This window comes from uncultured Alloprevotella sp. (assembly GCF_963536905.1).
Taxonomy (GTDB): domain Bacteria; phylum Bacteroidota; class Bacteroidia; order Bacteroidales; family Bacteroidaceae; genus Alloprevotella.
Genome location: NZ_CAUTBW010000014.1, coordinates 1 through 52372 on the forward strand (window position 1 = coordinate 1; position 52372 = coordinate 52372).

General features: G+C 51.0%; 32 protein-coding genes. 14 read left to right on the plus strand and 18 right to left on the minus strand.

The annotated features are described in order from the left end of the window. Positions 1–212 precede the first annotated feature (212 nt). The 9 genes from ABLA33_RS03760 to ABLA33_RS03800 form a co-directional block, all read right to left on the minus strand. A complete protein-coding gene (locus ABLA33_RS03760; RefSeq protein WP_347719296.1) occupies positions 213–3755 on the minus strand; it encodes a lamin tail domain-containing protein in 3543 nt (1180 codons plus the stop codon). 335 nt (positions 3756–4090) lie between these two features. Beyond that, on the minus strand, positions 4091–4354 hold the full coding sequence (locus ABLA33_RS03765) for an HU family DNA-binding protein (RefSeq protein WP_311490279.1): 264 nt from the start codon (positions 4352–4354) through the stop codon (positions 4091–4093). Positions 4355–4598: 244 nt separating this feature from the next. Continuing rightward, a complete protein-coding gene (locus ABLA33_RS03770; protein WP_347719297.1) occupies positions 4599–6911 on the minus strand; it encodes a two-component regulator propeller domain-containing protein in 2313 nt (770 codons plus the stop codon). A gap of 39 nt (positions 6912–6950) precedes the next feature. Beyond that, the gene (locus tag ABLA33_RS03775) at positions 6951–7535 is read right to left on the minus strand and encodes a non-canonical purine NTP diphosphatase (RefSeq protein WP_347719298.1); all 585 of its coding nucleotides are present in this window, start codon (positions 7533–7535) and stop codon (positions 6951–6953) included. A gap of 11 nt (positions 7536–7546) precedes the next feature. Then, a complete protein-coding gene (locus ABLA33_RS03780; protein ID WP_347719299.1) occupies positions 7547–8359 on the minus strand; it encodes a hypothetical protein in 813 nt (270 codons plus the stop codon). Continuing rightward, positions 8356–9408 carry a YitT family protein gene (locus tag ABLA33_RS03785; RefSeq protein WP_347719300.1) on the minus strand — a complete coding sequence of 351 codons (1053 nt, stop codon included), beginning with the start codon at positions 9406–9408 and terminating at the stop codon, positions 8356–8358. The genes ABLA33_RS03780 and ABLA33_RS03785 overlap by 4 nt, the downstream gene beginning before the upstream one ends. A gap of 57 nt (positions 9409–9465) precedes the next feature. Further along, the gene (leuS, locus tag ABLA33_RS03790; protein ID WP_347719301.1) at positions 9466–12285 is read right to left on the minus strand and encodes a leucine--tRNA ligase; all 2820 of its coding nucleotides are present in this window, start codon (positions 12283–12285) and stop codon (positions 9466–9468) included. A 330-nt stretch (positions 12286–12615) separates the two neighbouring features. Continuing rightward, on the minus strand, positions 12616–16146 hold the full coding sequence (locus tag ABLA33_RS03795; RefSeq protein WP_347719302.1) for a beta-N-acetylhexosaminidase: 3531 nt from the start codon (positions 16144–16146) through the stop codon (positions 12616–12618). Between the two features lie 405 nt (positions 16147–16551). Further along, positions 16552–17544 (minus strand): malate dehydrogenase, encoded by a 993-nt coding sequence (locus tag ABLA33_RS03800; protein WP_347719303.1) that lies wholly within the window; start codon positions 17542–17544, stop codon positions 16552–16554. A gap of 181 nt (positions 17545–17725) precedes the next feature. Between ABLA33_RS03800 and ABLA33_RS03805 the strand changes: the two genes are divergently transcribed. Next, positions 17726–20023, plus strand: coding sequence for a M24 family metallopeptidase (locus ABLA33_RS03805; protein ID WP_347719304.1), 2298 nt, complete (start codon positions 17726–17728; stop codon positions 20021–20023). 138 nt (positions 20024–20161) lie between these two features. On the opposite strand, the gene ABLA33_RS03810 is transcribed toward ABLA33_RS03805, so the two are convergent. From ABLA33_RS03810 to ABLA33_RS03820, 3 genes are all read right to left on the minus strand, one after another. Beyond that, the gene (locus tag ABLA33_RS03810) at positions 20162–20329 is read right to left on the minus strand and encodes a hypothetical protein (protein ID WP_347719305.1); all 168 of its coding nucleotides are present in this window, start codon (positions 20327–20329) and stop codon (positions 20162–20164) included. Between the two features lie 649 nt (positions 20330–20978). Further along, positions 20979–22784, minus strand: coding sequence for a translational GTPase TypA (gene typA / locus ABLA33_RS03815; RefSeq protein WP_347719306.1), 1806 nt, complete (start codon positions 22782–22784; stop codon positions 20979–20981). Positions 22785–23054: 270 nt separating this feature from the next. Further along, entirely contained in the window at positions 23055–27497 is a 4443-nt protein-coding gene (locus ABLA33_RS03820) for a sialidase family protein (protein ID WP_347719307.1), read from the minus strand. Between the two features lie 776 nt (positions 27498–28273). On the opposite strand from ABLA33_RS03820, the gene ABLA33_RS03825 reads away from it, so the two are divergent. Further along, entirely contained in the window at positions 28274–29197 is a 924-nt protein-coding gene (locus ABLA33_RS03825; protein ID WP_347719308.1) for a phosphate acyltransferase, read from the plus strand. Positions 29198–29246: 49 nt separating this feature from the next. Next, positions 29247–30308, plus strand: a complete 1062-nt coding sequence (gene buk / locus ABLA33_RS03830) for a butyrate kinase (protein WP_347719309.1) — start codon at positions 29247–29249, stop codon at positions 30306–30308. Between the two features lie 101 nt (positions 30309–30409). Here buk and ABLA33_RS03835 read toward each other — a convergent pair whose 3' ends face one another. The 5 genes from ABLA33_RS03835 to ABLA33_RS03855 form a co-directional block, all read right to left on the minus strand. Further along, positions 30410–31627: a sialidase family protein gene (locus tag ABLA33_RS03835; RefSeq protein ID WP_347719310.1), complete on the minus strand. Its 1218-nt coding sequence runs from the start codon at positions 31625–31627 to the stop codon at positions 30410–30412. A gap of 28 nt (positions 31628–31655) precedes the next feature. Then, positions 31656–33767: an HDIG domain-containing metalloprotein gene (locus ABLA33_RS03840; RefSeq protein WP_347719311.1), complete on the minus strand. Its 2112-nt coding sequence runs from the start codon at positions 33765–33767 to the stop codon at positions 31656–31658. 276 nt (positions 33768–34043) lie between these two features. Next, positions 34044–34802, minus strand: coding sequence for a succinate dehydrogenase/fumarate reductase iron-sulfur subunit (locus tag ABLA33_RS03845; protein WP_311490262.1), 759 nt, complete (start codon positions 34800–34802; stop codon positions 34044–34046). Between the two features lie 91 nt (positions 34803–34893). Next, on the minus strand, positions 34894–36864 hold the full coding sequence (locus tag ABLA33_RS03850) for a fumarate reductase/succinate dehydrogenase flavoprotein subunit (RefSeq protein ID WP_311490261.1): 1971 nt from the start codon (positions 36862–36864) through the stop codon (positions 34894–34896). Positions 36865–36888: 24 nt separating this feature from the next. Then, complete coding sequence (locus ABLA33_RS03855; protein ID WP_311490260.1) at positions 36889–37578, minus strand: succinate dehydrogenase/fumarate reductase cytochrome b subunit; 690 nt, start codon at positions 37576–37578, stop codon at positions 36889–36891. An 842-nt stretch (positions 37579–38420) separates the two neighbouring features. Here ABLA33_RS03855 and ABLA33_RS03860 point away from each other — a divergent pair. The 11 genes from ABLA33_RS03860 (at position 38421) to gldN (ending at position 51395) form a co-directional block, all read left to right on the plus strand. Next, positions 38421–41792, plus strand: coding sequence for a sialidase family protein (locus tag ABLA33_RS03860; protein WP_347719312.1), 3372 nt, complete (start codon positions 38421–38423; stop codon positions 41790–41792). A gap of 566 nt (positions 41793–42358) precedes the next feature. Continuing rightward, a complete protein-coding gene (locus tag ABLA33_RS03865; RefSeq protein ID WP_347719313.1) occupies positions 42359–42964 on the plus strand; it encodes a hypothetical protein in 606 nt (201 codons plus the stop codon). A gap of 6 nt (positions 42965–42970) precedes the next feature. Then, a complete protein-coding gene (locus ABLA33_RS03870) occupies positions 42971–43489 on the plus strand; it encodes a cob(I)yrinic acid a,c-diamide adenosyltransferase (protein ID WP_347719314.1) in 519 nt (172 codons plus the stop codon). Between the two features lie 89 nt (positions 43490–43578). Further along, a complete protein-coding gene (locus ABLA33_RS03875) occupies positions 43579–43800 on the plus strand; it encodes a DUF2795 domain-containing protein (RefSeq protein ID WP_009347943.1) in 222 nt (73 codons plus the stop codon). A gap of 181 nt (positions 43801–43981) precedes the next feature. Beyond that, entirely contained in the window at positions 43982–44533 is a 552-nt protein-coding gene (locus tag ABLA33_RS03880) for a hypothetical protein (RefSeq protein WP_347719315.1), read from the plus strand. 2 nt (positions 44534–44535) lie between these two features. Then, positions 44536–44841: a helix-turn-helix transcriptional regulator gene (locus tag ABLA33_RS03885; RefSeq protein WP_315091108.1), complete on the plus strand. Its 306-nt coding sequence runs from the start codon at positions 44536–44538 to the stop codon at positions 44839–44841. Positions 44842–45185: 344 nt separating this feature from the next. Next, positions 45186–46139, plus strand: a complete 954-nt coding sequence (locus tag ABLA33_RS03890; RefSeq protein ID WP_347719316.1) for a PorP/SprF family type IX secretion system membrane protein — start codon at positions 45186–45188, stop codon at positions 46137–46139. Positions 46140–46166: 27 nt separating this feature from the next. Further along, the gene (locus ABLA33_RS03895) at positions 46167–47633 is read left to right on the plus strand and encodes an SUMF1/EgtB/PvdO family nonheme iron enzyme (protein WP_311490253.1); all 1467 of its coding nucleotides are present in this window, start codon (positions 46167–46169) and stop codon (positions 47631–47633) included. A gap of 55 nt (positions 47634–47688) precedes the next feature. Next, positions 47689–48591, plus strand: coding sequence for a gliding motility protein GldL (gene gldL, locus ABLA33_RS03900; RefSeq protein WP_347719317.1), 903 nt, complete (start codon positions 47689–47691; stop codon positions 48589–48591). A 162-nt stretch (positions 48592–48753) separates the two neighbouring features. Continuing rightward, positions 48754–50316, plus strand: a complete 1563-nt coding sequence (gene gldM / locus ABLA33_RS03905; protein WP_347719318.1) for a gliding motility protein GldM — start codon at positions 48754–48756, stop codon at positions 50314–50316. A gap of 20 nt (positions 50317–50336) precedes the next feature. Then, positions 50337–51395, plus strand: coding sequence for a gliding motility protein GldN (gene gldN / locus ABLA33_RS03910; protein WP_347719319.1), 1059 nt, complete (start codon positions 50337–50339; stop codon positions 51393–51395). A gap of 289 nt (positions 51396–51684) precedes the next feature. Here the strand turns inward: gldN and tnpA are convergent, their stop codons facing one another. Continuing rightward, positions 51685–52140 carry an IS200/IS605 family transposase gene (tnpA, locus tag ABLA33_RS03915; RefSeq protein WP_347719320.1) on the minus strand — a complete coding sequence of 152 codons (456 nt, stop codon included), beginning with the start codon at positions 52138–52140 and terminating at the stop codon, positions 51685–51687. Between the last annotated feature and the right edge of the window lie 232 nt (positions 52141–52372).

Below are 52372 nucleotides of genomic sequence, written 5' to 3' on the forward strand. Positions count from 1 at the left end.
ATACAATAAGGATGTCAGCTGATAGCCTTATTGCGTCAGCTCACAGGCTTATTGTAATGGAAGCTATATTATAAAGAGTAGCGGAAAAGGTGAGAATGCATATTTTTTTAGATACGGCTCTTGATGAGTGTGCTAACAATTGCAGTTGGGGACATAGAAAAAGCGCTGAAGTCTTCCAACTTCAGCGCTTTAGGTTAAGGATGGGATATGTGTTATTTTCGAATGAATTTCACGGAGCAGTAGTTGCCGTCGTTGTCACTCAGGCGAGCCACATAGATACCAACTGGTAGGTTGTTCACAGATTCTTGTGAGAAGCCTTCGGGGAGTTGGACAGTCTTCGAGGAAATCTTTTGTCCAGAGGCATTGAATATCTCCAGGCGGCAATGGGTATCGTATTCACTCTTGAGGGTCAAGGCCTGTCCGTCGAAGGCAATGCTTAAGCCTCCCATACGAGAGATGAGAGAAGGAAGGGAAGTTACCAAACTATTCTTATCATCGGCATAAGGTTCAGCATACATAGTGTAAATATTTGCTGCACCAATGGTTGGTTTATCCATCAGATAGGCCTGAGTGCCTCCATCAGGATAAAGTCCGATAGATTGATCTCCATTGTGTAGTTTATAGGTGAGCGTATCGCTCCAGGTACGATCCGCAGAAGTTAGCATCACATAGCCTTTTTCAGCCGCCAGTTTGAAGTTGGCATGCAACTGTTTTTTCTGAATGCGCTTAGAAGCCCATACCACGAGATGGCCATGAGGCGGAATGACGGTGTTGATACTATCTCCGCCAGAGATGCGGAAGAGCTCGGGGTTGCGGAAGTCGTTGGTGAGATACATACCTTCTACATTGAGAGGTTCATCTGTAGTGTTGTACAATTCTATCCAATCGTCTTTTTTTCCGTACTCATTGACAAAGACACTGTTTGAAGCACTGATTTCATTCACTTTCACTGGACGATTTTCAGTGTATGCCAAATCTTCAGCGTTGAGAGGTTCGAAACTTGCCACCAGTTCATAGCTCCCCTCTGCCGGCAGCTCATATACGGGATTCGTACTCACATAATCATTGTCCGTTGCCGAAGATTTTAGTTCGAGTGATGCGTCCCAATAAATATCGGAAGAAGGAGCTGAGACGTTGTGTACTTCAACAGCAATTACATTTTTCCCAGCTTTGAAGAGTTCCGGACTAATGGTTATCGTAGCCCTATCGTACTCGTCAGCGAAGGTAGAAGCGAAGTCGGTGTATGTAGGCGTTCCGGAGTTCATGTTGTGTCGTCCCACTTCTACTCCATTGAGATAGATTACGCACCCGTCATCCACGTTGAAGTTGAAGTTAAAGACATCGGTCGGCATTGGTCGAGCAGGGAGTGTGATGGTCTTTCTGAAATAGTAAGTAGGGATTTTGTTGGCAGCATCCGCACCATAGCTAATTTGCGTATTGAAGCCCGCCCCAGTTTTGGAGAAGCCCAACGGCGCGCGTCCTTGCTTCCATGAAGCACTATTATAGTTGGGTGCTTTCCAGTTTTGATCGTCCAGTGAGCCTTTATCGTAGAAGTCCCAGTTACTTTCTTTTTGAATGAGGTTGGAGGAATTGGGCTGTACATTCTTCCATCCCATGAAGCGATAGCCCGCAGGTGCTACGGCTTTGATCTGAATCGGCGAAAAGAGTGCACCTCTGAAGCTATTGGTTGGCACGGGTTGGTCATTGATCAGCAGTCGAGCCTCCGGCAGATTGGTAGAAAGATTCAGTTGTTCAGCTTCGACGCCATTGAGTTCCATCAAAGGATGAGCTTTCAGTTTGGCAATCATAGCCGCCTGACGTTCTGCCGTCAGTTTGTTTTTGATGGTTCCAGCAGAGCCCAGAGGAGAGATTCCCTCTGCAAACATAGCTTCTTTGACATTGTTGAGCAGACTGTCCACAATGTGCGTACAGCGACTAGGTTCGAAGACGCTACCTGAGATGATACAGAACGCATCTATAAAATGCTTACGGAAAGTAGCATTCTTAAGCATATTGCGGAATATGATGGTTGGCGCGAGTTCTCTTACGACAACGCTTCCAGGGCGTTCCACTGCAGTGTAGTACCTTTCTACGGTATTAAGCATCTTGTTCATATCACCGTCAAAAGCACTATCAAGGTCAAACATGACGTGGTGCCATTTGCTTCCCTCAGCTTTGCCTCTGAATCCTTTGATATTATTATGTCCCCAGTCGAGCGGTTCGAGATAGAGTAGCGAAGCCCAATAGTTGCAATACTCATCGATATCGACCATTTTGGTGATACGCTCGTACACACTGTCTTCTGTGCAACGCTCGGCCAGCTGTCGCCAAAGTTTGAAGCTGTCGTCCGTTCCAGCCATCTGTTGATAGCCCAGCGAGCCATCCATCTCGAATTGGTCTTGTTCGTCAGAAGACAAACCATAGTTAGCGAAAGAATAATGCTTATTATTCGGTTCACGAATATTCATCACACCGTTGTATTTCCCATTGACGTAGGTCAGAACGGGTTCGTAGGACTGTCCATCAATGTATAGTCCTGAAGAGAGGACAATAGTTTGCAGTGCAGGATCCTTAAAACGGCCGAAACTATCATTACCGCCTGAACGCATCTGCAAGGTTTTGTTGCGGATGAAAGGTTTGGCAGAAAAGAACGGATAGTCAAGCGTGTTCTCCCCATCATAGATATTGTTGGCTTTCAGCTTAAAGGAATGAGGCACATTACTCCTACTCCATCCTCCACAGATAGAAAGATTTGTTTCTTGTTTGAAGAGCGATTTGTTATCACGAGAGATAAGTTCCATGCTCACAGGTCTGTCCCAATCCATGTTCCAGTTGCGCGGTTCTACAGAGCCATTACCGGGTTTGCCATTAACACCTGTCACGAAAACGCCGAGCGAATCGCCATAGAGATTTTCGGGGGCTGACACTACGGAAAGGATGGGAAGCAAGTTTTGCTTATTGTCCTTAAAGAAAGAACGTGTCACCACATGGCTGGGAAGTTTACCCTCCTGAAAGAGACAAAAGCGGAACACAGCTGCATCGCTCACGGTGAAATGTCCGTCAGTAGATGTCTCACCATGCGTCCATGTTGGTGCTGAACCGTCCGTGGTGTAGCGCAGCGTAGTGTTTTGCGGAATCTTCACATCAAAGCTGATCGGGCCATTAATTCGCTGACTTGACACGCTCACTTCGGGCTTCTTCACACGTTTTTCGGCGAAGATACTTGTGGCATTCGTGCGGCCCGGCGTTGGCATAGCAGTTACAGCCCATTTGGTCCCGCCATCGGTTGTTCGTGCATAGGAAGTGCGACTCATAGCTTTGGGATATTTCTGCTGAGTGATAATAGTCCCATCGGCATCACTGATATACAGGGTTGCCCCTTTACTCTCCAACTCAAAGCCAATTTGCGACTCTGCATATTGACTATGATGGTCGAACCAGAGTGTGGCAAATCCTTTTGCAGGAATCATCCCCACAGACTTTTCAAGGGCCCATTTCTTCAAGTTCGTTGCATCATCACTGATGAAACAACGGCTCAAATCAACGGGTGAAGACGTAGGGTTATAGAGTTCAATCCACCCTCCATAATTAAACGAAGGATCCACGAACATATCCACATTGGAGGCCTGGATCTCGTTTATGACAATGCCTGAAGTTTTCGGGCCTTCATCGACCCCTATTTTCTTCAGATTTTGTGCCGCAAAAGAGCACATGGACACTTGGAGCATCCATCCAAAAAGTAAAAATTTTCTCATACAAGATAGTCTTTGTGTTTAGTTATCCTAACACTTAAAAAGATTCATGTTTTAATATATACCGCTGCAAAGTTACAGCGAATAATCTAAAATGCGAGAGTTTTATATTTATTTTATAGCAAAAACTTCTCTTTTGGGATATTCTCAACTGGGAATATTCTCTTGTCGGACGATGGCAGAAAGAAATAAAAACGCTCTAAAAAGACGAATCTTATTTATATACTTTTGGTGGGACGCTTCCCCCTTTTTAGGACTATATCAAATATAGTCCAGCACAGTTATATCAAGACACAAAAAAGGCTGGAGAAAGAGAAATCTCCAGCCTTTTTATTCATTTAGAATGCAAGTTCTGCACCTGCTTTGAACTTAACGACCTTCTTAGCAGCGATTGTCATCTTCTCGCCAGTTGCCGGGTTACGACCTTCGCGAGCAGCACGCTCTGAAACAGAGAAAGTACCGAAACCAACGAGAGCTACTTTGTCACCTTCTTTCATTGCACCTGCGATTGCTTCAAGAGTAGCATCGAGCGCTTTCTTAGCATCTGCCTGGCTCAGCTGAGCGTTCTCGGCGATAGCTTTAACTAATTCACTTTTGTTCATTGCTATTGTATTTTAAAAAATAATACTTATAAATTCCGTTAAATACAGGGCAAATATAAAGTAACTTAAAGAGTTGCACAAATTTTTCGTATATTTTCTACTAAAAAACATACCAAAATACACTTTTCACGGGAGAAATCTTACTTTATCTCTTATTTGCGAAGTTTTTTGAGCTTTGTTGATAAAACTCTTGCGGAGTACTCGTCACCCAAACTTTGAGGCGACGCGCACTCCGCAAAAGATGTTATATGATGGCCACTTTGGCCACTATGCCACTGCCTGCATCGGCGGTGACCACAAGGATGTAGTAGACTCCCGTTGCCACTCGCTGTCCGTTTTGGTTGCAAGCGTCCCACACGAAAGAGCCACCAATCGATCGGCCACCGGCTACTACCTGCCCGCCTGTGGTCATCACTTTCACTTCGGCGTTTTCTGTCAGTCCGGTGATGGTGATATTCCCTTGATAGTCAGGATGGACGGGGTTGGGATATACTTTCACCTGTTGCTCGTCGAGCTTCTGGGATGGTCGCGTGGCTTTGCCTTGATAGGAACACAAGCCTGCATCGGTGCCTATCATGACTTCGCCCGTCTCCGAATTGACCGCCAAGCTGTATATATTGTCGGAGAGTAGCGGCGTTTTAGCTGCTGTGAAATGCGCTAAGATTTTTGTTCCGTCGGGGCTTACGAGATACAAGCCGCTGCCGTAGGTTCCGAGCCACTTACGATTCGCGCCATCCACCGCTATGGCCGAAACAGCGACGTTGGCCAGCAAATAGTCGGCATAATTAGTGCCATCGTTGCGCGGCACTTTCACCTGCGTGATGGTAAAGTCCTCTTTGAACCAATCTGCTGGTTTTTCCACAACAAAGACGCCGTTTGCCGTTCCCACCCAAAGCCAGCCACTGCGATCCTGCGCAAGGGCATAGACACTTTGGAGATCCACCTGCGTTCCGTCCTCGTTGAGAGCGGCCGAACGGTAGCGCTCGACATCATCAGAAAGATTGGCGGGCGTACTATTGAAATTCAAGCAGAGAAGTCCCGACACATGATTGCTCACCGTACGGCGTGAAGCCACCCACAGGTTGTTGTTAGCATCAATCAGCGTACGCTCGAGCGTGGGAGCCATGCGCAGTGAGGGGGAATAGACTTTTGCCCAAGAACCATCGGCCAAGAGCACGCGCAAAACGGTGTCCACCTGATTATTAACCATCCAGAGATTGCCCTGCTTATCATAGCTCAAGCCATCCAAACGAATGTAGCGTTTATTCCCATCGGGCACGGCCGACTGAAGGGCGGCATTGTCGTTGGAATAGTATTTAAGGAATTGCTGGTTGCGGAACTCATACAGTCCCGTTGTGCTGGTGGCGAAATGGTGGGATGCATCGGCGGGGTCCTGAATGACGCTCGTTATATCGCGGTAGACCACGCCCGTTTTTGCCGCAATGCCGGTTTCTTGGAAGGAACTCCAACGATTGTTTTCATAGGCCATCAACGTGGCAGGATAGTGCACCCGATCGTAAGGGTCGAGACGACCGCCGGCCACCAGCAGGCGCGGGCCAGCATAATACATATAATAACAGAGGTCGCGCTTCGGACCGTAGCCACCTATGGATGTCTCCATTGCCTGAAAGGCACTTCCGCTGAGTTTGTAAGCTTGGAGCTGTCCCTCCGAAGTAGTCACCCAAAACGTTCCATTATTGGCACGACTGACTTGTTTCCACGACGCGTTGGCAGCATAACTCGAGAGTTGGTCGGGACGAGTGGCCTCACAGACATCCACCTCGGAAGCGTTGGCAAAGACCGCCTTCTGAGCATCGGCATAAAAAGAGGTGAAGACAGATGCCGAAAGCTGACTAACCGAGAGGTTCCCCGCAGCGGGCGACCCCGTGAGGGCATAGAGACCAGCGGCGGAGGAATAGAAAAGTCGGCCCGCAAACGGCATCAGCTGGAGAGCCGTTTCGCTGCGCGCCGTCCGCCAACGCGTGGCATCGGCGGGATTGTCGGAGAGCAGGCAATAAGTCAGTGCCCTATTCCGCGCGGCAAAGATTGCCCCATTGAAGATAGCCGCCGCACGGCAGTTGGTCCCCAAAACATAAGAACCCTTCACCTCCCTCTTCTTGAGGTCGATGACGACAACGCCCGTACTGGTGGCCAACGTCGCCCAGTCGCCCGCCACATTGAGGGCGTTGAGCTGTGCTGTACCGTCGCTGCTCGTTTTGAGCTGCGGGATGTTGAGGATGCGGCCATTGTCGAAGAGCAGGTCGATATTTGCGTTAGCATAGACCAAGACGAGGCAACGCTGCGTGGTGGAATAGCCCATCAGACTTATGGACTTATCGCTGAGCCCTGTTAGCTTCGTGAGTTGGCGCACCTCGGAGTCCGCTGGACTGTAAGAGAGCAAGTTGCCATCATAGAGGGCGTAGATGCGGTCGGCCGCAGGCTGATTGAAGATGCAGTTATGATAGGCCGGAAAGAGTGTCCAACCATCGGTGGCCGTGGCCGAAGCCGTGACGAACACAAGCAGCAGCGTGGCCAGAAGGATTGAGAGTTTGCGCATTCGGATAAGGATTGTGGTGAACGGGGAGGGGGTGGCGTTTTATTTCTCTTTGTTGAGAAACGCTACGAGCTTCGCAACAGCGCGGGCGCGGTGGCTGATGTTGTTTTTCACCTCAACGCCCAACTCGGCAAAGGTCTTGCCCGTTTGCTCGGGAGAGAAGACGGGGTCGTAGCCAAAGCCCTGTGTGCCGCGCTTCTCTGGAGCAATCGTTCCCTCAACGATGCCTTCGAAGAGGTGCTCCTCCCCTTTCTCTATTAACGCGATAACGGTGCGGAATCTTGCGCTGCGGTCCGATTTATTTTTCAGTTCTTCGAGCAAGAGGGCTGTGTTGGCCTCCGCATCGTGGCGATCGGGGTAGGCATAGCGGGCGGTGTGAACTCCCGGGCGACCACCGAGTGCGGTCACCTCCAGACCGGTGTCGTCGGCAAAGCAGTCGAGGCCGTAGTGGCTATAAACGTAGCGCGCCTTTATCAGCGCGTTACCTTCGAGGGTGTCAGCGGTTTCGGGAATATCGGTGTCGCAATGGATGTCGGCCAAACTGAGCAGTTCGATATGGTTGCCCAAGATGGCGCGTATTTCTTCGAGTTTGTGAGCGTTGTTAGTGGCAAAAACGAGGCGTTTCATATTCTGTTTCTTTAGGGGTGTGATGTTTTTACTATTTGGAGGGGAATGCCCGAAAGTTCTGCGGCCATATCGGAAAAGGACGACCAATAGCTGCCCAGGAGTTTCCGTGTGCGCGATAAGCAGAAGAGGTCGACCACGGCATCTTGCATACCAGCGAGCGTGTCGCGCCGAACGCTCTGAACGGGCTGCGTCACGATGCGATCTGGAAAAGCGTTTTCCAAACGGGCGCGGAGCGCGAGCGAATCGGTGGCGAGGAAGAAACGAACGTTGGCGTCGGCGTCCACCTCCCGCTGCATGGCGGAAAGAAAAGCTGCATCGGTGCTTTCGGCTATGGAGCGCACACTGTCGGTACGGCGAATGTGAACGCCCACGACTCTATCCTCGAACGTACGGCAGATGTCGTCGATGCGCTGCTGCAAAGCGGGGACGGGGTGCAGAAGTTGCGCGAAATGGGCGGAATATGGCTGGAGAACATAGCCCGTGGACACATATATATTATTATAGGTGTCGATGAGTCGCGGTAAACGGTTATCGGTGGCTCCATTGAAATTGACGAGTTGGAGGTCGTAGCAGGCGCGGCGCAACAAGGCGGGCAAGTGCAGGTTGCGGCGCGACTGCGGCACGTTCCACCAACGCCGCTCACCAATTAGGAGTGGAGTGAGCGGAGCCGTTGCGAAGAGGTCGGCAAAGTTGGCGCGACACTCGGCATTGCAGGCCCAGTCCACGCGCAGGCTGACATCGGGGCGAGAAAGCGTCAGGGCGGAGAGTACAACGCGAAGCCGGTTGCACAGTCCGCCCTGAGGAACTATCGTGACTTGTTTCATTTTTCCTTGCCAGGCTCGTAGCCGTTGAGAGTTGTCCATTCTGGCACCACGAGGCGCTCTTCTTCGGGCGTTGGGAGATTCTCGCGTTTCGGTGCAGCCTTGGCTTGGCGTTTGGCTTTTATGCGATCGAAGCCGTAACCGAAGACGCCGATAACTTTCGACTGACTGACGAAGGCTTCGGGGTCGATGTTCTGAATGAAACGGAAGATCTGTCCGCTTTCGCGCTTCTTGGCCAGCACCACAAGCACCTTGCGCGAAGCGTGGGTGTACCAGCCTTCACCATCGAGTACGGTCACGCCGCGCCCTGTAGAGGTGATGGCATCGGCAATATCGCCGTATTTGTTGGAGAAAATAAAGAACTGTACGGATTGTCGACCTCTATCCACCACGAAGTCCAGCAATATATTCGTAACGATCAGCGTGCAGTAGCCGTAGAGCAGTTGCGAGATATTGACAGTATTGAGGAGTATACTGGAGGAAATGATGAAGATGTCGACAAACATAATCACCTGCCCCAGTGTGACGTCTTTGTATTTGTTGATAATAGCTGCAATGATGTCCGTGCCGCCTGTAGAGCCGTTGGAGAGAAAGACGATGCCCAGACCGATACCTTCGCAGGACGCTCCGAGAACGGTACTCATAAACGCGTCCTTCCGAACAATCTGTGGCATATTCTTATAGATAATATCAAACTCTCCAGGGTGGGTCATACCAAAGTTGATCATGAAGTCGTGCCCTAACTGAAGGAACAGTGTAAGCATGAGAACTCCATAGATGGTCTTGATGCTGAACCGCCAGCCCATAATCTTCACCGAGAGTATGAGCAGGAACACATTGACGGAGAAATACGTCACGGCAATAGGAAGTCCGAAACCATAGAACAGGATCGAACCGATACCCGCAACGCCGCCCGACGTGATTTGATAAGGCAGCATGAAGCAGTTTACGCCCACAGCGTAGAGCGCGAGGCCGAAAGTGATAAACAAGTAGTCTTTCAGTTCCAAGAACACTTGCTCTTTCGTGACAACGGGTTTGTTAAAACCTAGCATAGCATTGTTTGAAGTAAGGAAGAGCCCCTCCCACTGGGGAGGAGCTTTGAGATGTTTTTATTTGATAACGATATTAACGATGCGTCCGGGCACTACGATAATCTTCACAATCTGCTTGCCATCGAGATAGCGAGCTGTGTTCTCGTTTTCGAGGGCGAGCTTCTCCACTTCCTCCTTCGGAGCTTCGGCGGCCACGTCGATGGTGAAGCGCGTCTTACCGTTGAAGGAGACGGACATGGTGATGGTGTCTTCCTTGAGGTAGCTCTCGTCAAACTCGGGCCAGGGGGCGTTGACCACACTCTCTGTGTGGCCGAGTCGGTGCCAGAGTTCCTCGCAGATGTAGGGGGCGAAGGGTGCGAGAAGGGCTACAAGCTGCTCTAACACTTTGCGACTGTGGCACTTCTGCTGTCCCAGCTCCGTTGTGGCTACCATAAAGGCCGGAATACTTGTGTTGTAGGAGAATTCCTCAATGTCTTCGCTCACTTTCTTGATGAGCTTGTGGAGGCTCTTGAGGTTGTCCTTCGTGGGCTCTGTCTCTTCGATGGTTTCAAAGAGGTTCCAGAAGCGGCGCAAGAATCGAGCGGAGCCGTCAACGCCGTTGCTGTCCCAGGGCTTACTCTGACTGATCGGGCCGAGGAACATCTCGTAGAGGCGGAGGGTGTCCGCGCCGTAGCGGTCTATAATGTCATCGGGGTTCACTACGTTGAACATCGACTTACTCATTTTCTCTACTGCCCAGCCGCATACGTATTTGCCATCTTCCAGCACAAATTCGGCTGTTTCAAATTCGGGGCGCCATTTGCGAAAGGCTTCGGTGTCGAGAATATCGTTCTCAACGATGTTTACATCCACGTGGAGGGGCGTTGTCTCATACTCGTCCTTGAGGCCGAGGCTCACAAACGTGTTGGTGTCTTTGATGCGGTACACGAAGTTGGAGCGGCCCTGAATCATACCCTGATTCACGAGTTTGCGGTAGGGTTCTTCCTCACAGCTCACGCCGTTGTCGTGGAGGAATTTGTTCCAGAATCGGCTGTAAATCAAATGGCCGGTGGCGTGTTCCGAACCGCCCACGTAGAGATCCACGTTGCGCCAATAGGCATCCACCTTCTCGTCCACAAGGGCTTTATCATTGCGGGGATCCATATAGCGGAGGTAATAGGCCGAACTGCCTGCAAAACCAGGCATCGTACTAAGTTCGATGGGGAAAACGGTTTTGTTGTCGATTTTCTCGTTTTCAACAACGCAGCGGTGCTCTTCGTCCCACGCCCAACGGGTGGCGTTGCCCAATGGAGGCTCACCGGTTTCGGTGGGGAGGAACTTTGTCACTTCGGGGAGCAGGATGGGGAGACAATCCTCGGGGATCATCTGCGGCATACCGTCCTTGTAGTAAACGGGGAATGGCTCGCCCCAATAGCGCTGACGACTGAAGATGGCGTCGCGCAGGCGATAGTTGATTTTCACACGACCCAGGTTGCGAGCGGTGACAAACTTCTTGGTGGCGGCGATGGCTTCTTTCACCGTCAGACCGTTCAGGCTGAAGCCTTCGAGGCTCTCAGTGCCAGCGGCAGGACTGTTGGTAACAGTTCCCTCCTTGGCGTCGAAACTCTCCTCGCTCACATCAGCCCCTTCAATAAGCGGGATGATGGGCAGGTTGAAGTGGCGCGCAAAGGCGTAGTCGCGGCTATCGTGCGCGGGTACTGCCATGATGGCTCCCGTGCCGTAGCCAGCCAGCACATAATCGCTGATCCACACGGGCACTTCTGCTCCGGTGAACGGATTGATGCCATACGAACCTGAGAACACACCCGTCACACGGCGGTCGGCAATGCGTTCGCGCTCGGTGCGTTTCTTCGTGGCCTCAACATATTCCTTCACAGCGGCTTGCTGCTCGGGCGTAGTGAGACGCTCCACGAGTTCGCTCTCGGGTGCTAACACCATGAACGTCACACCGAAGATAGTGTCGGCGCGCGTGGTGAAAATCGTGACGGGTTCTTCTTGCCCCTTGATGCGGAACTGCATTTCCGTGCCTTCGCTACGGCCAATCCAGTTGCGCTGTGTTTCTTTGATAGAGTCGCTCCAGTCGAGCGTGTCGAGACCGTCGAGCAGGCGTTGAGCGTATGCACTCACGCGCAAGCACCATTGCTTCATCTTCTGCTGCACCACGGGGTGGCCGCCGCGCTCGCTAACGCCATCGACCACTTCATCGTTGGCCAACACCGTTCCGAGGGCTGGACACCAGTTCACCATCGTTTCGCCCAGATAGGCGATGCGGTAGTTCATCAACACTTGCTGTTGCTTCACGCTGTCGTAGCTGTTCCACTCCTCAGCCGTGAAACTGAGTTCTTCGCTCTGAGCCACATCCAGTTCGGCCGTTCCCTTTTCGGCAAAGTGGGCCGTGAGGTGTTCGATGGGCTGTGCTGCCTGGCATTTGTTGCAATAGAACGAATTGAACATTTTGGTAAAGGCCCATTGCGTCCAGTGGTAGTACTGCGGGTCGCAGGTGCGTATTTCGCGGTCCCAGTCGAAGCTGAAACCAATCTTGTCAAGCTGTTCGCGATAGCGGGCAATGTTCTTCTCCGTGGTCACTGCCGGATGCTGCCCCGTTTGAATGGCATATTGTTCAGCGGGCAAACCATAGGCATCATAGCCCATAGGATTCAACACGTTGAAACCCTTCTGCCGCTTGTAGCGAGCATAGATGTCGCTGGCGATGTAGCCCAGCGGATGCCCCACATGAAGGCCTGCGCCAGAGGGATAGGGAAACATATTCAGTACGTAGAACTTGGGTTTCGACGCATCTATCTCAACGTGATACGTCTTATCCTTGGCCCATTGTTCGCGCCATTTTTTCTCGATTTCTCTAAAGTTATAATCCATTCTGATTATCGCGTTTTATTATTTGGGGGCTAAATTACTTGAAAGCCTGCACAAAGCAAAAGGATAAGCCACGATTTTCGGCCACGCGCTTATTGTATGCTCCAACTTTCTTACGCTTCGCTGCCTTCCAAGCGAGATATTGCCCCACAGAATAAGGCGGCTGAAAAATACAATAAGGCTGTCGGCTGACACAATAAGGAAGCCAGCGGATACAATAAGGGCGTCAGCTGACAGCCTTATTGTGTCAGCCAACGCCCTTATAGGAGAAATCGGTAGCTTTATGGGTGCCATCACCGTTCAAAGGCGGTGATGGCCCTTGTGGCTCTCGTGTTATTTCACAACCTTCTCGCCGTTGATGATGTAAACGCCAGAAGTGGGCGTCAACACGCGGCGGCCTTGCAGGTCGTAAGTCTTATTTTCTTTCTCGGTCTGCACGGTGGGAGTTTCAATACCTGTTGTCTTGCCTCTGCGCACAAAGTTCCAAACGCTTGCGCCCCAAGTGTAGGGTTTCAGCAGGACATTCTTCCAGGTGTTCACATTTGTGTACCAACCGTTCTGCGCATTCGGAACAACGATAGCGATGGCTTCGTTGCCTTGGTCCGTAGTGACGAGTTTCAATTCCCATGAATAAGCCTGTCCCAGCTTGACTCCCTGGTCTACTGCTGAAGAGGTCACATAGGCATAAGTATTTGTCAATTTATTGCGCAGGCGTACCGAACCGTTAGCTTGCTTCTCAATCACCCAGAGATAGCTATCGTTGTTCTCCACGAGGGTTTTGGACTTCACTTCCTTAGCAACGGCATCACCAGCGGCATATTGTGCGGTAAAATAGCCGTTTTGGATGTAATAATAGTAGTCGCTGCTCAAGCCGTCGAGCACAGAGGTGCGTTTCATTTTGCTGTACTGCTCGTAGAGGTCAGTATAGCGTTGGAAAGTTTCACGGCTCACGCTACCAGCAGCCACATCGGCCGTAGCAGGATCTACCACGGAAGAGCGGAGGAAGTTGAGGGCTTCGGCCGTAGGTTCGCCCACTTCGCCCGGACGACTATTGGAGAGAATGCGGTTTGCCTTGTTGACAAGACCTTGAAGCTGCGCCGTGAAATCCGTCACCTCCACGATGCGCCAGCAACCGGGATAGCAGAGAGCAGAGTCGGTGCCTGTCGTGGCAAAACCAGCCACATTCACAGAGAGCACGCCCTTGTTGCTACGCAGATTCAGGACACCGGCTTGATAGTCGTAGGGAGCGGTGGCCGTCATGGCTTTGCGCACGAACACAACGGTGGAATCCTTGGCGTTCAAGGCTGCTTTCGCATCCACATTGGCAAGTTGGAGTTTCTTTCCGTTGAAAACCGAACGGAGCACATAGCCTCCGCGCTGTTGCGGCTGGAAGAGGAAGAGTTCTTCGGGCTCTGTCTGCGGCGTGTAGTGGATCTTCAGATTATCACCTACAGTATAGAGCGTAGAACCTGCAAAGCGTTTACGATAGTAAGTAGAAGCGCTCACGAGCTGATAAACCTTGCCTGCCTCGGGGAGCTTCACGTCGGCTTTCTTGTAGTTGGCAATCTGCTGCGTGAGGACTGTGAGCTTGGCCACATTGGCTGTGTCGGCACGGAAAGCGTTGGCAGCCGCCTGCAAGAGGTTGAAGTCGGTCTGTGCGGGGTAGCCCACTGCGCCTGGATGGCTCTGCGCCAACAGTGTGTCGGCTTCGGTCAATGCTTTTTCAGCAGCTGTTTGTCGCGGTGTCTCAAAGAAATGTTTCGCGTAAGTGATTTTGAGTGCATCGAGCAAAGCTGCGTGAGTTTGCAAACGGAGGTAGAAATCAGTGAAACGGCGCTTTGCTTGTGGCAACCAAGACATTTCGCTGAGAGCCAGCAAGCGCGGATAGAGCTGATACTCGGCAGCAGCATTGTTGTTGCAACTCTCCGTCCAGAGACAGGCTTGCGCACCAAGCAGGAGCTTCTCCTTGCCGCTTACCATAGCCATGGGGTTCACGTTGTAAACTTTGTCAACGCTGTTCACGTATCCGTCGCCGTAGCCACCAATGTAGGGGGCGTCGATCTCGGTTTGAGCGGGCGACACCTGCAAGATGTCGAAATAGAGCGGGAAGGTGGGCGCGAAGATACTGGTGAAACCTTTCGCCACAGATGCTTTGATACGCTCGGGCGAAGAATATGCCATCACGACGGGCTTTACAGTGTACGAATTTTTCCAATGGTTGATAAGTTCGTCCCAAACTACCACATCGCGGCCGTATTCTGTCTTGAGCCAAGTGCCGAGGGTTTCAACGAGCCAGGGCTGGAGTTCTTCAACACCACTAAGACCTTCGTTTTTAATGCGGTCTTGGCATTGCTTGTTAGTACGCCAAACGGTGGTGGGGCACTCGTCGCCACCAAGGTGTATGTAGCGGCTGGGGAACACGTCCACGACGTGGCCAAGCACACACTTCAAGAAATCGATCACGCGGTCGTCGCCCACGTTGAGAACGTCGGTGCTGATACCTTTCTCAGCACGCACCGTGTAGTGCTTCGTTGAGTCGCACGATAGCCAGGGGTAAGCCGCTACGGCAGCCACCATGTGGCCCGGCATGTCAATTTCGGGGATAATTTCGATATTGCGAGCACGAGCGTAGTCCACAATCTCGCGCAAATCGTTGAGGGTGTAGAAACAACCGCGTCCGTACTCGGTATCGTCGAAGAAGTCAACGCCCTTAGTTGGGTCGTTGAGCGTCAGTGAGCGATTGCGCACTGCGCCAACGGTGGTCAAGCGCGGATATTCGGGAATCTCAATGCGCCAGCCCTGATCATCGGTCAAATGCCAGTGGAAACGATTGAGTTTGTAAACAGAAGCTGCATCGAGGAGTTTTTCCACTTCTTCTTTCGTGAAGAAATGGCGCGACACATCGAGCTGAAAGCCGCGGTAGCCAAGTTGTGGGGCATCCTGAATGGTCAGATAGGGCAATGTCCAAGCTGATTTATTGTCGAGCGTCTTACCATAGATGCTGCGCGGCAACAACTGTCGTAAGGTTTGTAGTGCATAAAAGACCCCACCGTATGCACCACCTTCAATCTTTACGCCGTCGGCCTTGATTGTCAGTCGGTAGGCTTCCTGACCGAGCGCAGAATTGATGGCAAGCGTAACGGCGGGGCTGTTCTGTCCCGCACCAGTAGTGGGTTGCTGTTCGAGGGTGGGCAAAGCGATACCCGAAGTGCGCTGCAAATCGTCAGCAAAGGTCTGGGCGAGCATCTTGAGGGAGTCGCCTGTGGCCACAATTCCTTTGAGCGTATTCACGAGCAATGTTCCTTCGCTCTTCACTACGGAAGCGGGGTAAGGAATAAGGGGAAGGGTGGCACTGGTAGAGTTCAAATTCTTTTCTTCCACAAAAGCCACTACGGAGTTGGCATCGCCGGGAGAATAGAACTTGATGGGATTACCAAGCCCCATACCGCCCCAAACATTGACACAGAGGTTGCCCGTTTCGCCGTGGGGCTTGAGGGTCAGTTCGCCCTGGAATGTGGGTATATCGAAGCGAGAATTGTTGCTGGCAGCATTGGCACAATAGAGTTCTGAACCCGAAGATCTACCAGCATAGGTCAGTGTCTGACCGAGTTGATTGGTGAGCGTGTAGCCTTGTGCGCTTGTGCCCTCCACTTTCCACAGCTGGTATTCGCGCCGAGCTGCGAAACTCGCGATACAAGGCTGACCAACGGAGGAGCCCGTCAGCACATAGTCGCCTTTGGTAAAGCGAAGGTAATACCAGACAGTTTTGCTGCTGGTACTGATGGTTGGGAAAGTGCCCGCCATAGCTTGGGGAGCAAAAAGCACCGCCATCAGAAAAAAGAACAGGTAAAGGTTTCTTTTCATTATAATTTGGTTTAGGTATTTGAATATTAGTTAGGTAATTTTTGCGATTAAGTGCACAAATGTACACTTTTGCTTACACACAACAAAACAATTTATTTCTTTTCGAGGCATATAATAGAAAAGTAGTTTTTATTCGCTCAAAAAACGAGCAAAAGAGGCAGATTTCGTCCGTCCTTATAGCCCCACAAAAATATCCTTATTGCGTTTGAAAATACAATAAGGCTGTCAGCTGACATCCTTATTGCGTCAGCTGACACAATAAGGATATTTTTCGCGCCACGGAAGCTCGCGCTCATGGGCTGTATTGAGCCAGTTTGCACAACAATCGCTTTTTCTGACAAAAGGACACAAAAAAGGGACACACCGAAGCGTGTCCCTTCTATCTTTAATGAATTGAATCGCGGATTAGAGATTCGGATTCATTTCTTTCCATTCTGCTACAGGAGGAATGATGCCGAGCTCAACAATCTCGTCGCGCATCTTGCAAAGATGCTCGTAAGATTTCTGCAAGCTTGCCAATTCGTCGGCAGTACCCTTCGGCTCAACGAAATGTACGCCCGTAGCGTCGATCGTTGTAGGCATAGCCATCATCACGTTCTTGAAACCGAGCGCGTCGTGGTTTACGTAGCAGCCTGCGGGCAAGGTGAACTTCTCGCCACCCATTGCAGCTTCAATCATCTTAACAGCGTTGTAAGCGGGGCTCTGGAAAGAGCTACGGCCACGAAGCTTGATAATGTTTGAACCGCCCTGAACTGTGCGGTGCTTAATGTCTTCCCACTTTTCGTCAGAGAGACCCATCTCGCTAAGGGGTTTACCCTCTACCTTTACCTGAGATGCGAAAACAGCCATCTGCTCGCCGTGACCACCGTAAGTATGAGCGCCAGTCACTTTGTCCTGCTGAACGCCGAATTCGAGAGCCAAAGCCTGCTGCAAACGAGTAGAGTCGAGCGCTGCGAGAGAGGTGAGCTGGTTGGGCTTCAAGCCGGAGTGGATCAGAGCTGTCAGAGCTGTTACGTCAGCGGGGTTGAAGATCACCACAACGTGCTTCACGTCTGGGCAGTACTTCTTGATGAAATCGCCGAACTCAGCTGCAATTTTGCAATTGCCCTTGAGGAGATCCTCACGAGTCATGCCTTCCTTGCGAGGAGCACCACCTGAAGAGATGATATACTTTGCGCCTGTGAAAGCTTCTTCGGGGTTAGTTGTCCATGTGATGTTTGCACCAGGGAAACCGCACTGAGCGATTTCGTCAGCTACACCGTGGAGACCCGGTTCAAAGATATCATACAGACAAACGTTGGGAGTTAAGCCGAGCATCAATACGCTCTGCACCATGTTTGAACCAATCATACCGCCAGCACCGACGATGACCAGTTTCTCATTACTTAAATATGCCATTGGTGTATAAATTAAAAAATTTGTTCGTTCAAAAGATGAGCATTTCTGCTCCTATTTGTAGATACCGCAAAAGTACCAAATTCTTTCGGGACTTTCACAAGGAATACTCTAATTTTTCTTATCGAAAGGCCAAAAGGATTTGCGCTTTTGTCGTTTTGATTAAAAAAATCGTAACTTCGGCATGAAAAAAATAAGGCGGAGAACCTCTCTGCCACCTAACAAATGCTTTCACAAAATCATCATGCTCAACGAAATCATAACAAAGCGCGTCGACGCTCTGCGCAACTGGATGGAACGCCACAATGCGCTCCAGGCTTTTATCATACCAACTGCCGACCCTCATAATTCTGAATATCTGGCCGACCATTGGAAGTGTCGGGAATGGCTTACGGGCTTCACGGGCTCGGCGGGTATTGCTGTGGTCACTAAGGATGCGGCGGCACTTTGGACAGATTCTCGCTACTGGTTGCAGGCGGCGGAACAGCTTGAGGGCACACCGTTCCAACTCATGCAGGATGGCGATGAGGGTGTGCCGACGCTGAAAGAATGGCTCAGCACCCAACTGCCTGCACGTGCCACAGTGGGCTGTTTCGGCGGCACAATAACGATGGCTGAATACACGGATTTGCTGGAGGATGCTTCCTACCAACTCACAGCTGCAGGGGAAGATCCTTTCGACGAACTTTGGACAAATCGCCCTGCCTTGCCGCAACGCCCCCTCGTATTGCAACCGCTGGAGTATACAGGTCTGTCAGTCGCTCAAAAGATAGAACTCATCTGGAAAAACATAAAGGAAAGCGAACCGCAGGCACTTCTGCTCTCGGATCTCTCTGAAATCGCCTGGACACTCAATTTAAGAGGCGACGACATCGAGTTTAACCCCGTCTTCATGAGTTATCTGCTCCTGCGCCGTAAGGGCAACAGCGTGCTTTTCGTAGATGAGCACCAGCTCACGCCTGCCGTCAGCGAATATCTCCAAGAAAACCACATAGAAGTACGTCCCTACGATGGTTGGAAAGACGCGTTTCAAACGGAGAAAGGCGGTATCGCTCTGCCCCATGAAACCAATGTTCTGGTTATGCACGCTGCGGTATCCACCCAGTCGAGATGTCCCTTTGTCTCTTCTCCCGTCCCCATGCTCCGCGCCATCAAAACACCTGCCGAACAGCAGGGATTCAGAAGAGCCATGGAGAAAGACGGCTGCGCCATGGTGAGATTTTTGGCAAAGTTAGAAGCCCCCTCCATCTCCCCCATAAGGGGGAGTGCTCAGCAAAGGACAAATGGGAAAAATGCCTTTCAAACAGCCTCGCCAGATATTTATGCTAAACTAAAAGAATATGCGCGAGAGAATCGAACACACGCAACTGAAGCCGAGGAAGCATTATGGCAAATGCTACAAGGTAAAAATTTAGGATTCGACTTTAGACGCCAACACATTATTGGAGACTTCATCGCCGACTTCGTTTGTTTGAAAAAGAATTTAATAATAGAAGTGGATGGAAAATACCATTCTAAAGAACAGCAAATAGAGATTGATGCTAACAGAACAGAGTTTCTCATTAGCAGAGGTTTCCGCGTTATTCGCTTCACCAATGAAGAAATAATTGCTAATACTGAAAGCGTTCTCAACAAAATACGTTTTGAACTCACAAAAGATGAATTTGGCCAGCTCACAGAATTGTCTATCGACTTCATGCTCACTTCCGAACGTGAAAAGGAAGAAGGTTTTTGTGGTCTCAGTTTTGCTACCATTGCTGCCTACGGCCCGCACGGAGCTATCGTACATTATGAAGCAACACCTCAAACCGCAGTATCGATTCCCTCACTGAGCACTCCCCCTCATGGGGGAGATGGAGGGGGCTTTTTACTCCTCGACAGCGGCGCACAGTATGTAGACGGCACTACGGACATCACGCGGACGCTGCCGTGCGGACCGCTTACCGATGAGGAGCGGAGAGTGTACACGCTCGTACTGAAAGGCCACATTGCTCTTTCGTCGGCTCGTTTCCCCATCGGTACTTCCGGACTGGAACTCGACTATGCCGCGCGCCGCGCTATGTGGCAGGAGGGGTACGACTTCGGGCACGGCACAGGACACGGCGTGGGTGCTCACCTCTGTGTACACGAAGGGCCTCATCAGATACGGAAAAACGTGCGCCAATGCACCCTCGTTGGTTTCCGTCCGGGCATGACCATCACGAACGAACCTGGTCTCTATGTGTCGGGTAAGTTTGGTGTGCGAATAGAGAACACGCTCCTCGTTGTCGACGATGGCGAAACCCCGTTTGGTCATTTCTGTCGATTCGAACCACTCACACTCTGCCCTATCGATCTGCGCCCCATCGTGCGCGAAATGCTCACGCCCGAAGAAATCTGCTGGCTCAATAACTACCACACCGAAGTGCGCCGCCGACTGCTCCCTCTCCTCCCCGACCCCGCCCATCGCGCATGGCTCGAAGAGGCCACAAGGGAGTTTTAAGCATTGATGAATGGAATAAGAAAATATCTTTGCGTCAGAAAGAAATATTTAGATGTATAAGAAGCTATAAGAAGCCCCTAGGCGCGTCGACAGACAGCATTCTTGGGGACTTCTTCATTTTATGAAGTCCTATTCTAACTAAAGAATAGCATAAGAAGAACCTTTTATCATCTTTGGCGTGCAGGACGCCGCCGCACTGAAAAGGTGGAGAGAGAAAGCTCGCACGAACAGCGGTGGGTGCTGTGCGATGCCGCCGGCGTCGGAGAGTTGTGATGTTGTCTGTCCACGGGTTCGCCCTTCGGGCATCACCCGCGGTTAAGCATGGGGTGTCCCCGCCGGGGACAGTGGGAGAGAACGCTATGTCACTGGGGAGGGTGGATGCTATAAGGGTGTGGGTTCATATCATTATGGGATTCTTAGGCGCGATAAGGGTGTAGGCGGAGAGCCTTATTCTAACCTCAAACGCAATAAGGGTGTGGGCTGACGCAATAAGGAAGTGAACTGACAGCCTTATTGTATTCTCAAACGCAATAAGGATATTGACGACTTGCTTTATTGCTTTTCTACTTCCTCGCTAGGAAGTTTTTGAAAAAAGCTGCAGAAACTTCATTATCTACTGTAAATCACTGATTATAAAAATACAGCGTCGATAAGAGGCTTCAGAAAATCTTCGCCAAAGCTTCATTCCCTGAATTTTCTTAAAATCTATTCAGAAATAGTGATGACGTGGTGACCACCTCCCCTATTTTTTCGCTCCTCACATCATAGCTATTGCCGTGCTAACTTATTCTCATCTGCAATAGCTCATAAAAAATCCGCAATGCCTATGGGGAGACATTGCGGATAAGGATTGTAGGCGGTCCAGAAATAGGCTGGAGCGTCGTTATTGTTATATGTAGAAATGCCGAAGTTCGCTCTTGACTCGAAAAAGGAGGGAGAGGCTGGCGGCGAACTACTATTCTTCCTCGCTCTTATTAGCGCGCTTGCGTGCCAGGTGGTCGAGAATCATCTTGCGCATACGCATCGACTTCGGCGTAACTTCAACAAATTCGTCTTCTTTAATATATTCGAGCGCTTCTTCCAAACTGAACACGATGGGCGGAATGATGCGCGCCTTCTCGTCAGTACCGGAGGCACGGACGTTGGTGAGCTGTTTGGCTTTTGTTACATTCACAACGAGGTCTTTGTCATGGACGTGCTCGCCCACAATTTGTCCGGCGTACACTTCGTCCTGCGGATTGATGAAGAAACGGCCACGATCCTGGAGTTTGTCAAGGGCGTAGGCGAATACCGTACCGCTTTCCATGGATATCATAGAACCATTGGTGCGGCGCTGAATCTCACCCTTGAACGGCTCATAGGTCTTGAAGCGGTGAGCCATGATGGCTTCGCCCTGACTGGCTGTGAGCACATTGGTACGCAGGCCGATGATGCCTCGAGAGGGAATGTTGAATTCTATATCCACGCGCTCGCCCAAGTTCTGCATACTGGTCATCTCGCCCTTACGGCGGGTCACCATGTCGATCATCTTAGAGCTGAACTCCTCGGGCACATTGATCGTCAGTTCCTCAATCGGTTCGCAACGCTTACCGTCGATTTCTTTATAGATCACCTGTGGCTGACCCACCTGCAGTTCGTAGCCCTCGCGGCGCATGGTCTCAACGAGGACAGAAAGATGGAGCACACCGCGTCCACTAACGAGCCATTTGTCGGCGTCGATTTGGTTGACGCGCAAAGCAAGGTCTTTCTCCAACTCGTGTTGCAAACGGTCGTTGATGTGGCGGCTGGTGCAGAACTTCCCTTCTTTACCGAAGAACGGACTATCGTTGATGGTGAACAACATAGACATGGTGGGTTCGTCGATAGCAATGGGCTCGAGCGCTTCAGGTTCGTTGAAATCGCAGATAGTATCTCCAATTTCGAAATTCTCCAAACCAACGATAGCACAAATATCGCCGCAATGCACTTCTTCGGTGCGCTTGCGTCCCATACCCTCAAAAGTGTGGAGCTCTTTGATCTTTGTTTTCTCTTGTGAACCGTCGCGATGAACAATCGTAACGTTCATGCCGTCCTGCAGCGTGCCGCGGTGAACACGTCCCACGGCGATACGTCCCGTATAATTGGAGTAGTCGAGACTTGTAATCAAAAGCTGTGGCGTTCCCTCATTCATGGGAGGAGCCGGTATTTCTTTCAGAATCTCATCCAGCAGGTAGTTGATATTGTCCGTCGGCGTACGCCAGTCAGCTCCCATCCAGTTGTTTTTGGCCGAACCATACACAACGGGGAAATTGAGCTGTTCCTCAGTAGCATCAAGGTCGCACATGAGGTCGAATACCATTTCGTACACTTCCTCGGGGCGGCAGTTGGGTTTGTCCACTTTGTTGACCACCACGATAGGCTTCAGTCCGATCTGCAAGGCTTTTTGGAGCACGAAGCGCGTTTGAGGCATCGGGCCTTCAAAGGCATCGACGAGCAAGATACAGCCGTCGGCCATATTGAGTACGCGCTCCACCTCTCCACCAAAGTCGGAGTGGCCCGGAGTATCAATAATATTGATTTTAGTGCCTTTATAGTTGATAGAGACATTCTTGGAGAGAATGGTGATACCTCGCTCTCGCTCCAACTCATTATTATCGAGGATTAGTTGACCCGTGGGCTGGTTTTCGCGGAAGAGGTTTCCGGCAAGCAGCATCTTGTCCACGAGCGTTGTCTTACCGTGGTCAACGTGGGCAATGATGGCGATGTTACGAATGTCTGTCATATTTTCTTTTATCTGATATTTACGGCTTTACAGGACTATTCCCGCCTGCCGTTTCTTTTCGGGGTGCAAAAGTACGAATTATTATTGGAAAGAAATAATAATCAACCCCATAAAAGCTTGAGGCAGTGGTATCCTTCTCTCCTTGAGAGGACGGCAAAAAACAAGAGAAGCGGCCAACGCAACGAACGCGCTGACCGCTTTTTTAGAGAGGGGGCGGATAAGATTTAGGAAGCTGAAACACCCCACTTATCCAGCGATATTTTCAATTGTTTAGAACACCACTTTCTTACCATTGACGATGTACACACCGCCCTTTTGGAGGGATTTCTGGGAGATGCGACGGCCTTGGAGGTCGAAGATCTGCGGTGCGAGGTCGGTGGAGATAGCGGCATTGCTGATACCCGTTGTCTCGTCTGAGGAGATGGGTAAGAACTTACGCACGCCCGATGCGTTCGATACGGGGAGATAAGCTTTGTTGGCAGCTAATATTGCCTTAGTGGCTGTGCCCGTAGCTTCGGGGGCTGTTGGGCGAACATAGTAGAAGCCTGCCACTTTCTTTGTGGGATGAATGCTGAGAACGTAGAACTTCTCATAATCATTGGCCGAGAGATTTTTGCTGAGGTAAGTACCTTGCAGTGCATTTTCCTGCGTGAGCGGAGCGGCCGTTGGAGCAATGTTGAGCGTCATGTTCAGTTGTCCCAAATTGTGGTTGAGCAACAAGACGCCGGTGCCTTCGGGCACTGCACCGTTGCAAGCCTCGAGTTTGACAGTACGATTATCGGCCGCCAGCGTAACGAGGTTGGCCACAGCATCCGTTCCCTCCAAGGTGTAAGCAAAAGGCATATAAGCCGTAGCATAAGCCCGGTTTTCACCGTCAGGACGAGTGGACGAGAGCGTCCAAGTGGTCACGGGTTCGATGTACCAAAGCGAAGCATCCGAACTGGTAGTCCACGCCACGATAGAGCCTGAGTTGTCGGCATGGATAGCAGATTTGCCACCGTCCGTGGGGTTCAAACTCTGCAGGTAGCTAAGACCTTCGATTGTCGACACCACTTTATATTTTCCGGCCTCCGCTTCGTTGGCGGTCACAGGGGCTGCGGTGTAGACAGCAGGCGTTGGTTTCACAAACACCTGGTAGTTGCCGTTCTTCACCAGCCATGCGCCATCGGCCGTCTTGCGGAACTGGAACAGCAGGTTGAGGTTAGTGGCTGCGCCCGTAGTGGAAGCCTGCGTCAAGTTTGTACCATCAGTGGCCAGTGCCGCTGTGCTCTTCAACTTGTTTGTCAGGCGATACCAGCCGCCGTCTTGCAGTTCGATTTTCTCCACTTTATTGTAGAGCGCATCATAGGCCGTAGCAATTTTCTGCTGAGCGGCAAACGCGTTGATTTCATTGGGCGTTGTCTCAGCGGTAGTAGCTGCCGTTTCTGCGGCACTCACCTTCGTGGCGAGCGAAGCCACGCTTTCGGGCTTCACCATTCCCACATAGTTTCCATTGCTGCTCTGCATCCCTGTCATACGAGCGCGGAGAGCTTCTGCTGCCTGCTTCACATAGGGTGCACGAGAACTGGTGCGGTCAAGGACATACTGGCCGTTGGTCAAGTCCTCCAGCGGAATTTGCTTGAACAGGATGTTGTAGCCGCCCAGGCCACCACGTGCATCTTCTTCATAGATGTAACCAATAGTGCCATTGTTGAGCAGTTCCATACCCGTGTAGCACGAGCCGATATTGCTCACCTGCATCCCCTTTGTCCAACCGTTGGCCAGAGCCGTAGCTGTGGAGTAGTCGGAATAGGTTGCCAATTCTTTGAAGTAGACACCCACTTTTTCACGACGCGTGGAGAGCGTGATACTCTGCAATGCCACAAAAAGCTTCTTATTGTCGCTCACGCGGTGTGCTGGAACGATGAGGATTTCGCCGTTCACATTGTTCACCGCATTATTCATCGCCGTTGCGTTGGTCTGGAAGTCCCAGTTGCCTTCACCTTTGGCGATGTCGGTATAAGTGAAGAGGCTGAAGCCACGACTCAGAGAGCCACGGTTACGAACGCTCACCAGAACGCTACCATCGGGAAGTTCTTCCACCTTCGACTCATCGGCACCCGTGCTCGGCAACTGTGCTTTGCTGCCCAGGAGCTTCCACGTCGCACCAAAGTCGTCGGAGTAAATCACAAAGGTGGCGTTCTGTCGCGTATTATTGGTAGGATAAGCAATATAAAGGCGGTAGTAATCGCCCTGCTTGATATAGCGGCTCTGCATAATCTTTCCACTGGTGAGGAAGAGAGAGTTGGTCACACCGCCTGCTCCGTCCTTAGTCAGATTATAGATCTGATAGGTCAGCGAGTCGGCCGTCCAAGTTTGTCCGCCGTTCGTACTGCGAAGACGTACAACGTGCTGCGGTTCATTGTATTGTCCGTCAAAGAATGAGGTGTGTCCGCCGACACACATAACGAGCACGTTCTGCGCATTATTGCGGTCCACAACGATGGAGGGATCGCCGAAACTGTAGTCCCATTTCTTTGAAGAATTGGGTTGGCTCTGGTCGCCGGCAGCAATGGTCTGGAAATGAGCATCCCAAGTTTGACCGCCATCGCTACTGGTCTTCAGAATTACATCATTATGGCCGTTGCCCATACCAATATCGGCACCGGTGCGGCGAAGGTCTACTGCCACGAAGAGCTTACCATCGGCAGCCTGACCTAAAGCGGGAATGCGATAACCTGGGCCCGACTTGGTGTTGTCAAAGACCAAAGCTGTCTTGTATTTAGCATTCGTTGCTGTCAGTTGCTTATCGGCCTCGACAGAAGCAGGGACAACCGTGATGCGGAGGTTCTGAACGAGCGCCATACCCGAAGTGACTTGGAACGGAACTGATTGTAAGTTCAAACCCGTCACACTGAAGTTTTCAGCCGTTACGGCAGTAGCCGTAGCTGTCTTTGAGGTAGTGACGTCCTTCACGCCCGTGCTACCATTTTCGCCCTTAAATGTGAATGAATAGCCCGTAATGACATATCCCTCGCTGGCGGAGAGCGTGTAGTCCTTGAAGTTGCTGCTGGCAAGTTTCACCGTCTTCGGCGTCGTGGTATTGATGAAGCCGATGTTGTTCTTGTTGCTCGCATTGGCCAGCGTAACAACAGGATCGGTCTGTGTAGAAATCAGATAGGTGTTCCAGTTCTGTCCTGTTGTTTTCTTATCGTCGCGATAGAACGTACCGTGGTCGCCATCGAGCGCATAAGAGAGTTGGGTGTTGTAAGCGGCTTCGATGAGCACCGTAGAGCCGGCATCCTTGCCTCCAGTCCAGAAAGAGATGTTTTGCGTTTGTTCGTTCAAGTTCAGCGCATAGCCGTTGGCGTTTTGCAACTGCATATAGACGGGTTCCGTATAGGCGGAAGTCAGGTTCGTTGAGGAAGAGAACCACCAAGTATGGCTCTTCGTATTTCCGGCCAACACTTCCACACGCGCCTCTGCTCCGTTTGTGGCGGGAGCTGTGGCAACGAGGGCTTTCGTAGTGCCGAGCGCCTTATTATATACTGTGTAACCGTGTGTCTCACTGCCCACGAAGCACCAGAGTTGGTTGTCGGGCTGGGCCGGCAAACTGGTGGTTGTTGCACCAATCGAAACGGGCGCTAACTGAATGCTACCATCGGCGGCAGCGGCTGCCAGCGTGGTGTTCTTAAACTTGAGGGTGTACCAGCGTGTACCTTCTGCAAAGTTGTTGCCCACAATCGTAGTGGTCACAAAGGGGTGGCGACTGAGGGCTTTGTGAAGCACAACGTAGAAGTCGGCAGGTTCGATAGCACCTGCGCTCACGGTGAACGTCGGAGTGGAGGTGAGACCTGCCAAGTGCACTTCTGCGCTATTGCTGGCGGTGCAAGACACAGCCGTAGCTCCCGCGGGGGTCACCGTGGCTGCCGCACGCGTGGAGGAAGTACCACTGAAGCCCGTGAACGTCATACCATAGGCGGTGATGTCCCAATCCTGGGCTGCAGTGAGTGTGAACGTATTGAGGTGGAGATGAGGTTTGCCATTCACCAGATACATATCGTTTCTGGGAGCAGAAAGGGTGAAGCCGGGGTCAGTAGACGTGCTACTCCAACGAGAGTGGTAAGTTTTGCCTGCATTAGATGCTGTCCAACGTCCGAAAGCTGTACCGAAGTTGAGCACCTTCATATCGGTTTCCTCGATGAGGAAAGTAGAACCGTGGTCCTTTCCGCCATCCCAGAAAGCCAACTTGCCCTCACGATTGTTGAGGGCTTTACTATTGCCAAACTGTTCGATATAGACGGGGGTTGTGGTTGTCGATGTGAGGTCGCCGCTCTGTTCAAATTTCCACAGGTCGGTATAGCCCGCAGGTACTTCAGAACTTACAATAGCATACGACTGATCACCGGTATTGCCTTTCATAGCTGTGGGTGCCACGAGTTTTCCGCCAGCGGCATTATAAATCTGATAGCCACTGGTAGCATTGCCCACGAAGCACCAGAGGTCGCGACCGCCGTAGTTGAGGGTGCGGTTGGACAGACCGATATAATTGGCCGATGCAGCCTGACGACTCACTTGAAACTTATTGCTGTGGATCGTCATCGTGTACCACCGCGTACCGTCAACGGGCTTACCATTCGCCAAGGTCGTTGGCTGAAACGGCGGTACTACTGCCCACACTGCCGCGGCCACACTCAGCAACAGCAATGAGAGACATAGTCTAATTTTAGTCATAAAAAGATGTTGGTTTTATTGATTAAATTGTAATTGTTCTGAAACTTAGGGTCGCAAAGATACATTTTTCCATTTTGACAACCAAACATAGCAATAAGAAAACTAAAGAAATCCTTCGAGCAACCTAAGCAATGGTCGGACCAGTCCGACTCGTCCGACCAGTCCGACCAGTCCGAGCTCTCCCCCTATCAGCCTCCCTAAAACTTTACAAAGCCGTGCTCACCAGCAGCTGCTAAAAACCGAAGCTGCGCCCTATTCTGGCCGAAAATATCTCTTCACACGTTGAGCGAAACGGATTTTTCCTGCAAAAACTGCCCTATTTTCGCGATTTTCAACCCCAAAGCAGACAAAAACGTCCTTGAGCTTCGCGTCGGTTTCCTTATTGTGTCGGCCGATACAATAAGGCTATCAGTTGGCAGCCTTATTGAGTTGGCCAACAGCCTTATTATAGTGACGCGCGAGAGGCTTCTTGCAAGCGAGAGAAGAAAGGAGAGCGCCGTTTTGAGCCACTCACGGAAGGGGAAAAGTAAGAAGATTTTTGACTTAAAGAAAGCCCCCTCCAGCTCCCCCATGAGGGGGAGCTGGAGGGGGCCACTTGTTGTTGGTTCTCCGACGGGTCCGACCAGTCCGACTAGTCTGACTGGTCGGAGTTCTCCGAAAACTTCCTTCCCTCATAAAGAAAGGGAAGAAAATCTTTGCATCTTTCCCCAATTTTTGTGCAATTATTCCACGCCTTTCCGTATATTTGACCCCAAAATATCAATCTCTGGATTTGTATGGTGGAAAAGATTTTGAATTTCAATGATCTGACGGAAAACTTGCAGCAGCAGGGACGCCGTTGTAGTGTGGCCGTGGTGTGTGCCACGGATGCGGAGACGCAGTATGCCGTGTTGCGCGCGGCGCGAGAGGGCTTTGTGACGGCTATCTTTGTGGGGGGCGAACAGGAAGTGCGCCAAAACCCCGACTTCGCAGCTGTGGCCAACGAGGTGCGCTTCGTGGCGGCCAACGATGCCCGCGAGGCGGCAGAAAAAGCCGTGGCACTGGTGCGCAGCGGTGAGGCGCAGGTGCTGATGAAAGGTTTGCTCAACACCGATGTCCTACTCCACGCCGTGTTGAACAAAGAGCACGGTATTCTCGCCAAGGGGCGCGTACTGACACATTTGGCTTGTGCGCAGTTGGACAACTACCCACGCTTGCTTTTCTTTACCGATGCTGCCGTCATTCCATATCCCACGCCCGAGCAACGCCGCGAACAGGTGCGCTACGCTGTGAGAGTGTGCCACGCCTTCGGCATCGACACGCCGAGGGTCTCACTGATTCATTGCTCTGAGCAGGTGAACGAGAAATTTTTCCCTTTCACCGTCGATTATCCGCAGATTACGGCTGAAGCCCAAGCAGGGGCTTTCGGACAATGTATTGTGGACGGTCCGCTCGACGTGAAAACCAGTTGCTCCCTCGAGGCACTCCAACACAAAGGTCTGCACTCGCCCATCAACGGAGCGGCCGACGTGCTCGTTTTCCCCGACATCGAAGCGGGCAACACGTTCTACAAGGCCGTCACACTCTTTGCCCACGCCAATATGGCTTGCATGCTGCAAGGTAGCGATGCTCCCGTGGTGCTCACCAGCCGCGGCGACAGCAAAGAGAGTAAATACTACAGTCTGGCACTGGCTGTGAAATCCATCCACAACGATAATTGACATCGTCGTGCGGCATTGCGCCGTAGCGACACCTAAAAAAGATACGAACGTGAAGATTTTAGTGATAAACCCCGGCTCTACCTCTACGAAAGTGGCCGTATACCTCGATGAGAAACCTGCTTTGCTTCGCAACATCCACCATTCTCCGGAGCAATTAGAGCAGTATCCCGAACTGACCGACCAATACGAATTCCGCAAACAATTGATTCTCGACGAACTGCGCGCCATGAATGTATCGCTCAACTTCGATGCCATCATTGCGCGAGGGGGATTGGCAAAACCTGTTGCGGGCGGAATCTACGCCGTGAATGAGAAAATGGTGACCGACACACGCAAAGCGCTCCACAAACACGCTTGCGACTTGGGTTGCCTCATTGCGTGGGAAATGGCAAAGGACATACCCAACTGCCGCAGCTTTATTGCTGATCCGGGCGTGGTGGATGAGCTTTCGCCACTGGCACGTGTGAGCGGTTCGCCGCTGATGCCGCGTGTGTGCATTTGGCACGCTCTCAACCAGCGGGCTATCGCGCGCCGCTATGCCAACGAGGTGGGAAAAGAATATGAGGACTTGCGCCTCATCGTGTGCCATCTGGGTGGAGGTATCAGTATTGCAGCCCACGACCACGGGCGCGCCGTGGACGCCAACAACGCACTGGATGGCGAAGGACCTTTCTCGCCCGAGAGAGCAGGTAGTTTGCCAGCTGCCGACCTCATAAGGCTGTGCTTCAGCGGAAAGTTTACGCAGGAGGAGCTCCTAAAGCGCATCGCGGGGCAGGCAGGACTGATGGCGCACTTGGGCACTAACAACATGAAGGAAATAGAGCAGCGCATCGCTGCTGGGGACGAACACGCGAAACTGATTGTGGACGCGATGATTTACCACGTGGCAAAGAACATCGCGGCTGAGGGAGCGGTGCTTTTCGGAAAGATAGATGCCATCCTCCTTACGGGCGGCTTGGCGCATTCGGAATATGTCATCAAGCACCTGCGGGAGCGCATCGAATTTCTGGCTCCAGTGTATTGCTACCCTGGTGAGGACGAAATGTTGGCACTGGCGAGCAACGCACTGGCGGTACTGCGTGGCAAACGCGAAGCAAAAGAATATGTGTGAACTTAGTGTGCGCTGACGGACTTACCCACAAGGCGCAAGTTGAGATATACAAAACGGCGAGAGACATTGAGTCCCTCGCCGTTTTGTATGTATGTGTGAGTTTAGCGAAAACGCCCGTTGGTGATTTCGCTTAGAGAGAAGCTGTTGAAAACAAGGGTGTAGTCGGCTTTGTGGGATGTTTCCTCATAGAAGATACCAATTTTGCCATCGCCGAGGCGTTCTAATTCGGAATAGGCCGAACCTACTGACGACACTTTATAAGGGCCGGACCAGTTGGCTGCAAGGACGGCCGGAGAGGAATAGGCATGGGCGGAGAGAAGTTCTTTGTAGTAGATGCCCACATTGCTGCGGCCGGGACCGAGAGGGACAGACTGAAGGGCAACCCATGTTGGGCGATTGTCGGAAGTGCGGCGGGCGGGAATAATCAGGATGCCGCCGTTGGTACTGTTCTTCTGCGCATCAACGCCTTGATTGGTCGCACTGGAATAGGCCACTTCGCCCCATTCGCCTTCAGCGAGGCGAATATTGCGATAATGGAAAATATTGAAATAACGGCCGCCCCAGGTGCGGGAACTGAGGGCTACATCGCCATTAGGGAGTTCTTCGCATTTCACTTCATCGCCTTTGGGAGCTGGAGAGATGTGGATGCTACCCAGTGGCTTCCATGTATGGCCAAAGTCGTCGCTATAAACAACGCGATTACCATTGGGACGCGCGCAGATGGCTGCATAGAGACGGTAGTACTTCCCAATCTTCACCGTGCGGCTCTGGCAGATGCGGCCGGAGGTGATAAAAAGACTTTGGATAGGACCGAGCTGACTCTCGTCGAAGAGGGAATAAATCTCCTCCGTGAGGTCTTCGGGAGCAGACCAAGTGCGCCCGCCGTCGTGACTATAAAGTCGGGCAACACGATTGGGATTCTGTCGGGTAGTGGAGGCCGCGCCATAAACGGTATTGCCACAAACGCAGAGCAGCAGGATGTCGCGACCATTGGGTGCGGAGACGATGGCGGCATCGCCATAGCCACAATCGGCGGCGTGCTTCACGCCCGTACCTCGAATAATGGAGTACTCCGGCGACCATGTACGGCCGTTATCTTGTGATAAACGCCCGTGAAGATCAACGCGACCAAAACCGATGTCAGCGCCACAGAGGCGATAGTCGGTCACGGAGAGCAGGCGTTTCCCCTTGAGGTGTGCAATGGCGGGAATACGATAGGGATGGGCCGAATCGGCTGTGGTGACGAACAACTCCTGTCGCTGTGCGGACAGGTCTAAGCCCATGATGAGGGCAACAAGGAGAAGGAGGTACTTCTTCATTCGGAAGAGGCGTTAGAGAGATGTATTACTAATTCTTATTGTGATGGTAGTAGCGATTTCCGCCCAAGAGGTGGGGCCAAATACTGCTTTGCGCTTTCTGCTTATCCTTGTTGAGCTCGGGATAAGCAATGCGCGTGTGATAAACGGTTTTTAGGCTGTCGATCAGTACGCGTTTGGCATCCTGAATATCGCGGAACGTGATGGGACACTCTTGGAAATAGCCCGCCTGCACTTGTCCGTCGATAATCTTATTGACGAGGCCGCTAATAGCTTCTTCGGTGTATTCCTTGAGGGAGCGGGAGGAGGCTTCCACGGCATCGCACATCATGAGGATGGCTTGTTCGCGCGTGAAGGGGTTGGGGCCTGGATAGGTGAAAAGCTCATCGCGCGGCGTTTCGCCTGGATGGTTGTTTTGCCATTGTATGTAGAAATAGCCCGTCTTACTGCGTCCGTGGTGGGTCGAGATGAAATCGCGAATAGATTGAGGCAAGTTATTTTTTTCTGCCAGTTGCAGTCCCTGCGTCACATGGCTGATGATGATTTGTGCCGACTGCTCTTCCTTCGACATATCGTCGCGGTCGGTCAGCGAGTCGTGAGGATTCACACCACTTTGGTTTTCGGTGAAGAAAGCCGGATTGAGCATTTTCCCAATATCATGGAAGAGAGCACCCGTACGCACGAGTTGAGCACTTGCCCCAATTTTGTTGGCCACCTCCGCTGCGAGGTTTCCCACCTGCATGGAGTGGTTGAACGTGCCTTGTGCCTCCTTCGACATTCGGCGGAGTAGCGGATGATTGATATTGGACAATTCGATGAGCGTCACGCTCGACGTGTAGCCAAAAATGCGCTCAATGAGATACATAACAGGGTAAGCAAAGAGAAGGGCCACACCTGACACGGCGAGATATACATAGCGCGAATGATCCAAATCGGAAATATTCGTGCTGGCGGCCATATCGTAGGCAAACTGCGTAAGGAGACCTACAACGACAACAAACAAAGCGATGCGAAGAATCTGGGCGCGCTCGGTCATCTCTCGCAGCGCGTAGACCGTGACGAAGCCAACGATGCTTTCGATCATGAAAAACTCGAAAGGACCTGTTAGACCGATCGACGTTAGGAGCAAGGAGGTGATCATGGCCATCGTGGCCGTGCGCGAATCAAAGAAAACGCGAACGAAGAGCGGCACCATAGCGTAAGGAACAAGATAAACGCTGAACCAGTGCTGACGCACCATGATATAGGACAGAATCGGGAAAATCGTGATCAGCACATAGAAGAGGGCCAGTGTGCGAACGTTCTCTGTGTACTTTGGTTGAAACGTGAGGAGATAGAGAGGGAAGATGCTCAGAATGATGAAGATGAGGAGTGCCTGCCCCGGCATCTGTTTCCAGAGGTTGTTATCCGTGGTGTTGAGGCGCGCACTCTCTTGCATATAGGAGTCGAGCACGAGTTTCAACTGCGGTGTGACGATTTCGCCCATATCTATCACGCGCTGCCCCGCAACAATCATTCCGCTGGAAGTGATCACGGAGTTGAGCGCATCCTCTCGAGCTGCATCTGTCTTAGCTTTGTCGAACGTGAGGTTGGGCGTGAGATAGTTGTTGATATTGCAAAGTGCCAACACATCATGGAGGTAACCCGCTGAGTCGGCTCCCATGATGGTTTCATAGGCGGTGCGCGTGGTGTAGATAGCACTGGTGGATTGCGTGACGGCATCTTGCCCTTCCACGATATGCACATTCTGATAGCGATGACTCACCAAATCGGACATCTGCGAGGGCGACATCACGCCAGTGTTATAGACGAGTCCCAACTGCTTTATCACATAGTTGGCGTACTTCTCTGGAACTGGGATTCGGCGCGCTTTGTAGTCGGCGATAAAGGCTTTAACCTGCTGCTGACCTATTGCGATGGACTTGTTAAAGAAGGGCTGAAAGTTTTGCAACACGCTGTCCTTCTCCATCTTAATGGCTTTCTCCGATTTGATAATGGGAAATTCAAAATCGGCAATCAGCGGCGCGTATTTCCAAGGTGTTCCCTCTTTGTACTCAAAGACAAATTTGCCTTCACGGGGAACAGCCAATGTGAGCAATAGGACGCTGACGAGCGTAAAAAGTATGAGAGAGAGTTTCTTCACGATTCTAAAAAATTTGTTTAGGCAAAGATACGAATTTCCAACACAAATAACAAAAAAGCCCCACGCGCCTCCCAATCTGCTGAAAAAGAGGAGAAGGATGTATCCACAAATCTCACTTTCCACAGTTTCTCATCGTGCACAGAAACCGATAAAAACTGCATTTATCCATAAAAAAAAGCTGCCACTCATATATATAATTATGAGTGGCAGCCAGATATTGTGGAGTACCGCCCGCGGCCTCACTGCGTGGTGGGGCGTGGGCGGGATCACATCGGATTAGTCGGCAAGCTTAGCTTTGATAAACTCACGGTTGAGGCGTGCAATGTTGAGCACTGTCTCATTCTTCGGACAAACGGCTTCACAAGCACGCGTGTTGGTGCAGTTACCGAAACCGAGTTCGTCCATCTTGCTAACCATAGCCTTTGCGCGCTTAGCAGCTTCTACGCGGCCTTGGGGCAGCAGCGCAAACTGGCTGAGCTTAGAGCTAACGAAGAGCATTGCAGAACCATTCTTGCAGGCAGCAACACAAGCTCCGCAACCGATACAAGTGGCGCAGTCCATTGCTTCATCGGCTGAGTCCTTGTCGATCAAGATTGCGTTGGCATCCTGAGGAGCACCTGTGCGCACGCTGATATAACCGCCTGCTGCTTGGATCTTATCGAAAGCAGAGCGATCTACCATGCAGTCCTTGATAACAGGGAAGGCAGCAGAGCGCCAAGGCTCAACGGTGATGGTTTCGCCTTCCTGGAAACGGCGCATATAGAGCTGACAAGTGGTAGCTCCGCGCTCTGTTTTGCCATGAGGCGTACCGTTAACGTAAAGTGAACACATACCGCAAATACCTTCGCGGCAGTCGTGGTCGAAAACGAAAGGTTCTTGACCTTCTGCAACAAGCTGCTCGTTGAGAATATCGAGCATTTCGAGGAAGCTGGTATCATCGGGGATATCCTTCATTTCGCGCTCGTCGAAGTGGCCGGCATCCTTAGGACCATTCTGCTTCCAGTATCTTAGTTTAAAAGATATATTCTTTGCCATAATGAAATTTCTTTTTTAAGTGACGAGTGAATCGTAACGAGTGAGCTACAGAGTCGTTTGTGCAAGCGCACCTCGTCTTGTCACTGATCAATTAGACTTTATAGTTTCTCGTCTTAACTTCGATAGCCTCGTATTTGAGCGGCTCTTTATACTTAACGGGGAGTGCGTCCTCGCCTTGGTATTCCCAGCAGCTCACGTAGAAGCAGCCCTGGTCGTCGCGCTTAGCTTCTCCCTCTTCGGTCTGGTGTTCCTCGCGGAAGTGACCACCGCAAGATTCCTCGCGGTTAAGAGCGTCGATAGCAACGAGCTGACCCATAGTGAAGAAGTCCTCGAGGCGGAGAGCTTTTTCGAGCTCGATATTTACACCGTCGATATGCGGAACAAAGACGTTCTTCTCGAACTCCTTCTTGAGTTCAGCCATCTTATCGAGAGCCGTTTGCAGACCTTCTTTCGTACGAGCCATGCCCACGTATTCCCACATGATATGTCCGAGCTCTTTGTGGATGCTATCCACAGAACGCTTACCATTGATATTAAGAATACGCTCTACACGAGCTTTCACCTTAGCTTCAGCCTTCTCAAATTCAGGTTCTTTACCTGTGAAGCGACCCACAGTGATTTGATCGCTGAGGTAGTTCTGAATAGTATACGGCAGAACGAAGTAACCATCGGCCAGACCCTGCATGAGGGCAGATGCACCAAGGCGGTTAGCACCGTGATCGGAGAAGTTACACTCGCCAGCTGCGAAGAGACCCGGAATGTTTGTCTGAAGTTCATAGTCAACCCACAGACCACCCATTGTATAGTGGATAGCGGGGTAGATCATCATCGGATTCTCGTAGGGGTTCTCATCGGTGATTTCTTCGTACATATCAAAGAGGTTGCCGTAGCGTGCTTCGATGGCGTCGCGACCGAAGTCTTCGATAGCTTGCTGGAAGTCGAGGAATACGGCGAGGCCTGTACCGTTCACGCCGAAGCCTGCATCGCAGCGTTCTTTAGCTGCACGTGAAGCCACGTCACGGGGAACGAGGTTACCGAAAGCCGGATAACGGCGCTCGAGGTAGTAGTCGCGGCGGTCTTCTGGGATGTCGCGGCCTTTGAGTTCTCCGCTGCGGAGCTTCTCAACGTCTTCCTTGAATTTGGGTACCCAGATGCGGCCGTCATTACGCAGCGACTCTGACATGAGCGTAAGTTTGCTCTGCTTGTCGCCGTGTACGGGGATACACGTTGGGTGAATCTGTACGTAAGCGGGGTTGGCAAAATATGCACCGTGCTTGTAGGCTGCGATAGCTGCGGAGCAGTTGCAACCCATAGCGTTTGTAGAAAGGAAATAAGCGTTGCCATAACCACCCGTTGCCAAGATAACGCAGTGTGCGGCAAAGCGTTCGATTGCACCAGTAACGAGGTTGCGAGCGATGATACCGCGAGCGCGGCCGTCAATCATCACAACGTCAAGCATCTCATAGCGAGTGTAGAGCTCAACAGTGCCTTCGTGTACCTGACGCATCAGCGCGGAGTATGCGCCCAAGAGGAGCTGCTGACCGGTCTGACCTTTGGCGTAGAAAGTACGGCTCACCTGCACACCACCAAAAGAGCGGTTAGCCAGTGTGCCGCCGTATTCGCGAGCGAAAGGAACACCCTGTGCCACACATTGGTCGATGATGCTTGCACTTACTTCAGCCAAACGGTAAACATTAGCTTCGCGAGCGCGATAGTCGCCACCTTTCACAGTGTCATAGAACAAGCGGTAAACAGAGTCGCCGTCGTTCTGATAGTTCTTTGCTGCATTGATACCTCCCTGTGCTGCAATGGAGTGTGCACGGCGGGGAGAATCCTGTATGCAGAAGTTTTTCACTTTGAAGCCCATTTCGCCGAGCGATGCAGCGGCACTGGCACCTGCCAGACCTGTACCTACGACGATAACATCGAGCTTACGTTTGTTTTTCGGGTTAACGAGCTTCTGATGAGCCTTGAAATTAGTCCACTTTTCAGCAACGGGACCTTCGGGAATCTTTGAGTCGATTACCTTCTCCGTTACGGGAACGATATATTTATCAGACATAATTGTAATCGTTTGTTATAAGAATTAGCCACAGATGGGTTTGCAGCCCAGTGCAAAATAAACAACTACGGCAGCAAACATCAGCATAACGAGTGTTACATAAACGTTGCCGATGAGCTTCCAGCGGTTGAACCACACTTTGTTGTTCACACCGAGAGTCTGGATAGCACTCCAGAAACCATGAGAGAGGTGGAACCACAGCGCGGCGAGCCATACGAGATAGAGCACAGCATAGATGGGATTGCCGAAGGTGAACTGAATCAAACCTGCGCCGTCTGTTGCTTCATAGTCGCCTACGAGAGCCATACCGCCATTGTAGAATTCTGCGCCCATCATGTTTGCCCAGAAATTGAACAAGTGGAGGAACAAACCCAAGCATACGATCAGACCGAGCACGAACATGTTCTGGCTGGCCCATTCCACCTTTGCTGGAGTCTCCACCACTGCATAGCGGTTATTACCGCGCGCTTTGAGATTCTGCAGTGTCAAGATAGTGGCATAAATGAAATGGAGAGCGATGAGGCCCACCAAAACTACCGTTCCTGCAACGGCATACCAATTAGATCCAAGAAACTCGCAAATCATGTTGTAAGCATCTCCGGAGAAAAGCGCCACAACATTCATGCAAGCATGGAAGGTGAGGAACAGAACGAGAGCAATGCCGGTTACCGACATGATAACTTTCCGTCCTACGGATGAAGTTGTTAACCACATAGAGTTTTGAAAATTAAATTATGTAATGTTTTATGATTGAGCTATCTTGACATTTCCGTCCCCTTATAAATGAGGGGGCGTTTTTAATGCGCCGCAAAGTTACAGATTTTTGTAAATTCCAGCAATAAATAAAAAGAATAATAAATCTAAGATAAAGACCTACAACATTATGCTGCTGAAAAAGCTCTCAAAAGCGAGAACAGGGGTTCTTATTAGCGAGAGGGCTGAATCTATTGGACGGATCGAGGTATGCCGCTTCATCATTCGCTCCTCAAAACTGCCCTTTTTCTTAACAAAGCCTTTTATGCAACGAGAACAAGAAAATGGTCTATCAAACAAGGATGCGGGAAAAAATCTTCTTCGGGGTGATGCGTCGCTCTGCTCCGTCACTCGGCTTCCTTATTGCGCGGACTGGGAATTGTGCTTTTATGTTTATTTCCATCCGCTCTCTGTCGTCAGTACAATAAGGATACTGGCCGACAGAATAAGGCTATCAGCTGATGCAATAAGTGCGCTGGCCGACAGCCTTATTCTGCTGACGCACAGCCTTATTTCGTTGCCCTTCGAGAGAGCGAAGAGAATTGAGCATCTTATTTCGCATTGGATTTTCTTTTATTCTCGGAGGCATAAAGTAAGAATTTCATTGACAACAACAAAGCCTTCTTTCCAGCTCTTTTGCATCCTCTCTCTCATCTCAACAAACTGCCTTTGCGCGTCCCACTCTTCGTGCTGCGCTCCGCCACTTTTCCGCGTGGCCTATTTTTCTCTTTGCCAACCAAACAGAAATAAAGAGAAACCATTATATTTGCAATCATCACTCATATCTATTCAATTCACTATCTATGAAGCATTTGTTTACACTGGCCCTTATGGGATTGGCGAGTTTGTGCGCGAGTCCTGTTCAGGCACAAGCTCCAACCACGTGGACGCGTACGGTGTCCACAGCAACGGGTAGTTTCGTTAATAAGCAAAACAGCACCACCAGTGCGTACAAGTACAAGTGGAGCTCCACCGAAACCACCCCGCAGCTCACACTCGAGACTGCCAACAACGATATGTGGGTGGACGCCAACGGCACCTACCACCTCTACAAAACCACCTTTTCTCTCAGTGTTCCGGACGGTTATGCCATCACGGGCTATTCGTTCAACTATACAGGTTTTGAAGGTTCATCGACCTCCACAACACGCGCCACAGTGACCATCACGCCTGAGAAAGGCGGCGCGGCTGTTACCTGCTCTGCCAGCGATGCTGCTGCAACGGTGAGCGTGACAGGCTTGGAGGAGAACACAACGCGTTTCTCCGTTTCCAGCACTGCTGCCAAAGCCAACGCCGTACCCACAAATTTCGTAGTGAGTATCAAAAAAACAGCCTCAGCCATCGAACGCCTCCACACCACTACCACCGCCAACGGCCGCTTCGCTGCCAACACGGTTTGGTACACAGTGGCCGTGGGGCAAGGTCAAGGCACCAGCACTTTCCCGCTGGTTTATACGGCCGACAACCAACCCTTCTCGCTGGCGCGCAGTTTCACCAACGCTGTGCCCGAAGCCCTTTGGTGTCTCGTTGGCGACAACACAGCGGGCTATCGGCTCCACAATCGCGCAGCTGCTGCCAACAAGATTCTCGTTTCGCCGCGCGAAATGAGCGGAACAACTGGCGGCACGGCCTATCCCGTGGTTTTGCCTCTCGACGGCCTCAACACAACAACCTACGAGAGCCTTTGGAAACTGGAATCTTCTAAAGACATTGCGGGTACGGCCGCGTTCTATCTTTGCCAAAATGGAACGAACTACGGCGTTAACAACCGCGACAACAAGATGGCGTTCTGGACGGGCGGCAAGGATCGCGGTTCGACTGTTGTTTTCACGCCTGTAGCGGTCGACTTTGAAGTGGGCACGGCGTATGGAGAATTCAAAAACGCCGCTAATACGCCGGCGGAAACTTCTTTATGGAACTCTACGCTCACTGCTCCGGCGGCATTGAGATTGTCCACTATGAACACCAGTTTCCAGCCCTCAGCCGACGGCAAGAGCTTCCTGCTCACCGATGCCATATCGGGAACGTACACCCTCTCCACTCCAACGATGGGTTACGTTATCGACGGCTATAGCTTCGACTATCCTTCCACGCTCACCGCTATCACAACCGCCGATGGAAAGGTTACGCAGCAGGGCGGCCACTTCGAAGTGAGCAACGTTGGTAAGGCTTCTACAACTTTCACCGTAGCCGGCAACGGACAGGTGAAGAACTTCCGCGTCTTTGTTCGTCAGGCCGACGAGGTGGACAATGCTCACACCGTGATTGTCTTTGATAACGCCACGAGCAAAGTGCCTTATCGTATCCCTGCTTTGACACAGACGCGCGACGGCCGACTACTGGCCGACTGCGACTATCGTATCAGCAAAACGGATATTGGCTACAACAACCGCAACGGACTCTATCGCATCGACAACGTGATGAAAGTGAGTACGGATAATGGCCACACATGGAGCGATTCAGTTGTCGTGGCACGTGGCGATGAGCACGCCAGCCAAGTTTGGCGCACCGGTTTCGGCGACCCAAGTATCGTGGCCGACCGTACGAGCGACAACGTCCTGATGCAGTGTGTGAGTGGCAAGGTGGGTTATTTCAGTTCAACGCGTAATAATCCGCAGCGTTGCGCCTTCTTCCGCAGCACCGACGGCGGACGTACCTGGGATCAGGGTACTGACCAAACCGAACAGATTTATGGTCTCTATGATGGTACGCTTCCTGGCAACGCACAGGTGGCGGGTATTTTCCTAACAAGTGGTAAGATCATGCAGAGCCGCTCTATCAAAGTGGGCGACTTCTACCGTATCTACATTGCCCATCCTTTGCGCACGACGACAGTGAATAAGTTTGCCACTTACGTCATCTATTCCGACGACTTCGGCCGTAATTGGAAGGTGCTGGGCGGCGCTGGCGTTATCCCCTCCGATGCTGCCGATGAATCGAAAGTAGAAGAACTTCCCGATGGCACAGTACTGCTGAGCTGCCGCAACCAGGGTGGCGGTCGACAGTTCAATATCTACACGTATTCCGATCCCATCACAGCTGCTGGCACATGGGACAAGAGCACGATGCCTGCCAACATGACGGGCGGCCAAGTGAACGCCTGCAACGGCGAAGTACTCGTGCTTCCCGCTCGTCGCAAGGCCGATGGCAAACAGCTCTTTGTGGCGCTGCAAACAGTGCCACTGAGCAACGCGCGCGAAAAGGTGGGTTTCTTCTACAAAGAACTGGCTGCTTACTCCGATTATAATAGCGGTGAAAAGATGGCTGCCAACTGGGTGAAAGGGTTGCAAGTGACGAAAAATTCATCTTGCTACTCCACGATGATTCTTATGCAAAACGATAGTATCGGCTTGCTCTTCGAGGATGTGGCCTACAACGATGGTTACAACATAGTGTTCAAGAGCTTCAGCCTTGATTCTATCACAGGTGGCAAGTATACCCTTGATACCACCTCCCCTCGCGATGCATATCTCAACGATGCCCTGCAACAGCGCCTTGCTGGAATCAAAACGGGAAAGGCGGTGGGAATGTACAAATCGGATGCGGCGCTCCGCCCCTTGCTCGATGCTTTCAACGCACAAAAGACCGAAGCCAATATGTGGGCAGTGATGGCCGCTGTACCTACGCTGGAGCGCGTCACCATCGAACCCGGGCGTCAGTACATGGTGTACAACAAAGTGAACCCTACTCATTTCCTTTCCGCCAATGCCACACAAGGTTCGCTCTACAGTGTGGAAAACGATTCGGCACAGGTTTTCACCTTTGAAAAGGATAGTAATGGAAACTACTTGCTCCATCACGTCAACACAGGCCTTTATGCGGGTAAGACATCTTATAGTACCCGCCCAGTGCCCGCAGTGAAAGCTGGTGAAGCCATCGCCTTTAGCGTGGAATCCAATTCAGAAGGGTGGAGTTTACTCACTTGCACCCAACCCACTTCGGCTTCCTATGCCACGCTCAACAATTCCACCAGCGACAAGGTTCGCCCGTTCAACAAACAGGACCAAGCTTCTTTTTGGTGCATCTATCCCAGTCCACGCACCATCACGGCTATCACAACGCCCAACATTTCTAAGGACGAGCAGAATCGCATCTACGACCTGCAAGGCCGTCGCGTTCAGCACCCCACGCATGGGCTCTACATCTTAAATGGCAAGAAAGTGGCTGTGAATTAAAAAATCTATTCCCTCATTGATGGGATACATCAGTATCTCCCAAACAATGAGCGCTCTACAAAGAAAGCCGACTGGCACAATTTACGTGTCAGTCGGCTCTTTTTTGTACGCCTCATAAGAGAGTTTCTATATTATCAGCAAAAACCCTCTTCCACGAGTTTCCCCTTCAAAACAGAAGAAGCACGCTAATAAAGAAAATCGGACGAAACGAGATGCGCTTACCTTTCAGTAATTCCTCGAAGCGTCCGACCTATTTGTTGTGAAGTATAGACATAAAAAAAGGGATACCACTGTATCCCAACCTTGTTAACCTTAAATCTAATACTATGAAAAACACGTTGCAAAGATACGGATTTCTTATTACTCTCCAAACTTTCTCAAAGAAAAACACGATTATTTAAGTTTATTTTAGAAGTAAAGAGCTATTTTCTAAGATTTTAAGATAAAAACGAGTAAAAAGGAGGGAGAAAAACTTCGTTAGGAATAAAAGATCTATTCCTATATATAAATGTATTTCCGGAGCGAAAGGAAAGGAATGTGATTTGAATTGCTTACCTTCGCGCTATATGCAACGGTTCATTTATTATCTACAGCGCATCGGTGTGTGGTGTTGGCGCATTCGTCAGCGGCGGGGCTACAACATCCATTCTCCTTTTGCTTTCCAACTGGTGAAAGGAGTAATTTATCAGCGTGGCCACTACTACGCCTACGAGCGGCTGCACCAGGAACGAAAAGGACAAGCACTTCCTGAACGTGACGACCGCTTACTCTTCCGTCTGGCCAATGATAGCCAACCGCGCACGGCCTTATTTGTTGGGCCCGATACGGCCGATGAACAGCTGTATGTGGCAGCAGCTTGTCAGAAATGTACTTGCTACAGCGCAGCCACCACCGAGGAAGCGGTGCAACAAGCAAGCAAGATGGGGCATATCGACTTCCTCTTTCTGAATACCTCAGAACCCATAGCCCCCATACTTGATGCACTTCTCCCCTACGCTGGTCAGCACGCACTCTTCATTGTCTATGGCATACACCGTTCGCGCTCAACACTACAAGCTTGGTGCGAATGGAAGAAAACGGAAGCTGTACGCGTCACCTTCGATCTCTACTGGTTAGGGTTGGCCTATTTTGAGGCACGACTGAACAAACAAGATTACACCATAAATTATTAGTACAATATGAAGATATACACCCGCAGCGGCGATAAGGGCATGACGTCCTTGGCCAATGGCCACCGCGTGAAGAAATGTGACGACCGCGTAGAAGCCTACGGAACGCTCGACGAGCTTTGTTCCCACATCGGACTCCTGGCGGCTATGTGTCCCGAGGAACTACGGGAAAATCTCTACAATATTCAGCGCCGCATCTTTGCTATCAATGGCGCACTGGCACTCCTCAAAGAGCCGAAGGGATTGCCCACGGCCGAAACCATTGAAGCCATGGAACAACTCATCGACAGCGTGGACACATCGGAAGGCCGCTTCTGTGGTTTCGTCCTGCCGGGCGGAGCGATGCCCGCCGCCCAAGCCGACGTTTGCCGCACCGTATGCCGCCGTGCCGAACGTGCCATCTGGCGACTGGGCGAAGAGGCTCTGCCACACGAAACAATGGTATATATCAATCGCTTGTCCGACTTTTTCTTCCTATTTGCCAGATATTTAAATAAATTTATGGGTTCGGAGGAAATAAAATTATAAGATATTGTTTCTTTTCTTAGAAAAAGTCTATTTTTGCACGCCGTAAAATACGGGAAAAATAAATAACACATTAAAAACATACATAGATTATGTACTGGACGCTTGAATTGGCTTCAAAACTGGAGGATGCTCCATGGCCTGCAACAAAGGACGAATTGATCGACTATGCTATGCGCTCGGGCGCACCTATGGAGGTTGTCGAGAATCTCCAAGAATTGGAAGATGAAGGCGAGGTCTACGAAACCATCGAGGACGTATGGCCCGACTACCCTACAAAAGAGGACTTCCTCTTCAACGAGGACGAATATTAATGGCCTATGAGCTGAGCATCTCAGCTTAAATCGTTGAACACAAAGCGGAGCAGGAATTTCACAGCAAGATTCCTGCTTCGCTTTTTTTAGGGCAAAAAAGTTTTACAGAGTACGGTATGCAACTTATAAGTTGCATATTTCATCCTAAATATCTATATTTGCACCAGGAAACATATGATAGATGAAATTTGTAAGAGCTATAGCAGGATACAATCATCTTTGGGCTGTCAGAGATGAAGCAAAAGAAGCGGACGAGCTAACGATACTTTTCCGTAAGTGGAGCAATGCCAATTATTTGCTTGATTTCTTTCTTGCCCATATAGACGATCTACAAGGATTCTTCCATGTTGAGAAAATAAGTGATGCCATTAAAGACACGATGGAAGATGCAAGAGTCCTCGAACGCCTAATCTTAGACTTTCCATACACCGAACAGTTGGACGGACTTTTCCATCCATTAAGTCTGACAGATAACAGAATTCATGAATTGACGCGTGAGAAAGCGCGCCATTGGGACAGAGAACGACATGCAAGTTGGCTTCGGATATATGCCATAAGAATAGAACCAAATGTCTACATTATAACAGGTGGAGCCATAAAACTCACTGCAAAAATGCAAGACAGAGAACATACTCAAATAGAATTAGACAAGCTCAATGCTTGCCGAAACTATTTGCAGCAGAAAGGAGTCTTTGATAAAGATAGTTTCATAGATTGTTATGAGGAGGATTGATTATGAAAGAGAAAACATTAAAATTTCTTGAGAAAAATCTTAGTAGCGAACCTTCCACATTTGCAGAGGAAGCAAAGTGGAGGCAAGAGAATGAAGTGTGGCTTAAATGGTCGCAAGGCATCGCCATGAAGATTATTGATTATATGCAGGAACACAAACTCTCACGTGCAGACATCGCATCACGCCTTGGTTGTTCTCCGCAGTATGTCAGCAAGATATTGTCTGGTCACACAAACTTCTCATTCAAGAGTATAGCGGAGATAGAGAAGTGTCTCAATATTCGCATTATGGAAACTTCTTTCGCATGACAGAGTTGTTTGTATGAACCACTTGCCCATTTATGGTATTTCACCACGAAATAAAATGAGCGAAAAGGCTGACACAACTACATTATTACCTAAGACTTATATGCCTTGCTCCTCTTCAACGAGGATGAATATTAAAAGGACTGGCGCTGGTGCGCCTCCTGCCGAATCGCAAGGCAATGGCGAAAACTTACCGTCGTTGCCTTGCTTTTTCAAAATGCTTCTATCGAGCAGTGGCAAAAGCTTCTTGAGCTTCGCATTCCGCACCATCCGCTCCTCCCCGCACCAAAGCAACAAAACGATACATATACAATAAAGACCGTTTTTTTACGTTCTGATAATAAAATATGACGTCAACGACTCACATACGTTTCCTGCTCGCCGCATTGCTCTTACTGTGTGGCACTTCAGTTTATGCCCAGCAGGAACCAGCTTTCAGCCACTATTGGGACATGGAGCCGCAGTTCAATCCCGCTACGGCAGGCCGCTCGGACCAGCTCTCTATCAACGCGGCTTATATGACCCACCCTATGGGCTACGATGATGCAGGCGGTACGATGTATGCAGGAGCTGACATGGCTTTTCAAATAGGGAGAACGCGCCACGGTGTAGGTGCTACATTCCAGAACGATGAAATCGGTTTGTTCAGCCACAAACGGTTTGCACTCCAATATAGCTATCACTTCCGCCTCTTTGGTGGCGTGATGAGCCTCGGCGCAGAAGCTGATATGCTCGCAGAGAGTTTCAAAGGAAGTAAGGCGGACCTGGCCGATGGTGCTGGCTCCGACCCAGCCATCCCCACGTCTGACGTGACAGGTTCGAAACTCGATGCCTCAGCAGGTCTCTTCTTCCACCGCAAACAATGGTATGCCGGAATAGGTGTACAGCACCTCACCGCTCCCACCGTACTCTTGGGGGAACGCAACCAGATTACCTACAAACCGCTCTATAATTTCACGGCTGGATACAATATAAAAACGCGCAGTCCGTTACTAACTATAGTGCCTTCGGTAATGATGCGCTACGATGGAACGGATTTTCGTGCTGATTTCACGGGTCGCCTCGTCTACACACATGAGAACAAACGCCTCTACGCTGGTGCCACCTATGCTCCGCAGCACAGCGCCACGCTCTTCATTGGTGGAACATTCCACGGCATTGACATCAGCTACGCTTACGAAGCCAACACCTCTGGGATGGGACTTGGCGCGGGCAATCACGAACTACTCATCAGCTACCGTATGCCGCTCAATTTGCAGAAACGTGGTAAGAACCTACACAGAAGTGTTCGCTATTTGTAGACTACTTTAAGAATATAGAAAACAAACATGATACAAAAACTTTTTACAATACTCGCTTCCGCCTGCGTTGCCATGACGCTGGTTTCCTGTTTCGGCAGCAACAGAGCCATGAATAGCGGCGGAGAAGTAACAAGTTCACGCGGCACAACCGTGAGTGAGCCCACTCCCTACGGCATGGTAGAGATTAAGCGCGGTCACCTGCGTACGGGTATCGAAAAAAACGACACGCTCTGGGGCAAAGAGATTCCAGCGCGCGACATCTCTGTTGACGGCTTCTGGATGGACCAAACGGAAGTGACCAACTCCATGTACCGCCAGTTTGTCACATGGGTACGCGATTCCATCTTCCGCGAACGCCTCGCTGATCCCTCTTTTGGTGGTGATGACTCCTATAAAATCACAGAGAACAAGAATGGCGATCCTGTGAAGCCCCATCTCAACTGGGCAAAAGCTCTGCCCAAAAAGATGGACGAAGACCAGCAGCGAGCTTACGAGAGTCTCTACTTCACCAACCCCATTGATGGGACGAAGATGATCGACTTCCGCCAGCTCAACTACCGCTATGAAATCTACGACTACGAAAAGGCAGCACTCCGCAAGTACCGCCTCAACCCCGAAGAACGCGATCTGAACACCGACCACACCGTTGACCCAGACGAGGTAGTAATGATCAGCAAGGACACGGCCTATGTGGACGAGAACGGGAAAATTGTGCGCGAAACTATCGAGCGTCCATTGAGTGGCCCGTGGGACTTCCTCAACACTTATATAGTGAACGTATATCCCGACACAACTTGCTGGGTGAACGACTTTACGAACGCCAACAATGAGATTTACATGAAGAACTATTGGTCCTCACCGGCCTACAACGACTACCCTGTTGTTGGTGTGACGTGGGAACAAGCCAATGCGTTCTGTGCTTGGCGCACGCAATATCTCCTCAAAGGTCTTGGCCCTCAGGCACGCTACATTCAGCGCTATCGTCTGCCGACGGAAATCGAATGGGAATACGCTGCACGCGGTAAGGAACAGAATCCTTTCCCTTGGACGCCAGCCGAAGACGATAACAATACAAAAACAAACAAGAAAGGTTGCTACTACGCCAACTTTAAACCTGATGAGGGCGACTATACCGATGATGGTAATCTCGTGACAAGCCAGGTGGGCACTTATGGTGCCAACTCCAACGGCTTGTTCGACATGGCGGGCAATGTGGCCGAATGGACAAGCACAACCTACACCAGTGCGGGCGTAAAAGCCATGGCCGACATCAACCCTGAGCTGTCTTACAATGCCGCAAAGGAAGACCCCTACGCCCTTAAGCGCAAGAGCGTTCGTGGCGGTTCATGGAAAGACCCCTTGAGCCTGATTCGCTCCGCATGGCGCACCTACGAATATCAGAACCACCCGCGCTCCTTCATAGGCTTCCGCTGCGTTCGCAGTTTGGCAGGCACTCGCACGGGTAAACTTCCCCGAGTTGGAAAGAAAAACTAAGGTGGTGATCTCCTACCATCTACCTACACATACGATAATTTAGTACAGCAAAACAATGTCTAAAATAAATTTCATCATCCGCCTGCAACACTGGATGGACAGTGTTCCCGGTCAGACATTCCTCAACTACGCATATAGCTGGGGCGCTTCCATCGTTATCCTTGGTGCGCTCTTCAAACTGACCCACCTTCCGGGCGGCAACATGATGTTGTTCGTCGGTATGGGCACAGAGGTCGTCGTGTTCTTCTTGAGCGCCTTCGACCGTCCTTTCGACAAACAAGAGATTGGTAAAGAACTCCCCAAGAACTACCTCACCGACGAAGAGATTGAAGCACGGATGAATGAGGACGAAGAGGAGGAAGAGGCTCCCGAAACCTCCACTTCAACAGAAACCATTACTCCGACAACAGTGCAACCAGCAACCGCCTATCAGCCTGCAGCAGCTTTTGCTCAACCCGCAAGTGCTCCAGTTCAGCAAGTAGCTGTGGCCACTCAGTCGCAAGCTGGCAATGCTCCCACCGAAGGCATTAGCATTCCGCACGATGCAGATGCAGAACAGTTGGCAAGCATCATCCGTTTGGCCAATGATGAATTGCTCCACCGCGCGCAAGCTGTGCTCTCTCCCGAAATGGAGGAAGCCACAAAAGTGTATATTGACAAACTCAACACGCTCAACGAAACATTGGCGAGAGTGGACGAACAGAATCTCAAACTCACCCGCGACAGCGAAGAGATGGAGAACCTCAACCGCACTCTTACAGGCATCAACAAGGTTTATGAGCTACACCTCAAGAGCATCTCTCTGCAAGTGGGCACGATTGACGACATCAACAATCAAACCAAAATCTTGGCGGAGCAAATCCAACGCCTCAACCAAGTGTATGGTCGCATGATTGACGCCCTCACCGTCAACGTTGTGCGCAACGGAGGCAGTGTAGACCAAGCCCCGCAGCAATAATCGCATTAGCACATTCCCCCATTAGCACATTAGCATATTCTCATTCTGCATTAGCACATTAAAAAGCGGCCCTCGCTGCTCCTCATTAGCACATTCCCTCATTAGCACATTAGCACATTAAAAAAAGCGGCATTAGCCGCTCCGCATTAGCACATTATTATAATGTCCAGCACTATCAAAAAAAGACCGGTTTCCCCACGTCAGAAGATGATCAACCTGATGTATGTCCTCCTCTTGGCCATGCTCGCATTGAACGTCTCCTCCGACGTGCTCAAAGGTTTCCGCCTCGTAGGCGACAGCCTGCAGCGCACCACAACCAACGCCGACAAGGAAAACCGCGACATATACGACGACTTCGCCGCTCAGATGAAGCTCAACCCCGAGAAGATTAAGCCCTGGTACGACAAAGCACTCAGCGTGCGCAAGATGTCTGATGGACTCTACAACTTCGCCGAAAAAATGAAATGGGCCATCGCTCGAGAAGCCGACGGAGCTGAAGGAAAGCCCGACGCCCTTAGAAATCAAGAGGACTTGGAGGCCGCCAGCCGCGTTATGCTTGCGCCAGTCAATGGGAAAGGTAAGCAACTTTTCGAGGGCATCAATGCCTACCGCGACTTCATCCTACAATTCATCACCGACCAGCGCCAACGCGCCATTATCTCCTCCGACCTCAGCACCGCGGTACCCAAAAACGACAACACGCTATTGGGCAAAAACTGGCAGCAGTATATGTTCGAGGACATGCCCGCTATAGCCGCCATCACGATGCTCTCAAAGCTCCAGAGCGATATTCGAAAGGCCGAGAATCAAGTGCTCCACACGCTCCGCGCCAATATCGACCTCAAAGACATTCGTGTAAACGAACTCAACGCTTATGTAGCAGCAGAGCGCACCACGCTCATGCCTGGTGAAGTCTTCAACAGCAAAATTTTCATGGCTGCTGTCGATACGACACAACGCCCGCAGATTTTCGTCAACGGGCGACAGATAAGCTCCTCTGGCTCTTATAGCTTCACCGCTGGAGCACCCGGCGAGTATAGCTTCTCCGGCTACATCCTCATGCCCAATGCCGCGGGCGACATCATACGCCGCAACTTCACCCAGAAGTACAACGTCATTGCGCCCCCCTCCGGAGCCACCGTAGCGGCCGACTTGATGAACGTGCTCTACGCCGGATTCAACAACCCCGTTAGCGTAAGTGCCAGCGGCATTAGTAGCGACAAGGTCCACTTGAGCATGAAGGGCGGTAGCCTCACGGCACAAGGCAAGGGCAAGTACATAGCACGCCCCGCCGCTGTGGGACAGGACGTCACCTTCACTGTGACGGGCGAGGTCAACGGCAAGCAAACCACCATGGGTTCTTACACCTTCAAAGTGCGCCGCCTACCCGACCCCACCGCCTATCTCGCCTTGGGCGACACCCGCTTCAAAGGCGGTCGCCTTACGAAAGGCGCCATCCTCAACGCTGGAGGCCTCAATGCAGCTATCGACGATGGACTGCTCGATATCGAATTCCGCGTGCAGAGCTTCGAATGCGTCTTCGCAGGCCGTATGGGCGAACTTCGCGTAGAACGCTCCGCAGGCTCACGCTTCTCCGAGAATCAGCGTGAACTCATGCGCCAGTTGCGCAACGGCAGTCGCTTCTACATTCGCGGCGTGGTTGCTACCGGCCCCGATGGCACCACGCGCACACTTCCGCAAGCACTGGAAGTCATCATCAACTAACTCTCCGAAAACATAAGTATATGAAACGAATCATATTGTTCATCGCCGTCCTGATGGGGCTCACTGCCTCCGCTCAGCCTCCCAAGCGTCAGGCTGAAGCAGCCGCCCAGCAGCAACAGCGCACCCAGAACGCTCCGCGCGGCGTGTCCTATCGCGACTTCCCCGTGGCTGCTGAAATGCCCACCGACGTTAGTTGGCGCCGCGACATCTATCGCCGCCTCAACCTCAAGCAGGACAGAAACGCTTCGCTCTACTATCCCATCACGCCGCAGGAAGGACGCGTCAATCTCTTCACGTATCTGATGAAGCTCATCTTGCGCCAACAAGTGACGGCTTATGCTTACAACGTAGCAACGGGAAATGAGGACTTCAGCCGTTCCAACGCCATCTCGGCAAAGAAAATTATGGACGATCACTCCATATACTATACCGTGACGGATGGACGGATGCGCGTGGACGATGCCGATCTCTCGCTAACCGATGTGACACGCTACTACATCAAGGAGAGCGTCTACTACGACCAACACACCGCCACTTTCCACACGCAAGTGACAGCGCTTTGCCCCGTCCTCGTGCGCGGCGATGCCGACTTCGGCGGCGAGGAAACGGAATATCCACTTTTCTGGGTGAAATACAGCGATGCAGCCCCTTATTTGGGCAAACTGATGCTCATGGAGAGTTCGCTGAACAATGCCTCCACCATTTCCGCCGACGACTATTTCACGATGAACCGCTATGCGGGCGACATCTATAAAGTGGTGAATCTCCAAGACCGACTTTTGGCCGAAACAGCCCGCACGGATACCGCTCTGAAAGCTGCTCAGAACAAAATCGAGCAGGAACTCACGGCTTTCCACAACCATGTATGGGCTGGCGACAGCGTGAAGCAAGACACTACCCAAACTGACTCCCTCGCCACCGAAGCCACAAAGCCAACATCTGGCCGCCGCGGCCTTCTCTCTCGCAGCTCTTCTGGCACCAGCCACCGCAGCTCCAACGTGAGCCGCCGCACCCCGCGCCGCACAGCAGGTCCGTCCACTGGCAACGCCACCTTCTCCGTTCGCCGCGAACGCCACTAAAATAATAGCAAGCAAGGAGACTCCGCGTCTCTTAAAAATATACCTCCCGATAGCCCACGCCATCGGGAGTTTTTTTGAAAGCGTGGAGGGGGTAACTCAGACGTGCAGAAGCGGGCAGAGGTAGGCTGCTGTGCGACACCGCCGGTGTCGGAGAATTGCGCTGTCGTCTGTCCACGGGTTCGCCCTTCGGGCGTCACCCGCGGTTAAGCATGGGGTGTCCCCGCCGGGGACAGTGGGTGATAACGTAGAGAGAGTTAGTGCGTAGAGACTCCCTTCTGTCACTACTAAACTAAAGGTTTGAGAACAAATACTTTTCTTTATACTCGATACCTGATTGAAGTAGCATCTCTCGTATTTCATCTGACAACGAACAATGCTTATGATGATCTTTTTGATTCTTGATATAGTTAACTATTTTATCTTTCTCATGCTCACCATACGTCACACCAAAGTAACCTTCTGACCACTTTGAAAAATGAGGGAATAAGTCATGGTGTGACAGCAGATAGTTGTGTGTAGCAATTTTCAAACTACGCATAAAATCAGACAAAGATACAGAAGCCGGAATCTCAAGAAACATGTGGATATGATCTGGCATGCCATTGATACGATAGAGAACACCTTTCTTTCCACGTACATACCCCCAAATAAAGCGATATAAATCATTTTCATGTTCTGGAGTAAGAACTCTCTCACTATTATATGGACGTATGACGATATGAAAAAGTAGACGAGTATAGCTCATAGTTTTAGGATTTGCACAAGAATATTATGATTGCAGACAAATATTATACAATCTTTTTTCTTTTATAAAAGAATAGGAATTAGAAGAAATAAGCAGAGAATAGCCACTCCCGCCTTTGGTTCGGCCGCAGCAGCACAGAATAACGCCCTCATCCGCATCCATACAAAGCCGCCTCCGGCGGAGGCGCACTATGCTTAACCGCGGGTGATACCCGAGCAAAGCGAGGGGGAAC

What these genes read in the sequence shown, in the direction of transcription:
- ABLA33_RS03795 (WP_347719302.1), bottom strand. Translation starts at nt 16,146, where the DNA reads ATGAAAAGAAACCTTTACCTGTTCTTTTTTCTGATGGCGGTGCTTTTT.
- ABLA33_RS03895 (WP_311490253.1), top strand. Translation starts at nt 46,167, where the DNA reads ATGATACAAAAACTTTTTACAATACTCGCTTCCGCCTGCGTTGCCATG.
- ABLA33_RS03785 (WP_347719300.1), bottom strand. Translation starts at nt 9,408, where the DNA reads ATGCTAGGTTTTAACAAACCCGTTGTCACGAAAGAGCAAGTGTTCTTG.
- ABLA33_RS03865 (WP_347719313.1), top strand. Translation starts at nt 42,359, where the DNA reads ATGCAACGGTTCATTTATTATCTACAGCGCATCGGTGTGTGGTGTTGG.
- gldL (WP_347719317.1), top strand. Translation starts at nt 47,689, where the DNA reads ATGTCTAAAATAAATTTCATCATCCGCCTGCAACACTGGATGGACAGT.
- gldM (WP_347719318.1), top strand. Translation starts at nt 48,754, where the DNA reads ATGTCCAGCACTATCAAAAAAAGACCGGTTTCCCCACGTCAGAAGATG.
- ABLA33_RS03805 (WP_347719304.1), top strand. Translation starts at nt 17,726, where the DNA reads ATGAAAAAAATAAGGCGGAGAACCTCTCTGCCACCTAACAAATGCTTT.
- gldN (WP_347719319.1), top strand. Translation starts at nt 50,337, where the DNA reads ATGAAACGAATCATATTGTTCATCGCCGTCCTGATGGGGCTCACTGCC.
- ABLA33_RS03885 (WP_315091108.1), top strand. Translation starts at nt 44,536, where the DNA reads ATGAAAGAGAAAACATTAAAATTTCTTGAGAAAAATCTTAGTAGCGAA.
- leuS (WP_347719301.1), bottom strand. Translation starts at nt 12,285, where the DNA reads ATGGATTATAACTTTAGAGAAATCGAGAAAAAATGGCGCGAACAATGG.
- ABLA33_RS03835 (WP_347719310.1), bottom strand. Translation starts at nt 31,627, where the DNA reads ATGAAGAAGTACCTCCTTCTCCTTGTTGCCCTCATCATGGGCTTAGAC.
- ABLA33_RS03850 (WP_311490261.1), bottom strand. Translation starts at nt 36,864, where the DNA reads ATGTCTGATAAATATATCGTTCCCGTAACGGAGAAGGTAATCGACTCA.
- ABLA33_RS03860 (WP_347719312.1), top strand. Translation starts at nt 38,421, where the DNA reads ATGAAGCATTTGTTTACACTGGCCCTTATGGGATTGGCGAGTTTGTGC.
- ABLA33_RS03890 (WP_347719316.1), top strand. Translation starts at nt 45,186, where the DNA reads ATGACGTCAACGACTCACATACGTTTCCTGCTCGCCGCATTGCTCTTA.
- ABLA33_RS03765 (WP_311490279.1), bottom strand. Translation starts at nt 4,354, where the DNA reads ATGAACAAAAGTGAATTAGTTAAAGCTATCGCCGAGAACGCTCAGCTG.
- ABLA33_RS03800 (WP_347719303.1), bottom strand. Translation starts at nt 17,544, where the DNA reads ATGGCATATTTAAGTAATGAGAAACTGGTCATCGTCGGTGCTGGCGGT.
- ABLA33_RS03780 (WP_347719299.1), bottom strand. Translation starts at nt 8,359, where the DNA reads ATGAAACAAGTCACGATAGTTCCTCAGGGCGGACTGTGCAACCGGCTT.
- ABLA33_RS03870 (WP_347719314.1), top strand. Translation starts at nt 42,971, where the DNA reads ATGAAGATATACACCCGCAGCGGCGATAAGGGCATGACGTCCTTGGCC.
- ABLA33_RS03845 (WP_311490262.1), bottom strand. Translation starts at nt 34,802, where the DNA reads ATGGCAAAGAATATATCTTTTAAACTAAGATACTGGAAGCAGAATGGT.
- ABLA33_RS03880 (WP_347719315.1), top strand. Translation starts at nt 43,982, where the DNA reads ATGAAATTTGTAAGAGCTATAGCAGGATACAATCATCTTTGGGCTGTC.
- ABLA33_RS03820 (WP_347719307.1), bottom strand. Translation starts at nt 27,497, where the DNA reads ATGACTAAAATTAGACTATGTCTCTCATTGCTGTTGCTGAGTGTGGCC.
- ABLA33_RS03855 (WP_311490260.1), bottom strand. Translation starts at nt 37,578, where the DNA reads ATGTGGTTAACAACTTCATCCGTAGGACGGAAAGTTATCATGTCGGTA.
- tnpA (WP_347719320.1), bottom strand. Translation starts at nt 52,140, where the DNA reads ATGAGCTATACTCGTCTACTTTTTCATATCGTCATACGTCCATATAAT.
- ABLA33_RS03810 (WP_347719305.1), bottom strand. Translation starts at nt 20,329, where the DNA reads ATGCCCGAAGGGCGAACCCGTGGACAGACAACATCACAACTCTCCGAC.
- ABLA33_RS03825 (WP_347719308.1), top strand. Translation starts at nt 28,274, where the DNA reads ATGGTGGAAAAGATTTTGAATTTCAATGATCTGACGGAAAACTTGCAG.
- typA (WP_347719306.1), bottom strand. Translation starts at nt 22,784, where the DNA reads ATGACAGACATTCGTAACATCGCCATCATTGCCCACGTTGACCACGGT.
- ABLA33_RS03875 (WP_009347943.1), top strand. Translation starts at nt 43,579, where the DNA reads ATGTACTGGACGCTTGAATTGGCTTCAAAACTGGAGGATGCTCCATGG.
- ABLA33_RS03775 (WP_347719298.1), bottom strand. Translation starts at nt 7,535, where the DNA reads ATGAAACGCCTCGTTTTTGCCACTAACAACGCTCACAAACTCGAAGAA.
- ABLA33_RS03760 (WP_347719296.1), bottom strand. Translation starts at nt 3,755, where the DNA reads ATGAGAAAATTTTTACTTTTTGGATGGATGCTCCAAGTGTCCATGTGC.
- ABLA33_RS03770 (WP_347719297.1), bottom strand. Translation starts at nt 6,911, where the DNA reads ATGCGCAAACTCTCAATCCTTCTGGCCACGCTGCTGCTTGTGTTCGTC.